Source organism: Clostridium sp., from assembly GCF_047777555.1.
In the GTDB taxonomy this organism is placed as follows: domain Bacteria; phylum Bacillota; class Clostridia; order Clostridiales; family Clostridiaceae; genus Clostridium_H.
The window spans coordinates 57672-115342 of sequence record NZ_JBKEEV010000006.1 but is presented as its reverse complement, the minus strand read 5'-3'; the positions used below and the strand labels follow the sequence as shown (position 1 = coordinate 115342).

Genomic DNA, 57671 nt, shown 5'->3' with positions numbered 1-57671 from the left:
ATACCAAATACCTTGTCTATAAGCTGTTGCCTTGATAAAACATTTCCTTTGTTTAGAATAAGAACATGCAATATATCAAATTCATTTGGGGTAAAAGCTATTTCTTCCTGATTAACTTTCACTACTCTTTTGTCGTAGTCCACCAATAGCCTTCCATCATCAAAAATAATGCTGGAAGCCTTAGTTTCTGTACCTATTCTTCTAAAAAGAGCATTGACTCTTGCAGTAAGTTCTCTGGGGCTAAAAGGTTTTACTAAATACTCATCAGCACCTATATTTAGACCATCTATCCTATCTTCTAAAGCTCCCTTTGCAGTTAGCATAAAAACATGTACATCAGAGCTTTGTCGTATTATCCTGCATACTTCTTCCCCACTTATATCAGGAAGCATTAAATCGAGAATTATTAGTTTTATATCTACTGATTTAGCTATTTCTATACCCTTTATTCCTCTAGTAGTACAATGCACTTTATATCCTTCTTTTTCTAAATAAGCTTTTAAAACCTCAGATACTTTTTCTTCATCTTCAATAATTAAAATATTATTCATATAAATTCACCTCTTTATTATAATGAAGTCCTTTTCCTCTAGTCAGAGGAGTTCCCACAGAGTAAATGATTCTCACCAAATTAAAAATTTGGGTTCTCTATTCTCTACTTAAGATTTGTGCTCTTTGTCTACTATATCAAATTTTTTTAAAGATTTTATGAAGATTTGTCGCAACTTGATGAAATTTTACCGATAATATTTATATTTATTTCTTTAACAACAACTTGAGGGCTTAGGGTAAGAATTATTGCAACAAGCTTGCCTATATCCGAAGCCTCAAGAAGCCTTGCATTTGAAACTTTTTCACTTGGAACACGTTTTTGTGTAAATGTTTCCCCTGGATTAATCAAGGTAACCTTAAAGTTTATAAAGCTTTTTTAATTATAGGAATCCTGCTCCAGTCATAAAATACACCCTATAAAGTAAACCGTTAAAAGATTCTACTCTATAGGGTATCTCTATCATGTTACACTAAGAAAATTTCTATTTTTATAGAGCAACCAACCGTATATTTGTTTAATGAAAGTGTGAATGATGTATATCAGGTGTATGCTCATGTGCATGAACTATTTCATCATGAATATGCGGATGAGAGTGTTCTCCTCCAACTGTGGATGGGTGAGTATGATTATGATGTTCATCTGAATGATTATGTCTATGCTCATGTTCAATAGATTTATGTATATGCTCATGAGAATGCTTTTCTACAACAGCAAAATAAGTACCTATAATCATAATAATTAAGGCTATTATAAAATAAATAGTTATAGGCTCTGAAAAGATTATGAATGATATTCCTACACCAACAAAAGGTGAAACTGCATAATAAGCACTAGTCCTAGCTGCTCCTAAATGTCTTTGAGCACTAACGTAAAGAAATATACTAAGTCCATAAGCAAGGAAGCCAAGCAATAAGGATAGTATTATATATACAGTATCCCATAACATTTCTCTCGCCAAAGCTGCAATAATTAAAGCGCCTATTCCTGAACCAAATCCCTTAATAATTACAACCTGCAAAGGGTCTTTCAATGAAAGCTTTCTTGTGCAATTATTTTCAAGCCCCCAAAAGATGCAGGCAAGCAACACAAAAATAGCCCCTAATGAGAAGGATAAATTAGTAAAATCCTCTACAGAAAGTATGCTGCTGGACAAAGTAATAAGTGTTATAGAAAACCATAAGCGCTTACCAATAGCCTCTCTGAATACTAAAAGTGCAATAATTGATGTTGCAACAATCTCAAAGTTGTTCAATAAGGATGTAGTTGAAGAAGTTGTTTTGGTAAGTCCAAGCATTAAAGATATAGGTGCTGCTATGTCCAGCAAAACCATAAGTATAATAAAAGGTAATTCCCCCTTTGCTAGCCTGGCTTCAACTCTCTCTACCTTAGAAATCCTTTTTATACTATCCACAATTAACATACCAATGCCTGCACCTAAATACAAAAGTGCAGAGAGTAAGAGTGGAGGTATTTTTACCAATAACATCTTTGAAAAAGGTGCACTCATCCCAAATAATGCTGCGGCCAGTATAGCCTGCCCAACTGCAATATAATTTTTATTATATTCCATTTTTCATCCTCCTTATCTCTTATTTTCTAACCTCACAGCATAAGCTTCTAGTTACATATTATTATAGCCTTAGAAAAAATTTTAAACTTCCATCTTCATAAAATCAACATATTTATTTTGTATAATTAATCAAAAGTATTATCTGGAAAAAATAGTTAAACTTTAACTCTACCCATTAGGTATCAATTAGGAGGATTTTATGAGTATTAGGAGAGAGCAATTTAAGGTGTACGATATGACATGTACATCCTGTGAGAATCGAGTTGAAAAAGCTGTTTCAAAAATTCAAGGAGTAACAAATGTAAAAGCTAGTTACAGCGGTCAATTTGCAGAAGTTGAATTTGATGATGAACTATGTAATGTAAAAGAAGTTAAAGACGCTATTAAAAAGGCCGGATATGCTACAGAAAGTTCTAAGGATTATAGGTTTATGGGAATTCTTATTATAGTAGCTATTGTAGCATTGCTTGGTTTTAACACCAGCGGCTTTGACATGGAAGCAAAGCTTACTAATGCTTCTTATGCTGTTCTATTTCTTGTGGGTATCCTCACTTCAATTCACTGCGTTGGTATGTGCGGAGGAATTATGCTCTCCCAAAGCATATCAAAGGTAGACACTAGCAAATTTCAAGCAATTAAACCAGCGCTATTGTATAACTTAGGAAGAGTTATAGCTTATACAATTCTAGGTGGATTAATTGGTGCTCTTGGTTCAGTATTCGCACTTACAATTACCACAAAAGCAATGATGCAAATAATCGCTGGTTTATTTATGATCATGATGGGCTTTAATATGGCTGGCTTTAGTATCTTTAGAAAGTTTAATATTAAGCTGCCTCACGGTCTTTGTAAGGCTAAGAATAAATCTGGTTCTCCTTTTATTGTAGGGCTATTAAATGGTCTTATGCCTTGTGGCCCTCTTCAAACTATGCAGCTTTTTGCTCTTGGCACAGGAAATGCTGTAAAGGGTGCTGCATCCATGTTTGTCTTTGCCATAGGAACAGTACCATTAATGCTAACCTTCGGTGCGATATCAGGAATTTTAAGTAAAGGTTACACAAAGAAAATCCTTAAGTTTAGTGGTGTGCTTATTATAGCTCTTGGTTTCATCATGGGAAATAGAGGATTTGCCCTATTTGGAATTAATATTAATCCTGTAACAGCACTTGCTAGTACTGCTAGAGGTTTAATTGGTGGTAACTCTACAGGTGTAGGTGGAGCTAATGTGGCTAAAGCTGTTATCCAAGATGGGGTTCAGGTTATTAACATGACTGCTAACAATAATGGCTATACTCCAAATGCATTTTATGTTCAAAAGGGAATACCTGTAAAATGGATAATTAACGGAACAGAACTTAATTCTTGTAATAATGCTATTGTTATCCCTGATTTAGACCGTGAAATAAAAATAAAACGTGGTGAAAATGTTATAGAATTTACTCCTGATGAGGCTAAGGATATCAACTTTAGTTGTTGGATGGGGATGATAAGAGGTGTAGTAAAGGTTGTTGATAATCTTGACTCTGTGGATATATCAAAGGCTGACCCATCGCTACCGCCAGCAAGTACTGGACCTAGCTGCTGTGCTACTCCTATAGATGATGGTACTGAATATCCTCCTAGTATCTACGGCGGGGACATAACTAAAGCGCCAACAGCAGCTTTAGTAGGAAAAGCAGAAGTTTCAGAAGAATATCAAAGCGCAAAATTCAAGGGTATTGGTTATGAGCTGCAGCCTCTAATAGTAGTTACAGGTAGCAGTACAAAAACAAAACTCACCTTTGATTTAAGTGCTTTCGATAATGTTGAAGGTGAATACATCATAATAGACGGAACCACAGGTGATGAAGTTGCTTCCTTCACTGGGGTGAAAGGTATAAATGAAGTAGAGTTCAGCCCTAGCAAAGCTGGTGGTTATGGCATTGTTAAAGATGACTTTATTCTTGGAGTAATTGAAGTAGTTGATGATTTAGAGACTACCGATGTAGAACAGGTACGAGATAAATATATTAAATAAATTACATAGAAAGAGAGAAGTATATGATTATAGTATCATTCTTCTCTTTTCTTTTGTTTAAGTTTTCGGTTTTTAATTTATTAGATTAGAATTGAAGATAATTTGCCACCGAAAAAATTTCGGTGGCAAATGGGTTATTAATGATCTTTACAAATATTTGATTTTATTAAACTTGATTTAACTAATAAATACTCATAAAATCTCTTTGCCTATTTAGTGTTCCATTTTTGACTTTATATCTATTATTTTTTCAATTTCTACTTGGGTATTAAATGTTATGTCATTTAAACTTCCTAAAATATAAGAATGCAGATATGGTGGCATATCATGCATAAGCTTATGAGAATTAACACTTATTACATAGCTCCTAACTACATCTGGTAATCTTTTTCATCTATTTTTAGCAGTGGAGTATGTTTTCCTAAGTGTGCAAATAAAACTCCTCATATAATATGATATCATTTTTAAATCCGCTGAAGAAAAATGCCCAACCATCTTTTTTATTGTGTTTCCAGCCAAACATATCCACTGAACTTTCATATTTTCAAAGTTAACTGAAATAGAATATGGGTCAGTACCACTAACTCTTTCCACACTGCCACTAATCATATTTCTAATTTCAACTTCGACATTTTCACTTACAGTTCTAGTAGAGCCTAAAATATAATAATTTTTATTTTTATTATTAGCTATGAAATTCTTAAATTAACACTTTTGCAGGTACACTTTCACCAGTTGGATCAAGTCTTAATATTTCATTTAAAGTTATAAATGGCAGTTAATATCTTTAAGTAAACATAATTGGAGCATTAATTATATCTCCTAACATAATAAAATATCCTCCATGTTAGTGTTATTATAATTAATTATGCAAATATTAAGATATTTGTTCATATTGCTTAGCAAGTTTGTAAAAAGTACTCTTGCTTAAATTAAGCTTTTCCATAGCTTTTATTGCTGTGATATTCTTTGATTTCCATTCCTTATAGACTTGTTCCCACTGCTCAGGAAGTTCTGCCTTAGGTCTACCTAAATGTTTTCCTTTTGCCTTAGCAATTTTTATACCTTCTTGCTGTCTTTGCTTGATATTCGCTCTTTCTTGTTCGGCGACAAAAGAAAGCACCTCTAAAACTAGATTAGAAACAAAGTTTCCTATTAAATCTTTATATTGAGTTGTATCTAATAAAGGCATGTCTAATACTTTAATATCTGCCCCAATTTCTTGAGTAATATCCTCCCATTCCCTTTTGATTTCTCTCGAGTTTCTTCCAAATCTATCTATTGATTTTATGTATACTATATCACCAGTTCTTAAAACTGTTTTTAGTGCTTTATATTGAGGTCTGTCAAAATCCTTGCCGCTTTGTTTGTCAATATATATATCACGTTCATTAATCCCTATATCCACCATTTCTTTGAAGTGCCTATCAATATTTTGATCTGAACTGCTTACCCTAATATAAGCAAAAACTTTTTCCATAATTGGTTACCACCTCCTTTTATTCAATATAATACATATTAATCATATCGCAACAGTACGTAAAGATCACCATTTATTTTTATACGTTCTTAAATGCTTTCTCATAAGCCCCTAAATTGATTTGGACAATTGCCTATACATTTATTATAATGTAGAAAGTGATTGGAGGTAAGCCATGAGAGGAAGAACTTATACAAAAGAATTGAAGGAAGAAATATTAAGAGAAGTTAAAGAAGTAGGAAATGTTTCATTAGTCTCAAGAAGACATGGAATATCAAAATCAACAATATTTACTTGGATTAAGGAATCTAAGAATAAAGATGAGATTAAGATTAAGCCAGGAAGAAAGGCTTTAGTTGAGGGAGATAAAGAGCTAGAGAGTGAATTGACAGAAGTAACAAAGGAGAATGATCAGCTAAAGAAGCTTCTAGGTGAGAAAGACCTTGAGATAGCAATACTTAAAGACTTAATAAAAAAATCAAACCCTCAATTAAAGATAAAGTAGAAATAGCTAAAAAATATATAGAACAAGGATATAACGCAGTTTTTGTACTAAAGGTGGTCAAACTTAGCAAATCAACATATTACTATAATTTGAATGTAGAAGGTAAGGAAAAGGCAAAGCCTAAAGGCGGTAAGCCTAGGGGATACAGCATAGACCAGGAAGAAAAGAAGGTATGCGATGAGCAGATCAAAGAGTTTATTATGGAATCAATTGATGGAGATGCAGCTGACTACGGCTATAGAAAAATAACCTACCATCTAAGAAAACACTATAAACTCACAATTAACCATAAGAAGGTTTATAGGCTGTGCAAGGAGCTTGGAATACTAAAAGACCAAAGAGTTATTAAGCCTAAAGTAAAGAGAACTATCGCTGTAAACAGGACTATAACAGGCTCAAATCAACTTTGGGAGATGGATATTAAGTATGGCTATATCCATGGCGAGGATAAATTTTTCTATCTTCTAAACCTTATTGATGTCTTTGATAGAAGCATCATTGATTACCACATGGGATTCCACTGCGAAGCTAAAGATGCGGCAGCATTACTGAGAAAATGTCTAATGCAAAGAAATCTATTTGCAGAAGGAGCCTTAAAGCCTGTAATAAGAACAGATAATGGGCCACAGTTTGTAAGCTATAAATTCAGCGAATGCTGCGAAGAAATTGCAATAGAACACGAGAGAATACCTGTTAAAACACCAAATAAGAATGCACATGTAGAATCATTTCATAGAATACTTGAGGATGATTGCTTGAAAAAATATGAGTTTCAAAGTTATGCAGAAGCATACGAAGTAGTAAACGAATTCATGGAATTTTATAACAAAAGGAGAATTCACTCAAGTTTAAAGTTTATGTCACCGAATGAATTTTATAACCTTCATTTTGGAGAAAGTCTAACTAATATTGAAATAAGGGTGTAATTCTGACAAAACTAAAGAATTTATTAGGTTTTGTCCAAAACGAAGGGGTTAATCCGATATGTGCATCTGTATATTATTTAAGTGATAATTAGCACTCGCTTTTACCTAACCATATATATTACATTATTTGTTTCATAGGTGGCTTTGTAATCAAGCCATGAGTATCAGTAAAATGACTTAATATACTTACAATTACATATCCATATACATCACGACATTCATAGGAATCCCATCCGTATATATCAATAACTTTTACTATGTCATTTATTTGCAAGCCATTCACATACTGTCCGATAAAATATTGAGCCTGTCCCAATTCTATGCTGCTGTAATTCTCAACTATCTCTTCACAAAATGCACTTATAGGTTTGTTGTACTCACATACTATTCCATCATCATAGTATTCCGCAGCAAAAGTCTCGCAATTAGCATAGAAATTCAATAATTCCTCATCCTCATGCATTAGCACATATACAAATCCTCTCTCATCCAAGTACACCTCTACATTAGTAATAATCTTATCGTTGTAGGTACCACCTAACATATATTTGACATCATTTCTTATAATTGTCTTTACTTTTCTCATCATACCACGCTTCTTAATCTATTTTAACTTTGTCCATAATGTTCTAGCCTTACTATTTAATCTATATAATCGTAAACTATAATCCTTTAAATTACTCTTAGTTAATACTGCAATAATTTATTTTCACATTGTATCTAATGTAAATATTCAATCCAATAACTACCACCATTCATTGAATCAGTTTCACTAATTCGAGCTCTCAAATTAATTTACTGTTTATATTTCATATTATAGATACCTTTTTTATGAAAGTCTAATTTTACTCCATACAAACTTTCACAAAAAAATTAGCAGCTATAATCATATGAAAATTAAAGATTATAGCCGCAATAAAACAACCCCTGAGGCCATATACCTCAAGGGTTTTGTAACACATCCTATGGGATTTTAGTTGTCCACTATCCACAATTCGAGACTTCCGTTACTACATCTCTAGTTTCAAATATTACCTTTCTTGAAGCTCTAACTGCTTTAAAATCAAAAATTAGTCTTGATGGCTTACTTTTACAATAGGATCGTTTAGTTCTATTCATTTTCCTATTACCATCCATTCATTTTACCATACTTTAACAATCAATCTATTTAGAGATAGCCTTTATAACAAGTCTGTATATGTTGTTGTAAATTAATTTCATAATATCTTTCTTCAATTTATATTATATAGCTTTTAACAACTATACTTAATAATATTTTGAATCAGCATTTCCCCTCTTTATATAGTCTTTTAAATTGATACATCTGCTTATCTGCCTTTTCTATTAAGCTTTCTACAGTCTCATAAGTTTCGCCATTACATTGTGCAAAACCGTAGCTAAAACTAATAGCATATCCATCATCTAATTTCCATTTAGTATTCCCAAGTTCTTTCAATACTCTCTTTGTAATAATCTCTGCTTCTTTAATATTATAATCGGGAAATATAATAATAAATTCATCTCCACCTAGCCGTGATATTTTATCTGCCTTTCTTATGTTTTCTTTAATGACATTGATTATTTCAGTAATTAATCTATCTCCTTGTTTGTGTCCATAAGTATCATTAACCTCTTTTAACTTGTTTATATCTATGTAACAAATAGTAAAACTTTGTTTCTTCTGTTGACTAAATTTCAACTGTTTCCTTAGCAAACTTATTCCAGCTTTCCTATTTAAAACCCCTGTCAAATCATCTATATAATAATTGTCCATAGCCTGGTCAAATTTTAATTTATTTATTATTGAGCTATTTAAAGAATATATTGTAACTGCTATTATCACTGATAAAATAATTACTATAAAAATCATATTGTTAATAGTATTAGTTTGCTCATTAAATATTTTAAAATTCTTTACCAAAACCAAATAAGTATTATAGCTAATGAGAAGTAAAAGCAACATAGAAACAAAATCTGTAGCTAAAATAATCATTAATTTGTAGTTTTTCTTAAGTGCATAGTTTCTAATATTTATTAACCTTTCTCCCAAAAACTTAATAAAACAAAAGGCTGTAAAAAACATAAAAACGCTTCCTATAGCTATATGAAAAAAACTCGTAGTATAAGTCTCGAAAGTTATTTTTAATGGTAAAACGTATAAAATTGAAACAATAACATCTCCAATTCCCAATATCACTATAGATAAAGCTCCAGATATTAGTGAATTGAAAATATTATATTTTAAAAATAATTTCGTGGACAAAATAATGACCAAAAAATTAGAAATCAGCTTAAATGTCAAACTAACATTAGGGAATATTACAATTAGTTGCGATGAATATACTGCAGTTAATAAAACTGGCATAATATAATCATTTAACCTGGGTTTATCGCAATCCCTGTTTAATTGATAAATAGTATAGAATGTAATTAAAGATGTTAATACCCCATTATATAAAGACACTGAAGAATTCAAAATTATCGCCACCCTCAAATTTAGTAATTTCAGCCATTGAAATTACTAAAAACAAAATATTTTAATGATCATAATATATAATTATTTAGATGTTTAGCTCATATATTTTTAATAATATGTATTAAAGGAACATACCTCTTAAGTTAGTCCATACATTCACATTCCTTATATACATTTTCATTGCAAAAATAGAATGAAGATGTCAACTCATCTTCATACTTATAATTATTCTCTCATTATATTCACTACGTCACTAATTAAATTGCATATCTTGATTTTGTTCAGATAAATATATTCAACATCTTTCGTTATTTTCCTTTAAAATCGTAACAAAAATATCAATTTTATCTAATAAATACAAAAGACAGGTTATCTCTCATATATTGATAATCTGTCTTTTATGTTTTAATATTCATATTAAGCTCCACCCCTCAAGGTGTCAAATGATAAAGCCCTATACAGATATTTGTGGCAAAGTCTCAATAACTCTCTTCTTATATTCGCTACAAATATGAGTATATCCCATTAAACTATTTATATCTTTGTGCCCTGTATACTGCTGTATTTCTCTTAGCGTAACTCCTTGCTTCATAAGTTCAGTAATAAATGAATGCCTAAATATATGACTTGTAATATTAAAGTCTTTTTTTAGTCCCGATAATTTAACAGACTTTCTAAGCATTTCATTAAATGCAGTATTTGAAAGCCTATTTCCTTTTTTTGAGATAAATACTGGATCGTCTGGATCTGGTCTACTTTGTATATATAAATCCTTTAGTGCTTTTTTTAAACCATCTTGTAATGGTAGTATATCTGATGTACCATTCTTTTCCCTATGAATAGCAAGTGTTGAATCAAAAAAATTAACATTGGACCAATTAAGCTGTAAAATCTCTGATCTTCTAGCTCCAGTATAAGCAAAGCAGTATAATAATGCAGTATCTCTTATGAGATTTTCATTTTTATTCGATTTAGCAGCTGCTATAATTTGTGAAATTTCTTTATAGTTCAAGTATTTTGGCAGCTCTTCTTTTTTAATTTTATTTTTAATCAATTTCACAGTAGGATTTGCATCTATATATCCATATTCATATAAATAACCAAAGAATGCTCTCAAACAATCGATTTTTCTCTTGATTGTTTTTTCGCAAAATTGTTTTTCTACTGATAGATAACGTCTAAACTCTGCTATATGTTTTACCTTTATCTGCTCTATATCTCTAATGCCACTATATTTATTTTTTATAAACTTTTTAAACTGATCTAAATCTCCTTTATAGGCCTCCATTGTACTCTTTGCATGATTAGACAATACAAGCTCATTTATATAATAATTGATACATACATTAAGTGAATACATTCAAAACACCCCCGAATATCTTACGTTTTATTTTATTAATATCTGCAGATATTTCTACTAAATCGAGCGCTCGGAGTATTGTTTTTGTTTACAATAGTTATTATAAAAACTTTTTTAACGAAAGTCTAATTTTACTCACCATAATTTTCAAATAATTTTTCATAGCAGCTCAACCCCTCATATTTCCAAGGTTATAAGCAAGATTAATAGGTTCTGTACTATTTACTTATTTGTATGTAACTTATAAAATAGAATTAATTAAATCTGAGAGAATTAATCCATGTTAATAGAGTAGTCTTTTCTCATGGCTTTAGATATGAAATAAGTGATTTGTATCTTACCGTATATAAGCAGAAAACTCAATGCCTTAAAAGCATTGAGTTTCCATATGTTATGCGACTAAGTCTATAAGCCGAGTTCTGTATTAAACGGTCATCTATCTAGGCCTATTGTTACCAATAGGCTCAAGCGATCTTACCCGAAGACGGGACGGGCAGCCCCATACGTCTTCCTATTCGATCTTGCTCCAGGTGGGGTTTACATAGCCGCAAAGTCGCCATTGCGCTGGTGAGCTCTTACCTCGCCTTTCCACCCTTACCTATTTTGTAAATCCCCAAAGCTATTAAAGCTCACACATGGGTATCTTTACAATATAATAGGCGGTATATCTCTGTTGCACTTTCCTTAGAGTCGCCTCCACTGGGTATTACCCAGCACCCTGCCCTATGGAGCTCGGACTTTCCTCTCCTGCATATAATGCAGCAGCGACCATCTGGCTTACTCGCAAAATATATGTTAACATAGAAGCTAACAAAAAGCAAATTTTATTTTTTGCCTTATATGGAATATCATATTTGAAATGCCAATTATATTTCAATAAATAACAATTACTTCTTCATGCCCTATTCTATAACCTCTAATATATCTTATACGGATCTTTCACTTTTTCCGACACAAGAACTTTAGTTTTATGTCCATCACGTTGAAGTTTGATCTCCAACATGAAAGCTAGTATTTTAAGGGCAGGCCATTCTGTTCCAAAGTGTCCTGCATCTATTATTCCTATACCTTCTTCAGAAAAATCACTGACATAGTGATAACTTGTGTCTCCTGTTATTATACAGTCTGCTCCCATTTTCTTAGCTAGTGAAAAATAATCTTGTCCACTGCCATTTATTACAGCCACCTTTTTTATTTTCATAGAATCTTCTCCAGCATATCTTACATAAGGTATCTTAAAGCTTCTCTTTACTCTGATACATAAATCCTTCAAAGTTATACTTTCATCTAAACTAGCTAGTCTTCCTATACCGCTTTTATTATCCTCAGAGCATCTTCCTGAAGATAATTCCATAGTTACATATTCATTTAATCCAAGCAAGTTCATTACAGTATCATTTATTCCACCATCTACAGCATCTAAATTAGTATGAGCAGAATATAAACTTATATCATTTTTTATAAGCTCCATTATCTTTCTTCCAGCTAAAGTCTCTCCTGTTATAGAGGAAGGTTTTTTAAACAATAAAGGATGGTGAGTAATAATTAGATTGCAGTTCTTTTCCACAGCTTCTTTTATTACTTCCATTGTACAGTCTAAAGCTACTAAAATTGAGGTTATCTCCTTGTCTAACTCCCCTACCATAAGTCCTACATTATCGTAACTTTCCTTTAAACTTACTGGAGCAAACTTCTCTATTACTTCCTTTATATCTCTTACCTTTAAAGCCATGAATCAATTTCCTCCAATTTTCTTATTTTCTTTTCTAGTTCAATTCTTCTTAACTTAGCTAACTCTGTTTCATCGTCTATGTAACTTAGAATATTAGCATATTTATTTACTTTATGATTAATATATTCTTTTAGTAGTGGATGCCTTTTGCATATTAGTTTTTCACCAATTTCATAGTATATATCATCTAACACTTTAGGCTCATTATTATACTTTACCTTTATTATCTCATAATATTTTCCTTCATCTATGCAAAGTTCTTCCTCAAGAATGTCATATCCGCTTTCATATAGATACTTTCTTAATATGTCTGGATTTTGTACTGGCTGCAATACTGCATATTTAAGGCTTTTAAATACATCTTTACTTTCCTCAATTATATCCCTAATTAAATTTCCACCCATGCCTGCTATTATAGCACAGTCAACTTCGTAGGGCTCAATTGTAGTAAGTCCTGCCCCTAGTCTGCAAATAATTTTATTTTCTAACCCTTCTCTTTTTATATTATGTTCCGCCTTTTCTACAGGTCCTCTATTTATATCTGATGCAATAGCTTCTTTGCATATACCCATTTTTATTAAATAAATAGGAAGATATGCATGATCCGTACCTACATCAGAAATTCTATTACATTCATCAATCAAGCTAGCTATAGTTTTTAGTCTTATGCTTATATTCATATGTAGTCTCCTATACAATAAATTGAAATACTATTTTCAACTGCATCAAAAAGAATGCCAAGGATATTATTAAAGATAAATAAATGTATAGATTAGCACTCTTTCTATCATATTTTGCATAAAAATGGGCTGCATAATACATGCAGAATAAAATTGCCATATTCAAAACTCCATAAGTCATCTGTTTAAAGGCAAATTGCTTTCCACTTCCCATTTTTACCGGTTCAAATTTCCCATTAAGGCTCAAAGGCATATCTGCTGGAATTAATCCTTTTAAATATAATATCAACGGAATTGCTGTTAATAGTAATGTAATAATGCTCACTACAACAAAAGGAATCATGAAACTTTTTTCTTTATGCAAAGCAACTTCTTTTTTATTTGAACTTTTCCATTCTAATATAGGAACTTGTTTATCCTTTAAACAGCACGTAAACCTCTCCACTTCTTCTGGAGATATTGCATAATTTATATCTTTTGTTCTCAAATATATAATGTTTTTTCTTGAAGTGACAAACATACGGGTAGTTCCTATTTTATCTATAGCATATCTTCCAAAAGCAAAATTAGAATTTCCAATACCATATAACCTAACACCATTCATTTTTTCCTTTGAAATATTATAAGCTTGTATATCTTTAAAAGGAACTTTAACTTTCCTTAATCCATATATACCTGAAATATATAAATTTTTATCGTCTATGCTGTATTTTAATGATATAGACAATAATAAATAATATAATCCATATAAATCTGCCAATATTAAAAAGACTTTTATCAAAGTTAATAATACATATACATCAATAAAACGACTTAAGGTAATCACACATAGATTTAGTATTGTAATGAAAAAAAATATACTAATTGAACTTGTACCTTTTTTACTATTATATATATCCATATCATCACCTTCTCATTAGATATTATATCATAAAAAAAGAGTAAAGGTAAACTTTACTCTCAATAACAATATTAATCTAAATAATCCTTTAACTTCTTACTTCTACTTGGATGTCTTAATTTTCTCAAGGCTTTTGCCTCAATTTGTCTTATTCTTTCTCTTGTTACATTAAACTCTTTTCCAACCTCTTCAAGAGTTCTTGCTCTTCCATCATCAAGCCCAAATCTCAATCTTAACACTTTCTCTTCTCTTGGAGTAAGAGTATCTAGTACATTTATAAGCTGTTCTTTCAACATAGTAAATGCTGCAGCTTCAGCTGGTGCAGGAGCTTCATCATCTGGAATAAAGTCTCCTAAATGACTATCTTCTTCTTCTCCTATAGGTGTTTCAAGAGAAACTGGCTCTTGAGCTATTTTCATTATCTCTCTAACTTTATCCACTGGCATATCCATTTCTTTGGCTATTTCTTCTGGCTGCGGCTCACGTCCTAATTCTTGAAGAAGTTGTCTTGAAACTCTTATAAGTTTATTTATAGTTTCTACCATGTGTACAGGTATTCTTATAGTTCTTGCTTGGTCTGCTATGGCTCTTGTAATAGCCTGCCTTATCCACCATGTAGCATAAGTACTAAACTTAAATCCTTTTCTATAATCGAACTTTTCTACTGCTTTTATAAGTCCTAAATTTCCTTCTTGTATAAGATCTAGAAACAACATTCCACGACCTACATAACGTTTTGCAATGCTGACAACCAGTCTTAAATTTGCTTCAGCCAACTTTTTCTTTGCAACAATATCTCCAGCTTCTATTCTATTTGCTAATTCTATTTCTTCTTCTGGTGATAATAATGGTACTTTACCAATTTCTTTTAAGTACATTCTAACTGGATCATCTATAGATATTCCCTCTGGTATAGAAAGGTCTAGTTCTTCTTCCTCAACTTCTAATTCTTTCATATCTCCTATTACTTCAATATCCATGGATTCAAGAACTGCATATACTTTTTCTATCTGCTCTGGACTTAGCTCTACATTATCTAATTCATCCATTATTTCCTTATATGTTAAACTTCCATTTTTCTTTCCTTTATCAATAAGGCTTCTTATTATTTTCATTTTCTCATTATTATCTTTAACATTAGTCTTTTTAACATCGTTTTTCTTCTTGTTATCCGCTGTCATTTTCTTACCTCCCTTCATTACTATTCATTTGCATTATATCTTTTTGAACTATCTCAAGTTCTTTTACAAGCTTTAAAGATTCTTTAAATAATCCTTTTATCTCATAATCTTTGATTTTTTTCATAATTTCCTTCTTCGACTCCTCCAGCTTGAATTTTTTTATTTTCTTTATACAATCACTTGTTAACTCTTTATAACTATCCGTATTTTCAATATAGATTTGCTGCAGCTTTACCCATTCTTTAGAACTTTCTATATCATCACATTTTGTTTCTATATATCTTTCAAAGTCTTCTGCGCCTTCTTTTACAGCATTCTTTATAAGACTAAATATTTTTTTATGACTATCTAAAACTAAATCATCTTCGCATACCATATCAGTAATATATTGATATGCATTTATATCCTTAATCATAATTTTAAGAAGATTTCTTTCAGCGTTCATATAAGCTGGCTCTAAATATAATTTTTGTCCAAAATCATATTTTGTATACTTTTTTTCCATTTTTTTTACATTTATTTTAGCTTTTTCACTCATTAAATCATAAATTGCCTGCTCATTTACTCCTGTTTCCTCTGATAGTTTTCTTATATAAACATCCTTTTCTACAGGAGGTAACTCTGAAATAATATTGCAGGCCCTATCTATATATTTGATAATCATATTTTCATCTTTCATATCAAGTCCCGTACCAGCCACTTTTATTTCATAATCAACAATGGACAAGGAATCATCAATAAGTTTCATAAAAGCATCTTTGCCATTATTCTTAATAAATTCATCAGGATCCTTTCCCTGTGGTATGGTAAGCACTCTAAGGTCGAACCCCTCATTTTTTAATATTTTTAATCCTCTAATTGTAGCACTTTGGCCTGCTAAATCTGCATCGTAAGAAACTATTATTTTATCAGCATATCTTTTTAAGAGTTTTGCTTGCTCTATTGTGAGCGCAGTACCTAGTGATGCTACAACATTAGTAATCCCATATTGATGCAAAGATATACAATCCATATATCCTTCTACAATTATTAATGTTCTACTTTTATTCTCTTTTATTGCAAAATTTAGCCCATATAGATTTGTTCCTTTTTTAAATATAGTAGTCTCAGGAGAATTTAAATATTTAGGCTTAGAATCATCTAAAACTCTTCCTCCAAATCCTATGACCTTTCCTCTATAATCAAAAACAGGAAAAATAACTCTATTTATAAATCTATCATAATAAGAATCATTTTTACCTTTTACTATTAATCCTGCATTCAGCATATCTAATTCCGTATATCCTCTACGTCTTAAATAGTTTAGGAGATTTTTCCATCCATCTCTTGCATATCCTAATCCAAATTTTCTTATAGTTTTATTTGTAATACCTCTTCTTATAAAATACTGTATAGCATCCTTATTACTCTGTAAGCATGTAAAATAATATCTCGCTGCCTCTACATTTATTTTATACAGCTTTTCAATCTTATTTTTATACTCTGTATTTTCAGTAGTATTATCTCCTATATCTATATTAGCCTTGTCTCCTAGGTACTTTACCGCATCAATGAAGTTCATGTTTTTGCTTTTCATTACGAAAGTTATAACATTTCCTGCTTCACCGCATCCAAAGCATTTATATATTTGCTTATCCTGGGACACACTAAATGAAGGGGTTTTTTCATTATGAAATGGACATAATCCTATAAAGTTTCTCCCAGACCTTTTTAGAGCAACGCTTTCAGAAATAACATCTACTATGTCGTTTTGATCTTTAATCTTTTGAATTATTTCTTCACTAATCAATGAAGCATTCCCACCTATTAACTATTTTTTGAATCAACTTTATATATATTCGACAAAAAATATTAATATCCTTCTTTAAATTTTATTTTTTTTATTCACATATATATATTCTTTATAAAATATAAATATCCTTCAACATTTTTATTTTTTATAAACATATATATTTTCCCATATAATTGCAAATGTTATTCATAATATTAGCAAATTCCAAACTTAATGTAACTTATATTTATATTATTTCTATACAATTAACATAAATCCTTTTAATAATCTTAAGTTTTAAGTTATAAATTTTATTATAGTATCATACTGCAATTTCTCTAAGTATATAATCTATTAAATGTATAATATTAAAGTTTATTTAATATGTTTATAATAAGAATTTTTTTAAGGAGTGTTATTTATGCCTGAGCTGGCTAAATTATATGATATAAATTTATTATCTGAAGAAAACATGAAGAACTTTGTACTTCCTTATTATAATCTTGAAAATGCGGAAGTTACTTCTATAAAGTTTAAAGATACAGATAAACAAAGGGCTGTATATAGGGTAACAGACTCCGGCAAAGACTACTGTTTAAAAAAAGTGTATTTTGATAAAGGTGAGCTTCTATTTGTATACTCAGCAATAGAATGGATTTACAGAAATGGTATAAAAGTCCCTAAAATCCTTCCTAATAAAAATGGAGGCAGGTTTGTAGAATATGAAAATATGCTGTTTATTTTAACTCCTTGGATTTATGGCCGCAAATGTGATTACGACAATAAAGATGATATAATAAATTCCTGTATAAACTTAGCAAAATTTCACAAGGTCTCTTTTAATTTTTTTCCTATAGAGGGTAGTACTATAAGAAAAGGATGCAATAATCTTTTTGAATCAATTAACAAACACTTTGAAAGACTGCTTTTAAACTCTAATCTAGCTTTTAAATACGGTGATTACTTTTCAAAGATATTTCTTAGTCATTTTGATAAAGGATTGCATTTGGCTAAAATATCTAGCGAAATGCTCTCTACAATAAATTTTGAAAACTTGAGCATATCTCTTTGTCATATGGATTATGTTAACAAAAATCTGATATTTGATGATAATAATGATATATGGATTATAGATTTTGATAAATGCAGGATAGATTTTTGCATACATGATTTATCCTACTTTTTTAGAAGGCTTTTAAAAAGAGACAAAACTAATTGGAATATGGACATAGTTTTAAGTTCTTTAGAAGAATATGAAAAAATACATTCTTTGAATATTGATGAATACAAATATCTTTTAGCTTATCTTTCTTTCCCTCAGAAATATTGGAAGATTTCAAGAGATTATTATAAAAATATAGATAAATGCAATAAAAAAACCTTTGTGAATATGTTAAATAGATCCGTAAAAAATTTCGATTCTCAAATAGAGTTTGTATATTCATTTATGGAACATATAAATAAAAAGTTTAATATTGAAGATCGAAACTAAAATAAGTCACCGACTTTAAAATCGGTGACTTATTTTAGTTTTATTTTCTAGGATTTTTTATTTGTGCTTGTGCTGCTGCAAGTCTTGCAATAGGAACTCTAAATGGTGAACATGATACATAGTTAAGTCCAACATTGTGGAAGAACTCTACAGAAGATGGATCTCCACCATGCTCTCCACAGATTCCCAACTTAATATTTTCTCTTGTTTTCTTTCCAAGATCTACTGCCATTTTTACTAGTTTTCCAACTCCATCTTGATCTAACTTCTGGAATGGATCAAACTCATATATATTCTTCTCATAATAGCTGTTCAAGAACTTACCTGCATCATCTCTTGAGAATCCAAATGTCATTTGTGTCAAATCATTTGTTCCAAATGAGAAGAATTCAGCTTCTTTAGCTATTTCATCTGCTGTAACAGCAGCTCTTGGAACTTCTATCATTGTACCTACTAAGTATTTTAATTCTACTCCTGATTTAGCTATTGTCTCATCAGCTGTTTTAACAACTATATCTTTAACATATTTTAGTTCCTTTGCTTCTCCAACAAGAGGAATCATTATTTCTGGAACTATATTATATCCTTTTTCCTTTTTAACATGAATTGCAGCTTCAATTACCGCTCTAGTCTGCATTTCAGCTATTTCAGGATATGAAACTGTAAGACGACATCCTCTATGTCCCATCATTGGATTAAATTCATGTAATGATTGGATAGTAGATTTTAGATGTTCGTAACTTATTCCCATATCTGCGCTCAATTCTTTTATATCTTCTTCTTCAGTTGGTAAGAATTCATGTAGTGGTGGATCTAAAAATCTTATTGTAACAGCTCTATCTTCCATAGCCTCATAGATTCCTATAAAGTCTTCTCTTTGCATTGGAAGTAGCTTTTCTAGTGCTCTTCTTCTTTGATCTTCATCCTCAGAAACTATCATTTCACGTACTGCTGGTATTCTATCCTCATTAAAGAACATATGCTCTGTTCTACAAAGTCCTATTCCTTCTGCTCCAAATTGAACTGCTTGTTTTGCATCCTTTGGAGTATCTGCATTAGCTCTTACCTTTAATGCCCTTACTTCATCAGCCCATTCCATGAATCTACTAAAGTAGCCTGAAATTTCTGGAGCTACAGTTTTTATTGCTGTTCCATATACATTTCCTGTGCTTCCATCAAGAGATATATAGTCTCCTTCTTTATAAGTCTTTCCTGAAGCTACAAAAGTTTTATTTTCTTCATCAATCTTTATTTCTCCACATCCTGCAACGCAGCAAGTTCCCATTCCTCTAGCTACAACTGCTGCATGAGATGTCATTCCTCCTCTTATTGTAAGTATTCCTTCTGCAGCTACCATTCCTTCAATGTCTTCTGGAGAAGTTTCTAGTCTAACTAAAATTACTTTTTCTCCCTTTTCATGTCTACTCTTAGCTTCCTGTGCAGTGAAATAAACTTTTCCACATGCAGCACCTGGGGATGCTGGAAGTCCCTTTGCAATTGGAGTAGCTTTCTTTAATTCTTCAGAATCGAAAGCTGGATGTAGTAGTGAATCTAACTGCTTTGGTTCTACTTTTAATAAGGCTTCTTCCTTAGTTAAAACTCCTTCTTCAACTAAGTCAACAGCTATCTTTAACGCAGCTTGAGCTGTTCTCTTACCATTTCTAGTCTGTAAGAAGTATAGTTTTCCTTGTTCTATAGTGAACTCCATATCCTGCATATCTTTATAGTGTGCTTCTAGTCTTGTTGCTATATCCATGAATTCCTTATAACATTGTGGAAGATCTTGCTCTAATCTTGAAATTGGCTGAGGAGTTCTGATACCTGCAACAACATCTTCTCCTTGAGCATTTATCAAATATTCTCCAAAAATTCTCTTTTCTCCTGTAGCAGGGTCTCTTGTGAAAGCAACACCTGTTCCAGAATTTTCTCCCATATTACCAAATACCATAGATTGTACGTTTACAGCTGTTCCCCAATTAGATGGAATATCATTTAATCTTCTATATACTATTGCTCTTGGATTATTCCATGATTTAAATACAGCTTGTACAGAACTCATAAGTTGTTCTTTAGGATCTTGTGGAAATTCTTCTCCCATTTCTTTTAAGTATAACTCTTTATATTTAAGTACAACCTTCTTCAAATCCTCTGCATCTAGATCTGTATCATATTCTGCTCCTTTTTCTTCTTTAACTTCATCTAATATATCTTCAAATTTTCTCTTTTCAATTCCTATAGCTACATCTGAAAACATTTGTATAAATCTTCTATATGAATCATAAGCAAATCTTTCATTTCCAGTAAGCTTAGCAACACCTTGAACAGTTTCATCATTTAAACCTAGATTCAAAATAGTGTCCATCATTCCTGGCATTGAAACTCTTGCTCCAGATCTTACTGATACAAGAAGCGGATTATCTTTGTCACCAAATTTTTTGCCTGTAATTTCTTCTGTTTTAGCTAGTGATTGCATAATCTGACTTATAATATCTTCAGATATAATCTCACCATCTTCATAGTATTTAGTGCAGGCTTCTGTAGTTATTGTAAATCCTTGAGGAACAGGAATTCCTAAATTAGTCATCTCTGCAAGATTAGCTCCTTTACCTCCTAAGAGGTTTCTCATACTTGCATTACCCTCACTAAATAGATAAACATATTTCTTCACTTCCACATTAACATCCCCTTTTCTTTGTGTAGATATATATCTAAAGAGTTTCCTCTTAGATGCTAGTTATTTTCACTTAATTTAACAAAAAGACGTGTTATGTTTGTTTTGGAAAGCTTGCCTATAACTTTAACCTTATCCCCATCCTCTTTCGATACTCTTTCTATAACAGGTAGACTATCCACTTCTCTCTCTATTATTTTTTTTGCTGCTATGTAGGCTGAATCTTCTGGTTCTACACATACTATATTAGGCATTCTTGTCATTATAATTCCTATTGGAACTTTGTTTATATCAGTTCCTCCTATAGCACTTTTCAAAAAATCTTTTCTCGAAACTGCACCTACTAAGTATCCATCATTTTCTACAAATATAGTTCCTACATCGTTTAGAAACAAATTTACAATTGCATTATATACAGTAGTTTGCTCATCTACAGTAACAGGTTTTGACATAATATCCTTAACCTTTATTTTTCTTATATAATCAAACACTAAACTTGAGGAAGATTTTTGAGAATATATATACCCAACCTTAGGTCTAGCTTCTAATATTCCTGTCATAGTGAGTATGGCTAAGTCTGGTCTCAACGCCGCCCTAGTGACGCCAATTTTTTTTGCTAATTGTTCACTTGTTATAGGTTGATTTGCCTTAACTAACTCAATAATTTCTTTTTGCCTAGATGATAAGTTAATTGTTGCCGACCTCCTTTTTACTAATACCAGCATATTGTATCATAAATCAGCACGGATTAATATATCACTTTTAATATATTATAGTGTTTTATCTGATATAATCTGGTTAATAGTACGCTTTTTCTTTCATTTTCTTTAAATTATGATATACTTTATTTTAAATAGGCTATACTATTTTGTGATTTATATTTTATATGTAAATTATTTAGGAATATCTAATATTACTAATTAAGGACGACAGCATTATCTGCCGTCCTTATTTTCATCATCTTTATCTTCTTTATCTTCATCAACTTCTTCAAAAGTTACTGTATATTGATACACATTTTCATCTTTTTTATTATTAGAATCCTTTTTTTCAAATTTTTCTTTCATTTCAGATGCTATATCTTCTACTTTTTCTTTGACATCAAAAGTTATGTCGTCAACTTTTTCTTTAACATCTTTGGCCTTATTTTTTATTATCTTATTTACGACTTCGACAGATCCGTCGCTTTTTACTATTTCAACAGTTATCTTTGCAAATACAGCGCTTAGTATTCCAAGAGCCATTAGCGGTGGATACCATAATGCTAACATTCCTGCAGCCACTCCTGCATTAACAGGAATATCACAAATTACTTTATCATCTCTTTTTATTCTTACTCTATTTACATTGCCTTTATTGATGATTTCTTTCATCCAACTTATAAATTCATCTTTAGTAGTATATAAATCATCTTTACTATTTTTCTTATTTTTATTTTCTATAAATATCAATGCATCTACAACATTACCATCACACTCTTCTAAAGCTTCTTTTGCCTCAGTATAACTAATTCCTGTTCTTTCTCTTAATATGTCAATCTTTTCTAAGGTTATATCACTCATCTTGCTCACTCCTTTTTATATAACTAAAAATTTCTAAACTCTTCGGTTGTTTTGAGTAGCTTTGTGAAATAAAGATGTTTAAAATTTTATATACTTCTTTTTTTAAATCATCGCTTAATGAAATTCTAGGAATATTTTCAACAGGACTTCTATCAAGAAATTTCAAAACATTATATGCACCATAACTTATACTTATTCCATTAACTTTATTACATTCATTGCACGTTCCACCATGATATTGTATGCTTAAATAATTAGATTTATTTATTTTATTTCCGCATATACTGCAGTTTTCAAATTGAAATCCATAGCCTGTTGCTCTTAGCAATTTAAGTTCTAGTGTCCTAGCTAGGATTTCTAAATCCACAACATTATTTTTCATTAAATAAAAACCTTTAACAAATTCTTGAAAAAGCCATCTATTGCTCTCTTCTTCTTGAAGAGCAATTAAGATAAGTTCACAGAAATAGGAACCATAAGTTATAGTATCTAAGTCTTTTAGCAAATCTTGGAAGGAGTCTATAATGTCTACTTCATTTATATTATATAAATTTTTCCCTCTATATAATACATATTCTCCAAAGCAAAAGTTTTGAGTTGAAGCAAAAAATTTACTTTTGCTTTTCTTAGCACCTTTTGCTATAGCAGTTATTTTCCCAAGTTTTTCAGTAAAGAGCCATAAAAGCTTATCACTTTCTTTAAAATCCTGCGTTTTTAGAACTATAGCTTTGGTTTTAAAAATTGACAGAAGATCATCTCCTATATTTATATTATAACCTATTTTTGAGAATAAATAACAGTACTTTACTAAAAATTTTATGAATTTTTAGTAAATTTTACTTTTGCTTCAATATCTGCTAAAACTAATCTTTATATCCTAGCTCTTTTAAAACAAAGTTACTATCTCTCCATTCTTTCTTTACCTTGACCCATATTTCAAGACTTACTTTAGCCCCTAAAAACTTCTCCATATCCTGTCTTGCATAAGTAGAGATTTTTTTTAACATTTGTCCGCCTTTACCAATGATAATACCTTTGTGGGAATCTTTCTCACATAATATATTTGCGTCTATATGATATTTATTTCTATCGTCTTTTTTCATTGTTATAATTTCTACTGCAATTCCATGAGGTACTTCTTCAGATAATAATCTTAAGGCTTTCTCTCTTATAATCTCTGAAATTACAAATCTCTCTTGGACATCACTTATTACATCATCAGGATAATACTTAGGTCCTTCTGGCATATGTTTTATCATAAGTTCTACTAATGTATCAACATTTTTTCCACTCTTAGCTGATATAGGAACTATCTCAGCAAAATTCATATATTCAGAATAGTTCTTTAATGTTTCTGCCACTAGCTCTGGTGGATTTTCATCTACCTTATTAATAACTAAAAATACTGGATTTTTAGATTTTTTTAAGCTCTCTAATATCATTTCATCCCCTTTACCTATTTCTTTTTGAGGAGTTGTTATAAATACAACTAAGTCCACATCAGAAGTAGATTCTTCTGCAATCTTAACCATGTATTCTCCCAGTTTATGTCTTGGTTTATGAATGCCTGGAGTATCTACAAAAACTAATTGACAGTTCTCTTTGGTTAACACTGCACGTATATTGTTTCTTGTGGTTTGTGGTCTGCAAGATACTATTGATAACTTCTCCCCTATTATTTTATTAGTTAAAGTTGATTTTCCCACATTGGGCCTTCCTATAATTGTTATAAATCCTGATTTAAACATATTTCCTCCTTACTTATTTAAGTCTTCTTTAGTGAATGCACCTGGCAATATATCTTCTAATTTTTTAACTTTATAATCATTTTCATTTTTTACAAGAATTATATCTGTATTTTTATCTCCAAATTCTGCAATTACCTGTCTACAAATGCCGCAAGGAGCAGTATAATTTGATGTATCTCCAACTATGGCTATTGCCTTAAGATTTTTATTTCCTTCAGATACGGCTTTAAATATAGCTGTTCTTTCTGCACAATTTGTAGCTCCAAATGATGCGTTTTCTATATTGCATCCTCCATATATTTTATTATCATCCATTATAACAGCAGCACCTACTTTAAATTTTGAATATGGCACATAAGCATTTTCTCTATATTTTAAAGCTTCTCTTATTAACTCCCCATATTCCATATTTATTCCTCCTTAGGATTAATTTTGTACAACATTTTTTAGAATATAATTATATCATGTATTATGTACATTTCAAAATTTTTATTCATGGCTTATTTCTACAAAATTTTAAAAATCAATAACGTTAGAAGCGTTCCAAACAATCCTCCAGCTATTACCTCTAAAACAGAATGAACTTGAGAATCTACCCTACTTTGCGCTACTATAAAAGCCATGATATAGCTAAGAATTATAACAGTAGGCTCCTCAGTAAGTAAAGCTATAGTAGTAGCTATAGAAAATCCTATAGCACTATGACCACTTGGCATACCTCCTTTTAATGGAGTACCTTCTCCAAATATTGCTTTAGCTATTACCGTAGCCAAAGATACAATAACTAAACTTAAGAAAATCATATATGGTTCAGAATTCTTTATTTTTTTTATTACTACAAATGTAAAAGGCATCAATCTATCCCAAAATATAATATACCCTACTAATATAGAATTTATAGCAGTTACCAATACTGCTCCAGCAGCAACATTTTTAGCAAGCTTCGCCAAGGGATGATAATAGTTTGTAGTAGCATCTATAGCAAATTCTATGGCGGTATTTATCATTTCACATACAAGAACCATAGTTATAGTTATAGTTATAACTAGAAGCTCCATCTTTGTTAAATCATAAAAAAAGCATGCGCTGAGCACTAATAGTGCTGCCACCATATGTATTCTCATATTTCTCTGAGTTCTTACTGTATATATTAATCCTTCAATAGCATAATTGAAACTATCTATTAATTTTTTTACCTTTTTTATAAAAATCACTCCACTTCTATGTAAGGATAAAATTTTGACATGCAGCCCATTCTTGTACTGCATGTCATTTAAATCATTATTAATAATACCTATACTTCTCTTGTTATATTAAATTTTTCTAAAATTTTTTCTTCCCTTTCCCTCATTATACTTCTTTCTTCATCTTCCATATGATCATATCCTAAAAGATGAAGAACTGAATGAATTGTAAGATAACATACTTCTCTCAAAAATGAATGACCATATTCTTCACTTTGTTCCTTTGCTCTTTCTAAAGACAGTACAATATCTCCTAATACAAGTCTTCCTTCATTTAAGTCTGCTGGAGAAAAGTTGTTATCCTTATATACATTTTTATATACCTTACCCTTAGGGTAATCTAACATAGGAAAAGACAATACATCAGTTACCCTATCAATGTTTCTCTGCTCCTTATTTATATTTCTTATTTGCTCATTATCAATAAATATCACGCTTATTTCCGTATCAATATTTACTTCTTCTTCTTTTAAAGCATACTCTATAATGTCATTTACGCTTTTTAAAATATCATCATCTACCTCTAATTTATCTTGTCTGTTGTCTATATATATCATTTTCTATTCTCCTTTTAATTCATGTACTTTGTTCTCAGTAGGATATTCAATTCTTTGATGATATATTCCTGATAGAGCTTTTAAAAAAGCTGCTCTTATTTTATCTAAATCCTTTAGCGTTAAGTCACAGTTATCCAACTGACCTTCATTAAGTCTAGCTTTAATTATATTATTAACCATCTCTTGTACTTTCCCTTTTGTAGGCTCACTTATAGATCTCACAGCAGCCTCAACTCCATCAGCCAGCATTAAAATAGCATTTTCCTTACTGTTCGGTTTGGGACCTGAATATTTGAAATCTTCTTCCTTAATTTCCTCTGGTCTTTCGCTGTTGTTTTTAGCAGTTACATAAAAGTACTTCACCAAAGATGTTCCATGATGCTGCTCAATTGCATCTCTTATAACTTTTGGAAGCTTATATTCTTTTGCAATTTCAATACCATCCTTTACATGAGAAGTTATTATAAGAGTGCTTAAATTAGGATTTATCTTATTATGAGGATTATCACGTCCTACTTGATTTTCCTTGAAAAACATAGGTCTTTTAATTTTTCCTATGTCATGATAGTAAGCAGCAACTCTGGCAAGCACCGGATTCCCACCTACTTGTTCTGCAGCAACCTCTGCTAAATTTGCCACTAGTACACTATGATGATATGTACCCGGAGCTTCTAAAAGCAACTTTTTTTGGACAGGATGATTAGGGTTTGAGAGCTCTAAAAGTTTAATATTTGTAACTATATCAAAAGTACTCTCAAAGAAAGGCAAAAAGCCAATAGTCAGTATAGCTGCCATAATGCTTCCTATGAAAGAATACCCAGATCTTTTTAAAACTTCTATCACATTATTGCTTAAAAGGAATCCTACTGTGAAAGTTAGAATAGTATTCATGACTCCTATAAATAAAGACGCATAAAGTATATCATTTCTTTGCTGAATTCTTTTAAGAACAACAGCTCCTAATATGCTGTTTAGTATAGCAAGCAATGTTATTTCAATATTAAATTGAGAAACAGCACTTAGTAAAATACAATTAATAATGCTAGATGCTATTGAAATCTTATAATTAATTAAAAGGGTTATGAGCATGGGAATACATGCCAATGGTATTAAAAATGGTGAAATTATAGATATAGTTCTTCCTAAAAGTATAGATATACATGTAAGTATATTTAATAATATTAACTTACTATAATCATTATATATCTCTTTATAATACTTATATATATAAAACCACTGAAGAAACATTACTAGTAGTACTAAAGCAGCTATATTTAAATAGATATACTTATTATCCTCACTATCTAAAAGTCCAAGATCCTTTAATATTATTAAATCTCTATCAGTTACCGGCTCCCCTTCTTTTACAATAATTTGGCCTTTCTTTATTACAATAGGTTGAACAGATTTTTTTGCTTCAATCTTTAGCTCATTTGTCTTTTCTTCATCATAAAAAAAGTTTGGTTTTACCATTAATGTACCTATTCTAATTCCCAAATCTCTTAAGTTTCTAGATAATTTAGAACTATTAAATTTTACAGCAATAGCATCCTGGGCTTTTTTAATATCCTCTTCATTATCTTCTCTTATATCCATGTCTAACACTTTACTAATTATAACTTTTAAATTTTCTTGTAAAGATTTAAGCTGTGTTTCATTTAAACTCACTAAAACTTTTATTTCCTCTTCTGATAGATTGATTTGTGTATTTTCTCTTATATCTTGAACCTTATGACTTTCATCTAAGGTACTTTCCAATAAATTGTTAGCTCTAAAAAACAAACTATCTATCTGCTCTAAAGCTTCCTTTTTAATTTCTAAATTTTTATTATACTGGAGAGGTACAGACTCCTCTTTTTGCTGCTGCTTTTCTTTAGTCTTGAGAGTATCTGTAACTTCTTTTGGAGCTTTAATATCAAATTTAGGTATATCCCCTACTTTTAAATTGTATTTTTTTGTAACTAAAGAAGTCATTAGTATTGCCGATATAAAAATAAAAGTAAGAATAAAGGTTATTAATTTTTTTAAATCATTGCTTTCTATTCTACTTATGATTTTCATAATCTATTATAATCACGTCCTTGTTTTTTATAGTCATACCTTGTCTTCTGCAAATACTTTATAGCCCTTACATATTTTATTTTCCATCTACTTTCTCATTAATATCAGGCTGAAATACTTGAGGTTCTGCTATATTTTCCTCAACTACTAACATAACTCTTACTTCATATTTACCATTTTCTTTTTTTGCATCTACTATCTTATCTACTATTTTAACAGATTTATCTAACTTTACAATTATATTCGAAAAAAGTTCATCAGCTATTTTTTCTTTAACTTCTTCTGTGTTTATTTTTTTCTGTTTTTCTTGCACCTCAAAATATACTTCTTTTTTTATGAAAGAATCATCCATAGATATTTTATCATATATTTTAAAGTTATTCTTGGCCTTTTTTAGGTAAATTTTTTTTCCAAACAGTTCTATATACACATTTTTATCTTCTTTTCCAGTTCTATCCCTGCTAACATATTCAATTGGTACTTGTTTTTTCTCTTCATAGAATGTTCTTGCTATAACTTCTGCTGATGCATGAACCGGATATGTAGCTTCCTCTTTTCCTTGTTCTCCTTTAACTAATATGTCTCCCTTTTTCACGATGTCTCCATTTTTTACAATTGCTGTCCCAGTTGAACTATATACCCTTATAATCTCTCCATCCTTCTTAGCAACTATATTGCATGGAGAATTATCCGATATAAAATTAGGAGGCTCTTGCCTTTCTGCAATGCTTATATTTAATTTTACTCCTTCTATTCTTGCCTTAACCCACATTATATCGCTATTATTTTTTATAATTTTTTCTTCTAAATCATATACATTTATTTTCTTTTTTCTAACCGCAGGAGCAATTCCTAAGTCTTTTAACTGATTCCTTATTTCATAAGGTGTAACATTGTTCTCAGTAGTAATATTTATATTCCATATAAATGTAGATAAATAATATATTATTGAGATAAAAATAAGAATGCCAATTGTAAGAGTTTTTCTTCTTCTATTTTTAATTATAAAAAAGGATAGGCCACTTCTCCTAACTATTTTTAGTTTAGTACTGGTCCTCTTAGCCATATTACTTATTGTATCATAATATTTTAAATTTGCATCAAATCGCAATGTGGTTATGTCTATTCTTCTTACGTTGCTAATATTGACCCCATTTTTCCAAAGTAAATTTATAAATTTCTCTGGTGTCATAGTCTGAATTTCAATTGTTATCATTCCCCTTTTATACTTCTCAAAATTAAACTTACTCATGCTTCATTCTCCTCATAACTTATACCTTTAAATTTACCTCCTAAGACTATAGTACTTCCTCCAATAAATAGTATTTCAAGATTTTTTCCTCTGATAGAAATAGTTCCAGAATTTGAATTCAACTTAATTTCCTCTTCTTCAAACATTATTATTCCTTTGTGATTTTCAATAGTAATTTCATTATTGCCTGTTACTATTATTTGGGGTATATCTAAAACCACATCTCTTGGCAATCCAAGTTTTTGCGCAATAGTTTCTTTAGTCTTATATATCTTCTTTTTCAATCTGCGCTCTCCTAAAAATTACTTTCATACTAATTTATGAACTTTCTACTTAATAAATTACTATAAAATAAAAAGATCCAGCTTTAAACTGGATCCTAATTTAAGTTTTTTCAAACTTTTATTTCATTTAATTTAAATTTTGTTTTACAATGGCACTTACAAGTTTGCCATCTGCACGACCTTTAGTTTTAGCCATTACAGCTGACATAACTTTTCCCATATCCTTGACACTACTTGCCCCTGTTTCATTAATTGTCTGACGAACTATTTCAGCAATTTCATCTTGGGTCAACTGCTTAGGAAGGTACTCTAATAAAATCTCTATCTCAGAATTAGCTTCATCAACTAAATCTTGTCTATTACCTCTTTCAAACTCAGCAATAGCATCTCTTCTACGTTTCACTTCCTTCGATAAAAGTTCAATAATTTCTTCATCATTTAAAATTCTATTATCAGTTTTTTCAACTTGTAGAACAGCGGCTTTTGCCATACTTAAAGTGCTGGCTTTAAACTTGTTTTTTTCTAACATAGCTTTTTTCCAGTCCTGTTGTAATTTTTCCTTAAGAGACATACTTGAGTTACCTTCTTTCAATAATTCTTATCTAACTTTGCTTTTTCTTCTTCTTGCAGCTTCTGATTTTTTCTTTCTTTTTACGCTTGGCTTTTCATAATGTTCTCTCTTTCTTACCTCAGATAGAACACCTGCTTTTGCACAAGATCTTTTAAATCTTTTTAGCGCACTTTCTAATGTTTCATTCTCTCTTAATTTGATTTCTGACAACGATTATCCCTCCCTCCCTAGCAGTAATAAAACCTAAGTAATTTGCAGTTACTGAGGGCAAAATAGCACATTGGTAATTATACAACATTTTTTTACAAGCTGTCAACTACTTTCATAGTTTAATCTTATTTTCTTTTTTAAGCTGGTGACCAGCTAAGAGGTTTACCTCCTAAAATATGAAAATGAATATGTGGAACTTCTTGTCCCCCATCTTTTCCACAGTTTACCACCAATCTATATCCATTGTCACGGATATTAACCTTTTCGGCAACTTTTTTAACCACAAGCATCATATGACTTATTATATCTGAATCTTCCTCACATAAATCATTTAAACTTTCTATATGCTTTTTTGGTATTAAAAGGATATGTATTGGTGCTTTTGGATTTATATCTTCAAAGCCTAGGACTTTATCATCTTCATACACTTTTTTGCAAGGTATTTCTCCTTTAATTATTTTGCAAAATATGCAGTCTTCCATGATTATCACCTCCTTGCTTTTATTCATTTTTTATATTCAACACCAATAATAAAATTCCTTCTTTAAAGGTGTCTTTATTTACTTACTATTTTCCCTATGATATAATCTTCCTTTATACTTTCTAACTTAGTTTTTAAAATTTTACCATGTAAAGGTTCCTTTGATTGAGATATAACTTTAATATAGTTAGGGGTATAACCCTCATAACTATTTTCATTATACATCTGTTCATATAGAACTTCCATATCTTTGCCGATAAATTTATCCATAAATTCTTTTTCATTCTTTTTATTCAAGTCTAGAAGCATTTTACTTCTTTCTTCTTTAATATTTCCATCAACTTGGTTTTCCATACTTTCAGCTCTCGTTCCGCTTCTTGGACTATATTTAAATATATGCATCTTTGAAAGTTTTATCTCTTTTAAGAAATTGTAAGTCTTTTTAAATTCTTCTTCCGTTTCTCCAGGAAAACCTACTATAATATCCGTTGTTATTGATACATCTTTTACGTATTTTCTTAATAAATTAACTATATTTCTATATTGTTCTGTATTATATTTTCTATTCATTCTTTTTAAAGTCTCATCACATCCACTTTGAAGTGAAAGGTGAAAATGAGGACATAATTTTTTCAGTTTCCCAATTTCCTTTATTATTTCTTCATTGAAAAACTCTGGTCCTATTGACCCTATTCTAATTCTATTTATTCCTTCAATCTTTTCTATCTCTTGAAGTATTTTTAGTAAATTATAATCTCCTTCTAAATCAACGCCATAGGATGATATATCTATACCTGATAATATTACTTCCTTAAATCCATGCTTTGCTAATTCTCTTACTTCATAAATAACAGTTTCTGGAGCTTTACTGCATACTGCTCCCCTTGCAAATGGAATCAAACAGTAAGAGCAAAAATTATTACATCCATCTTGAATCTTTAAAAATGCTCTAGTCTTATCTTGATAATCTTCTATCTTTAAATCTTCAAAAACTTTATTCCTTAAAACATCATTAACTGCAACCATTTGCTTCTTCTCTTCTTTTGCTCTATTAACCCAGTAAACTATTTCTCCTTTGTTTCTTGTACCTAATACTACATCTACATCTCCAAGTTCGCTAACTTTATCTGGAGCAATTTGAGTATAGCATCCAACAGCTGCAATAATAGCATCTTTATTTTTTCTTTTAGCTCTTGATATCATTTGGCGCGATTTTTTATCACTCATATTAGTAACAGTGCAAGTATTTATTACATAAACATCTGCTACATCTTCAAAAGGAACTACTTCATATCCGCTCTTTATAAATTTTTCCGCCATAGCTTCTGATTCATATTGGTTAACTCTACATCCTAATGTAGCAAAAGCAACTTTCATCAAATTCTTCCTCCTAAATCTCCCAGTTCATACATAAGCAAAGCAAGAGTAGTAAATCCGGCTGTCTCTGTTCTAAGTATTCTTGGACCTAGAGTGATAATATGCGCTTCAATATCTTTTAAAGCACTTATTTCACTATCTTCAAAACCACCTTCAGGCCCAATTACTATACCTATTCTCTTAACTTCCTTATGTAAGTTTTTAATCATTTGTTTTACTCCATAATTTTCTGCGTTCTCATATGGAACCACTATTAAATCCATTTGTTTTAGTTCTTCTAATAGTTCTTTAAAATCTATAAGCTCATTTACCACAGGTATTAAGGTTCTTTTGCTTTGTTTGCAAGCTTCAAAAGCTATTCTATTCCATCTCTCTATTTTCTTATTATCCTTTTTTATTTCTCCTTGAGATGAAAGTACCCTTTCTGTTATAACAGGGGTTATCTCCTTAATTCCAAGTTCAGTACATTTTTGAACTATTATATCCATCTTTGTGGATTTGGGAAAGCCTTGATAAAGATATACATCTATAGGACTTTCATTATTAACATCTAACTCCTTTAAAAGTTTAACTTCTACCTTGGATTTAGTTATATCTTCTAATTGTCCTAAAAACTCTTTCCCATTACAATTATTTATATTTACCGTATCTCCTTCTTTAAGTCTTAGCACCTTATAAATATGCTTAACATCATCACCTTCAATTACAGCCTTATTATCAAATATCATATCTTCGCTTACAAAAAACTTATGCATCTCTGTAACGCTCCTTTTATGCTTTTGCAATTATGCAGCACCATTCTCCATCTACAGTTACTTCCTCAATTTTAAACCCACATTCCTCAAGTTTTGCTATTACATCATCTTTTCTATCTAGTATTATTCCTGAAGATATAAAATAGCCTCCATCTACAAGAACACTTTTAACATCCTCTGTTAATACTTTTATTATATCAGCTAATATATTAGCAACTACAATATTCGCTTTTCCTTCAACTACATCTATTAAGTTTCCATGAAGTATTTCTATATTTTCTAAATTATTAAGCTTTGAATTCTTTTTAGCAGAATCTACAGCTACAGGGTCTAAGTCTACACCTACTACTTTTTTTGCTTTCAATTTTGCAGCAGCTATAGCAAGTATTCCTGAACCTGTTCCTATATCAAATACGATAGCATCATTACTTACATACTTCTCTAAAGCTCTAACACACAGTCTTGTGGTTTGGTGAGTTCCTGTTCCAAAGGCCATACCTGGGTCTAATTCTAGAACTATTTCATCCTTATCTGCACTATATTCTTCCCAAGTAGGCTTAACTACTATTCTTTCTCCTATCTTTGTAGGCTTATAGTATTTCTTCCAATTGTTCGCCCAGTCTTCTTCATTTACACTTTTAACAGTGACCTTCCCTTCTCCTTTGTCTATGCCAAATTTATCTAAGTTCATTACACTTTCCTTTATATATTGTAAATCATCTTTGAACTTTTCACTATCTTTGTAATAAGCTTTTATAACAGCTGAATCATCTGGACTTATAGGATATTCTTCTATCCAATCAAGTCCTGGACTTTTAATTTTTTCCTCCACATCTTTAGGATCTAGTATAGAAACTCCTTGAACTCCTGTATTATATAATATCCCTGTTATAGCCTCAACAGCCTCACTAGTTGTAATGATCTCTACTTCCAACCATTGTTTATCCATATGCTTAAACTCTCCTTCGTTTTTATTCTCTGCCGTATATATCATTTAATTATAATGCAAATCTAACTAAGTTGTAAACTAAAAAACTTGTTTCTCTCCTATGGAGAGAAACAAGTTTTATTTGAAGCTTTTTTTAATTTTATCTACAATAGACTCTCTAGTTTCTTTACGACTTTCTCCTATCTTTTCTCCGCTAGCTTCCATAAAAGCTATTAAAGCTTCCCTCTGTTTTTCATTTAGGTTCTTAGGTACATCTACAATCACTTTAACATACTGGTCTCCTCTTCCGCGGCCATTAACCTTTGGAACTCCTTTCCCTCTTAACCTAAATACAGTTCCTGGTTGAGTTCCTGGTGGAACAGTATACTTTACATCTCCATCTATAGTTGGTACTTTAAGTTCTGTACCTAAAGCAGCTTTTCCAAAGCTTATATGCTCTTCTGTATATATATCAAAGCCTTTTCTATTAAATATCTTATGTGATGCTACTCTTATATTTATATATAAGTCTCCATTTGGTCCACCATTTTTACCTGGTTCTCCCTGTCCTCTTAGCGGTAATACATTACCTGTATCTACACCAGCAGGAATATTTATCTTTATCTTCTTATTCTTTCTTACAGTACCTTTTCCATGGCAAGTAGGACATGGTGTATCTATAACACTTCCACTTCCTCCACATTTATCGCAGGTACTAGTAGTTACAAAACTTCCTAGTGGGGTACTTCTCTGATATCTTACTTGTCCTGTACCTTTGCATTTGTCACACTGCCTTGGATGAGTTCCTGATTTTGCACCACTTCCGTTACAAGTTTCACACTTTTCATTCTTTGATATAGAAATTTCTTTTTCTATTCCAAATACAGCTTCTTCAAAAGTTAAACTGATAGTATATTCAAGATCAGCACCTCTTTCTGGACCATTTCTTCTTCTTGAAGAAAAACCTCCACCAAAGAAGCTGTCAAATATATCTTCAAAACCTCCCATACCTGAAAAATCAAAGCCGCCCCCACCAAAGCCGCCATTAAAGTCAGCTGTTCCAAACTGATCATAATGTGCTCTTTTTTCAGGGTCAGAAAGAACTTGATATGCTTCGTTTATTTCCTTAAACTTCTCTTCTGCTTCTTTATCCCCTTGATTTCTGTCAGGATGGTATTTCATGGCTAGTTTCCTGTATGCCTTTTTTAATTCATCGTCACTTGCGCCCTTTGATACTCCAAGCACATCATAATAGTCTTTATTAGCCATCCCTATTCACCACCTAATAATATATTAAACTCAAATTAAGGGAAGGCACTTAGACCATCCCTTAACTATCTTACTATATCAAGTATACACAATTTATTTGTCGTCTTCAACCTTAAAATCTGCATCTACTACATTATCATCACCAGCGTGAGCACCACCTTGAGCGCTTTCTGCATTACTACCCATATTTCCCATATTAGGATCAGCTTGTGCTCCTGATTGCTGATATAGTTTTTGTGAAATTGCATAGAATGCTTCAGTTAAATCATTTGTAGCTTTCTTTATAGCTTCTACATCTTCTCCGTCTTTAACTTTCTTTAAAGCTTCTAATTTCTCTTCTACAGCTTTCTTATCTTCAGCTGATACCTTATCTCCAAGGTCTTTCAATGTTTTTTCTGTTTGATAAGCTACAGAATCAGCATTGTTCTTAGCATCTATTGCTTCTTTTCTCTTTTCATCTTCTGCTGCAAACTTCTCTGCTTCTTTTACAGCCTTATCTATTTCATCATCGCTAAGATTAGTTGAAGCTGTAATTGTAATATTTGCCTCTTTTCCTGTTCCCTTATCCTTAGCTGAAACATTTAATATACCGTTAGCATCTATATCAAAAGTAACTTCTATTTGTGGAATTCCTCTTGGTGCTGGTGGTATATCATTTAATTGGAATCTTCCAAGAGTCTTATTATCTGCTGCCATCTTTCTTTCGCCTTGAACTATATGGATTTCAACAGAAGTTTGGTTGTCAGCAGCTGTTGAGAATATTTGACTTTTCTTTGTTGGTATAGTTGTATTTCTTTCTATTAATGGAGTTGCAATTCCTCCCATTGTTTCAATTCCTAATGTTAGTGGAGTTACATCAAGAAGTAATACATCCTTAACATCTCCTGTTAATACTCCTGCTTGAATTGCAGCACCCATAGCAACAACTTCGTCTGGGTTAACTCCCTTAGATGGTTCTTTGCCAGTAAACTTCTTAACTGCTTCTTGAACTGCTGGTATTCTTGTAGAACCTCCAACAAGAACTACTTTATCTATATCGTTGATTGAAAGATTAGCATCTTGTAGTGCTTTTCTCATTGGCTCAATTGTTGCTTCAACTAAGTCAGCTGTTAATTCCTCAAATTTAGCTCTTGTTAAATCCATATCTATATGCTTTGGACCAGTTGCATCAGCTGTTATAAATGGTAGGTTTATATTTGTCTTTGTTGATGAAGATAATTCTATTTTAGCCTTTTCAGCTGCTTCTTTTAATCTTTGAAGAGCCATCTTATCATTTCTTAAATCTATTCCATTTTCAGCTTTAAATGTATCTGCAATGTAGTTTATTATCTTTTGGTCGAAGTCGTCTCCACCAAGTCTTGTATTACCATTTGTTGCTTTAACTTCAAAAACTCCATCTCCAAGTTCTAGGATAGATACATCAAAAGTACCTCCACCTAAATCATATACAAATATCTTTTGATTTGTATCCATTTTATCAAGGCCATAAGCAAGAGATGCTGCTGTTGGTTCATTGATTATTCTCTTAACGTCAAGACCAGCTATCTTACCAGCATTTTTTGTTGCTTGTCTTTCACTATCATTAAAGTATGCTGGAACTGTTATAACTGCTTCAGTTACAGTCTCTCCTAAGTAAGCCTCAGCATCTGCTTTAAGTTTTTGAAGTATCATTGCTGATATTTCTTCTGGTGAATACTTCTTACCATCTATAGTCACTCTGTAATCTGTACCCATATGTCTTTTTATTGATATAATTGTTTTATCTGGGTTTGTAATTGCCTGTCTTTTTGCTACCTGACCTACAAGTCTTTCACCATTATCTTTGAAAGCTACTACTGATGGAGTTGTTCTTGAACCTTCAGCATTAGCTATAACTACTGGATTTCCACCTTCCATAACTGCTACACATGAGTTTGTAGTTCCTAAGTCAATTCCTATTACCTTTCCCATTTTATTCTTTACCTCCTATATAATTTGTAACTTATCTTTTTTATATAAGATAAATAAGCGATTCACAACAAATCATCTTATAGATCAAGTTGTTCCTCCAAAGCAGAGATTTCAACTCTCTACTTAAGATTTGTGTCCTCTACTTAACTTAAGTTATTATCCTATTGTTATATGTTTAATTTAATTAGCAACTTTAACAAGACTAAATCTTAGCACTTTATCTTCTCTTTTAAAACCTTTTTGGAATACTTCTACTATCTGATTTTTTCCAAAGCTATCGTCTTCAACATGCATTATAGCATTGTGATAGTTAGGATCAAATTCTCCACTTGTTGGAATTTCCTCAACTCCTAATTTTTCAAATGCATCATTAAACTGCTTAATTGTAATTTCTATTCCCTTTTTAAGATCTTCAGCATTTCCTTCTGCTGCTATTGCTCTCTCTAGATTATCAAAAACAGGGAGCATATGTTTTAATATATCTTCGCAAGCATCAGTATATATTAATTTTTTCTCTTTATCAGTCCTTTTTCTAAAATTATCATACTCTGCATTTATTCTTAAAAGCCTATCTTTTAAAGCTTCTAATTCATTTTTAAGTTTTGTATTTTCGTCTTTTAACCTTAAATTTTCATTCTTTAACTCTTCATTTTTATTATTTAAATCATCAACTACATTTTCTTCTATAATATCGTTAGTATCTTCCATATCATTAGTATCTTCTTTAAGCTCTTCAAATTCCATATCTTCATTTACTTCTGATTCTTTTAAAGTCTCTTCTTGTAATTCTTCTTTAGCTTCTTCTAATTGTTCCTCATTATCCTCAACTTGCTTTAAATTTTCATCGTTGATCATGTCTTCACCTCTTACTTATTATCAAAATAAATTTGACCAATATTATTATTAAGTATTCCAACCAATTGGGTTAATAATGAAATGACTTTAGAATATTGCATCCTCGTAGGCCCAATAACCCCTATGGTTCCAAGTGGCTCATTTCCTAAGCTGTAAGTTGCGGAAATTACACTACACTCTTTTGCGTCTTCTACTATATTCTCTTTACCTATGCTTATATTTATAACATTTGAGTTATTAGAATTTAATTCCATACCTCTATTAAATAGCTTTGCTAAAAGATCTTTATTATCTACTAAAGATAAAAACTGCCTTGCTTTTTCAACATCATTATATTCTGGATAATTAAATATATTGGATGCTCCTTCATAGTAAACCTCGCTATTATCGGCTCTATTTAAAGCATCATATAAAACTGTAATAATGGCATCAAAAATATCTTCATATCCTGTTAAGCCACTCTTTAGTTCATTTATTACTTTTAAGTTTATATCCTGAATAGTCAAATTTGTAAGCTTGCTATTTAAAAAATTTGAAATCTTTTGAAGTGCATCGTTATTTATAGCTTTATTAATCCTTATTAAATTATTATTAATCATTCCATTTTGTGTAACTATTATAGAAAGAATATTATTATTATCAATACCTAAAAGCTGTATCATTTTTATAGAACTATTTCTCACAGATGGAATTTTAACTACACAAGTTAATTTAGTAAGTTCTGAGAGCAATAGCACCGCTTTTTTAACTATTTTATCTACTTCATATAGTGCTTCGTTAATAAGCTGCGTCTTTATCATTAATTCTTCTTCCTTAGTTAGTTTAGGTACTTTAATAAGTTTATCTACATATAATCTATATCCTTTATCTGAAGGCTTTCTCCCTGAAGATGTATGGAGCTGTTCGATAAGTCCTAATTCCTCTAGATCAGACATTTCATTTCTTATAGTAGCTGAACTTATTCCTAAATCATATTTTTTTGCTATAGTCCTAGAACCTACCGGCTCCCCTGTGATGATATAATCATGGATAATAGCTTGTAGTATTTTAATTTTTCTTTCATCAATATTAAAATCCATCTATTTCATCACCTCTTTTATTAGCACTCTGTTCAACTGAGTGCTAACGGCTATGTTTTAAAATTATCACTCAACTATTTTTTTGTCAATATTACCATGTTTGTATAATGTATTAGTTTTTCATAAATATCTCTATTCAATTAAAATTCTCTCATTAAATCTCTTTTTTTCTCATGTTTTCCCTATATTTTGTTAACATAGTATAAAATCGCTCATAATAAAGTTCGAAATTTCAATTCCTCTTGGTGATAGAAATATCCTGTCTCCTTTTTCAATAATCATTCCTTTATTTTTATACTTTTCAATAACATCTTTATATACATTAAAAATGGATGTATTAAACCTCTCTTGAAAATCTTTCATAGATATTCCATCTATCTTTCTTAAGCCCATAAACATGAATTCTTCCATATTATCTTGCAATGAGTTTTTATTTTTTTCCACTACAGCAGTTCCGCGGTTATTTATATCTTGAATATACTTTTCTATATTATCTTCATTTCTAAACCTATAGCCATCTATGTAGGAATGGGCTGAACTTCCGCAGCCTAAATATTCATCTAAACTCCAATAGACCAGATTATGTTTACACTCTCTATTTTTTTTAGAAAAATTAGATATCTCATATTGATTATATCCCTTTGACTTTAAAAATTTTAATGTATAATGATACATCTCTCTTTCTAATTCTTCTTCAGGTAAATTTAGTTTATTCTCTTCATAAGACTTATAAAAAGGTGTACCTTCCTCTACTATTAGGCTATAGCAAGACAAATGTTCGGGTTCTAATCTAGTAACCTCGTCCAGCGTTTCTTTCCATTCATCTAAGCTTTGGTTTGGAAGTCCAAACATTAAATCTACATTTATATTTTTAAAGCCTAATTTTCTTGCCATACTAAAGCTGTTTATAAATTCATCTTTAGAGTGTATTCTTCCTATGGATTTAAGATGACTATCTTGCCAAGCTTGAAGTCCTATACTTAGTCTGTTTACTCCCATAGATTTGAATAGTTTTAGCTTTTCTTCGCTAAAGGTTCCAGGATTTCCTTCTACAGTAAACTCCAAATCTGAAGTCTTATTCAATTTATCTATACTTCTTTTTACAATATTCCATGCTTCTAAAGATAAGTAGGTGGGAGTTCCCCCACCTACAAAGATTGTTTTTATTCTCTTATCTACACTATCTAATTCTTTAGAAAGGGCTTCTGCATAAGATATCATTTGTGTTTCCTTTCCACAGAAGGAAGGGAAATCACAGTATAAACACTTTTGTTTGCAGAAGGGAATATGAATATAAAGCGCTATATCTTTATTCATTTCTCTTTACTACCTTTCAATTCTTATTCAAATCTTTCTTCATATATCCTAGTCATCTACCTTAAGTATTGACATAAATGCTTCTTGTGGAACTTCTACACTTCCGATTTGACGCATTCTCTTTTTACCTTCCTTTTGTTTTTCAAGAAGCTTTTTCTTTCTTGAAATATCTCCTCCATAGCATTTTGCAAGCACGTCTTTTCTCATAGCTTTTACTGTTTCTCTTGCTATTATTTTTGATCCAATTGCCGCTTGAATAGGAATTTCAAACATTTGTCTTGGAATTACTTCTTTTAGTTTCTCAGCAATAGCTCTACCCTTATGGTATGCTTTTTCTTCTGGAACTATCATAGATAATGCATCTACAACCTCTCCATTTAACAGCATATCCAATTTAACTAGCTTAGCTTCTTTATATCCATGTAATTCATAGTCTAAAGACGCATATCCTCTTGTTTTTGATTTTAACATATCAAAAAAGTCGTAAATTATCTCATTTAAAGGAATATAATAATTTAACACTACTCTTGTAGTTTCAATATATTCCATATCTATAAAGGTTCCTCTTCTGTTTTGACATAATTCCATTACTGAGCCTACATAATCTGAAGGGGTTATTATGGATGCCTTAACTACTGGCTCTTCCATTTTATCTATTTCTGTAGGATCAGGCATGTTAGTTGGATTTGTCATCTCCAGCATTTCTCCATCCTTTTTATATATCTTATATATAACTGATGGAGCTGTAGTTATAATATCTAAATTAAACTCTCTTTCTATACGTTCTTGAATTATCTCCATATGAAGCAGCCCTAAAAATCCGCATCTAAAACCGAATCCCAAAGCTATGGATGTTTCAGGCTCAAAAGATAATGCGGCATCATTTAGCTTTAACTTTTCTAATGCATCCTTTAATTCATCATATTTTGCTCCATCCACAGGATAAATACCACTGAATACCATAGGAACCGCTGGTCTATAACCTTCTAATGGCTCTTCTGCTGGTCTTGCTGCATCTGTTATAGTGTCTCCTACTGCTGCATCCCTTAGGTTTTTTATTGAAGCAGTAATATATCCAACCTCTCCTGCTTTTAGCTCTCCAGTTGGAAGAAAATTAGGAGTAAAAACCCCAACTTCTGTAACATCGTATTCTTTTCCACTAGCCATAAACTTAATCTTAGTTCCTACCTTAACTGAACCATCTTTAATTCTTACATAGCAAACTACACCTTTATAACTGTCATAGTATGAATCGAATATTAAAGCTTTTAATGGAGCTTCTTCATCTCCTTCTGGAGCTGGAACTTTTTCAACTACAGCTTCTAAAACATCTTTAATATTTAACCCTGTCTTCGCTGAAACTAAAGGCGCATCTTGGGCTTCTATCCCTATAATATCTTCAATTTCCTGTTTTACTTCGTCTGGCCTTGCACTTGGTAAATCTATCTTATTTATAACCGGAACTATTTCAAGATCATGATCTAAAGCAAGGTAACAGTTAGCTAAGGTCTGTGCTTGTATACCTTGCGTAGCATCTACAACCAGTATAGCTCCCTCACAAGCTGCTAAACTTCTTGAAACCTCATAGTTAAAATCCACATGTCCCGGAGTATCTATTAAATTTAATATATACTCCTCTCCATTATCTCTCTTATATATCAATCTTGCAGCTTGAGATTTTATTGTTATGCCTCTTTCCCTTTCCAGTTCCATGTTATCAAGCACTTGATTTTCCATTTCTCTCTCTGTAAGGGTTCCAGTCTCCTCCAAAAGCCTATCGGCAAGTGTAGACTTTCCATGATCGATATGCGCCACTATTGAAAAATTTCTTATATATTTTTTTCTATCGTTATGCATGTATTTTACCCCCATTGTGCATCATAAATTACAATAAATTATATCACAAGAATCTGGATACATGTCAATAATAAGTCTTTTTTAAAGGAATTTAGAACAAATATTTTTAAAAAATATAATTGTACTATCTTTCATACTCTCACTAGTACTATGCAGTTTTGATTTGAAATTAGACATTATTCTACTATTAATATAAAATACATATTTTTTTGTATCTATCCTAAAATCAAAAGGTTTTGCGCTAAAAAGTATTCTAATTCTTGGGATAGTTATTTCATCTTCTTTAGTACTTTTCTTGCCATTTATATCTACTATATCATACTTGCTTGGATAGCTAAATACTTCTATCATATGATCTAAATTCCAACGATTTCTACCATTGTTATAGTAAAGATCTTCATTGCTTATATCTGATGCTATGCTCATATATATTTGTCTGTTCAAATTTAAATTTACTTTACATAAACCTATAAGTAAAAATATGATTATTACAAATGACAGTATTTTTATTCTTTTCATAAAAAAAGTACCTCCTTAAATATAAGGATGTACTTTTTTATATCATTTTATTCAATTCTTTCCATTTATATATTCAGCAATTACTCTGGCTAAATATTTAGTGGAACCTTTAGCCTCATCTAAAGTATTTACATGAGAGCCAACTTCCATTAAGACTATATTTTCATTAAGGTCTTGACTATAAAACTGTCTCCCTTGATTATAATAGAAAGTTCTTTTATAAAAACTATTAGTATTCTTATTTCCTGGATAAAGCTTATTTGATATTTCTTTTAATTTTTCCGCAACTTGAATATTTTTTTCAGAGTTTGGATGATTCTTCGTCATAACGAAGGAAAATCTAGCTACACTTTCTCCATTTATGGTCGTGGTCATTACATCTTTATCTTCAACTGAATCTCTGTGCAAATCTATTATAAGTTTAAAATCCTTATATTCATTTAGATATTTTTGCAGTGTAACTCTCGACTTTGCATAACTTCCATTATATGTCTCAATATCGTGTATTGTGGTATCATGTACTGTATTTATGCCATACTTTTCTAGTTCCTTTTTTAATTGCTCTCCTACTGCTGCAACACTTTTATTTTTATCCACGTTACTACCATACTTATTAGCATAAGGTTTATAGCTCTCGCAAGTATGGGTGTGATAAATAAGAACTTCAGGTTTTGATGAAAGCTCTTTTTTTAGTTCTTCACTAAAACTTGGTGCAGAATTCATATCTATACCATTTTCCACCTTATTTTCTTCCACATATACTTGATCATCGTTTAATACAAATTCATCAAAAGCATTTTCAGGATCTTCAACTACATTATTTTGTGATTTTTTAGCATAATTTAAGTCTGCACTTACATAGGAAATTTCCTTTCCAACTATAGACATATAATTTTTACTGCTTATTCCAATGCTTCTCAACAATGTTTCTTTAAATGACCCTGTTTCATATCCTTCGCCTTTAGCCACACTGTTCAACTGCGTTAAAGGCATAGTATAATGAATTACTCTTGAATAAAATCCATTTATGGGCTGATTTTTATTAAAATAAAATCTTTTAGCCCCACCTAGCATTATGATAGCAATCAATAATCCAAGAACAGACAAGCTCAGTATAGCTGTAAATTCAAATCCATTATTTTTTCTAAAGTTCACTTATATCCCTCCTCTGTTTTAATTAATATATATGAAGGGATATTTTTCAAATATTACTAATTTATATATTTATTTATATCTTCTAAAGTTAAAGCAGGTTGAAGAGCTATGTTTATTCCGTTAGCTATAATTTTTGAAATTACATCAATCATAAGGTCAATATCCTTAGGTGTTACTACCATATCCCCAATTTGTGGATACAAAACTTCATTTAAAAGTCTCTCTTTTTCATCTTTATCTAGTGAATTCAACATATTGTAAAAGTCACTGCCCTTAGTTGCTTCATTTATAAATGTATCTATGACTAAATCTATAGTATCATTTGCCAAAGTGGCTGCATGTACCACAGTTGGAACTCCTATAGCTAAAACCGGTATACCCAAAGTTCTTTCGCTGATTTCCATTCTTTTGTTTCCTATTCCAGACCCTGGAGATATGCCTGTATTTCCAATTTGAATAGTCCTATTCATTCTTTCTGTTCTTCTAGAGGCAAGAGCATCTATACAAATTATTAAGTTTGGTTTAATATCATCTGCAACAGCTTTTATTATCTCTCCTGTCTCAATTCCAGTAAGTCCTAAAACGCCTGGAGATAGTGCACATACTGGTCTTATATTTTCATCTATGCTGTCTGGAACTAGTTCCTTTAAGTGTCTTGTTATCATAAGTCGGGATATCACCTTTGGTCCTAATGCATCGGGAGTTATATTCCAATTTCCAAGGCCTACTACTAGTGCAGTCATACTTTTATCTAAAGAAATCATACTGGATAAAGTTTTAGCAAATACTTTACTAACATCATCTGCTGCATCTCTATCAAAATTAACATTTTCAGGCATCTCTAAGGTTACATATCTTCCTATAGGTTTTCCCATATTTCTTTCACCAATCTCATCTATTATCATAACATCCGTAACATGTACTCCATTTTCAAAATCTTCTTTTATTTCAACTCCTGGTATTTTTCTTCCTTGATTTTGCTCTTCATAAATTTCTTTTGCTTCTACTGCTAAATCCGTTCTTACATTTACCATAACTTCACTATCCTTTCTTAATCAATACTTATAAGTATTTTTACCTAATCTTAATTTAATAATTCATAATACTTTGGCTAATAATATCTATATAGTAATTCATATCAAATAAAAAATTTAATTTATTCTCTACCATATTTAAGAATTTCTTTTTTAGAAATTTCTACTTGAAGTACCTAGTAAATAATGTTATAATATCATTTGTTGAGTAAGGCAATGGTACGAAGATTCCCCGAAGCTGCTTAACCCTACTAAATCCATAAGGGGGTGAAAAAGGAATGGCAAACATTAAATCAGCTAAAAAAAGAATAAAAGTTATCGAAACTAAAACTCTTAGAAATAAAATGATCAAATCAGCATTAAAAACACAAATTAAAAAGTTTGAAGCTGCTGTTGATAGCAATAATTTAGACGAAGCTAAGACTGCTTATACTAATGTTGTTAAGTCTTTAGATATGGCTGCAGCTAAAGGAGTTTTACATAAAAACAAGGCTGCAAGAAAGAAATCAAGATTGGCTTCAAAATTAAATGGGCTAAGCGCTTAATAAAATAAACCGGTGAATTCACCGGTTTTTTGTTATTTTCTATCATAATGAAAAAACAACTCTAAAGAGCATACTGACCTATTATTCTAACCTTTCTAACTTTATTATCTTCATTACTGATTACTAAACTATGGCCGTATTTATAATAAGAAGCTCCATCTCTGTCTTTTCATCTACAGAAGTACTTTTTAAATTCTTTTCTGTATTTAAACACAACTCTATTATTTTTTCAAGCTGTTCAATACTAAATTTTTTGCTTTGCATTATCATTTTTTCGCACACATATGGATGAAGTTTTAACTCTCGTGTTAACTCATCTTTGCTCTTACCTTTATAAATACCTAACTTTATATCAAATAGAAGCTTGAATTGTCTTTGTATCATTCTCAATATTACACTTGCAGACTCTCCTTTAAATAACAATTCATTTAATACATCTAAAGATACTTGGGGTTTTCTTTGGGATAAAAACTCCACTAGATTAAATATATCATTATCTTCTTTTCCGCTAACTAAATCATAAATATCTTTAGGTGTTATTTCCCTTTCTTCTGTATAAGAACATAACTTTTCAATCTCATTTTCTATTATATCTATATTATTCTCTACTAAACTACAAAATAGAGCTAAGTCCGCTTTACTTATTTCTTTACCCTTTTCTTTGAACATGTCCCCAACCTTTTTTTGAAGGGATGCTCCTTTTAACTTGGAAAATTTTACTGTACAAGCTAACTTATTCAGTTTCTTTAACTTATCGCTTTCTTTTTCTTTGTCATTCTCAAATATGTAGTACATAATTAGTATACAATGTTTAGGTAAAGTTTTTATATAGCTGCTAACTTCTTTTGAAAGCCTATCCATAGACTTATCTACTCTATCCTTTAAAAAATTAGCTCTATATATGATAACCATTCTTTTATCACTCATAAAAGGCAAGGTTTCGCAAGCATTAATAATGCTATCTATAGTAATATTAAGCCCATCCATTTCAACGTAGTTAAGTTGCAAAAAATTTTTACTTAATACTTTATTAGCTATTTTATTTATAGTATCTTTTATAGTTTGTTCATCACTGCCGCAAAATATATAACAATTAGATATTTCTCCCTTTTTTAATTTGCTTTCTAATGCTGAATAGTCTAACACCTTTTTTCCTCCACATAACTAATAAAATTTCTTTCCATTTATGTTATTATATCACGTTGTACATTATAATAAAACACATAAGAGCTGAGGGGAAATACATAAGTTCCTTATGTCCATGCTTTATAAAAACGTAGCTCATAAACATAGCAAGCATCACTATTCCATAAAAATAATTGTATTCTGATAATGAAGGAGCAATTTTAAGAAGAATATAAGTGCCACCTTCAATTGAGATCATGGTAGAGTATAGCAGTGAAGTTATAATCCTAAATAACATATCAAATTTAACGAATATAATTCCCAGTGTTCCAAGGAGCACTACAAGGGAATATAAAGGCGCAAGCATTAAATTTGCTGGTATAAAAAACATACTTATATTTTTTATGGTACACATAGTATAGGGCATAGCAAATATTTGAGCACTTAAGGTAATACTGAGACTTTCATTTAACTTACTAGGCAGCATATACAGAGCCCTTTGTACTTTTTTATTATAAATTATAATTCCTAAAGTAGCTAAAAAAGATAAGGTAAATCCAATATCTAAAACATAATAAGGTTTTGTCATAAGTATAATAATAGCTGATAAGCTGAGAGAGGATAATCCATCATAGTTTTTATAAAATACTTTTGAAAGTTTTAAAATCAATATCATTACATAAGAGCGTATAGTAGCTGCCTCTGCTCCAGTAAAAATCATATATACAAAAGAACCTGCAAGACCTAATTTTATTCCTAATATCTTCTCCAACAATTTATATACAACTGCTAAATGAAATCCTGATACACTTATTATGTGAGATATTCCTAACTTATTTATCTCTCCTTTCACTTGAAAGTTTAAATGATTAGTGTCTCCGTAGCATGCAGCCATAACAACTCCTGCATTTTTATCTCCTAACACCTTTGAATATTTATAATATAGTTTTTCCTTAAAATCATAAACTTTCTTTAAAAAATCAGTTCTTCCTTTCGAACAACTTTTAATTTCATATTTCCCTATAACTCCCTTAGAATAATCCCTATCATCACTAAAGTTTCCTTTAACTACTATTTTTTCTCCCAATTCAATATTGCTAAGATTTCCATATAAAGCAACTTTTCTTCCTCTGTAGTCTCCTATATAAGAACCCTTGCTCTTTTCTATAATTCTAAACTCAGCACTTCCACCTATATCCACATTGAAATATATAAAAAAGCTTAAACATCCTATTACAAAAAAACATAGTGTTAATATAAATCCTTTAATATTTTGAGTAAAAAATATTACTGCAGCAAATGTTATTGTTATCAATATTCCAAATATAATATTGATTTGTAAAAACATTAAGCTAATACAAGCTATATATACAGATAATGCATAATATATTAGAGGTCTTTTCATATTTATACTCCTAAAAAAATGTCTTCATATGGTAATATAACCAAATATATGAAGACTAATCATTATTATTGTTCTATATTATACATTCCTTTTATAAACTTTACTAAAAACATCTCTATAATTAAAAATATAATCGTGATTTTTGAGTTCCACATGGATTTATTTAAGCTTAATAAATAATTATGGTGAAAATTTTCAAATAATAATAAACAAAGTATAAAGTTCAGTATCAAAATTAAAAGCGAAATTTTATTCTTTACTACATTCTTAATTTCTATAAAATAAAATGAAAATATAATTAAACTTATATATAGTATTGCAAATAAGCTTTCTTCACCCACAGCTACTCCTTTATTTTTTTGAATAGCAAACGACGTAATTAATAATATACTTACATATGCTATATATAGAATTATTCCAGAAGTAAATCTATTAAATATTCTTTTATCCATATAAACTCTATTATAAGTACTTTCCTTAATGTTTTCACTTTGACTGTATATAAGCAAAGAATTAAGCATTAAACCTATGAAATTAATCCATAATATCTTAGTAAAGTCTACAGACATATGTTTAAAAAACACACTAATTGTGGTAATTGACAAAAATTCTATAATCGATATTACTAAATTAAAAAATATTATATTATTTATATTTCTAATCAGCTTCCTACCTTTATCTATTAATGCTAAAAGCTTCATAAAACTTTTATCCTTTATGAATATATCTCCCATATTCTTTGTTATTTGAGTACATTCTTTACCTGCAGCTATGCCTATCTTTGAAGCTCGAAAACTAGGTAAGTCTGTAAATCTGTTTCCTGTAACTGCAACATTATAACCTAACTTTTCAAACTCACAGCATATTTTCCATTTATTTTTGGAGGATATCTTTGAATATATTCCTACTTTTTCAACTAATTTTTCTATATCCTCATCCTCCATATTGTCAATTTCAACGCCTGATAGCACCATGTCATTTTGATTTAGTATTCCTATCTTTTTTCCAAATGAATTTGCTGCTATTTTGTTATCTTCAGTAATAACCACTGGTTTTATAGCTAATCTTTTGCAATAATCTATACTTTCTATTGCATTTTCCTTCAGTGGATTATTTAATCCCATAAGTCCTACAAAAACTAAATTGCTTTCTATATTTTCATTTACACTTGGCTCATAATTAAAGTTTCTATATGCAAATCCAATAACGTGTAATCCTTCCTCAGATAAGGCTAAATCTGCGTCTCTTATACCTACTATATCTTTAAGTGTAATCTCTACTTCCATTCCATTTTTCATTATATGAGTGCATCTTTCTAACAGCTTGTCTACACTACCTGCAACATTTGCTCTATATTTATTTTCAATTCGATTTAAAGTTGTTTTTATCTTTTTTTCCCTATCGTAAGGTACTGTAAAAATCCTTTCTTGCTCTTTTTCCAATAAACTCTTATTTAAAGAATTTTTTCTCCCATATTCTATAATGGCTCTCTCTGAAATATCTCCCTTATCTATTTTTCCCTCTCTATTAATACTAGCATCATTGCAAAGTAGTCCTATAGTTAACATTCTATCTATATTATCTTTATTTTCCTCTATATTTTCTAAATCTGCATCTATTATATTTTCACCACAAAAAAGTTTACTTACAAACATACTTTCTTTTGTCAATGTTCCTACTTTATTTACAAATAATACGTTTGTTTCTGATAAAGTCTGCATGGAAGATAATCCTTCCATATTGATTTCCGACTTCTTCATATGTTTTTTAATTATAAATGAAAGAATATCTATAATAAATATAATATGAATAGGTACTATAGTAAGATAAATTATAAATATGAGATTTATAAATTGCGATAAATTCATTTTCCCGTAAATAGCATATAAACCTATAAGCACCAAACAAAGTATAAAAATTTTTGACATAGAATTAATAATGTTTGATATATTTTCTTCTATCAAAGTTCTATCATGATTTTCTTTTAATAAATTTTGAGTTATTTTGCCTATCTCAGTATTTTCTCCTACTGCTACTACTATGCCTTTAGCATTTCCATCCATAACAAATGAAGATTTAAAAAGTATGTTTTTCATATCGCTAGGAAGTAATTCCTTATCTTCTATTTTCGTTTCATACTTTTCTACTAAACTAATGTCTCCAGTAATTGCTGATTCTTTAATCTTCAAATTTTCGCATTGCATTATTCTTAAATCTGCAGGTACTATGTCTCCTCTTTCTACATATACTATATCCCCTACTACTAATTCTTCTGAATTCAGATTAAGCAATTTTCCTTCTCTTACTACATCAGCTTTATGCGGCGTAATACTTCTAAGATTGTTTAATCTATTTTCATTTTTATAATCTTTAAAAGCGTACAATAACATAAAAAGGATGGTTGTACCACACAAAAAAATGGCAGCTTTAAAGTTATTAATGTAAATTAATAATATAGATATAAGTATAGATAAAACACAATATGGTTTTAACATATGCTTTAAAAATAGAATGATAAAATTCTTATCTTTCAAATTTAAAGTTTTGTTATCTCCGAAAACTTCTCTGTTTTCTTTTACTTTATCTTCTGTAAGTCCATATTTAAAATCACTTTTTAATTCTTTTACAACCTCATTCCAGCTGCTATTATACCAAGTCTTCATAAAACTACCCCATCTTCATATATAATAGATATATATTTCTAAACTAATAGTCGTATAATAAAAAATATACTTTAGTTTCCCATATTCCAATTAAAAATATTAGTGAGCCCTATTAAGGGCTCACTTAACTAATTTTTATCTTCAAAATAATTTGAAAAGAAGTACTTTTTTTCTCCATTATCATCTTCAATTAGATATAAAGTAACGCCATCAACTGAAGGTTTAATCTCATATTGAGCAGGCATTTTAACGCTTAATATCTCATACTCTTTTCCTTTAGTTAAATTAACTACTACTCCTGTTTGTTCTTGAGTATTCTTTCTAAATATAACTTTCTTCAATGGCTTATCAATTTGAATCATTTCTTCCATTTAATCCACTACCCCTTCTGTCTGTTTATATCCATAAAGTTTAACATAAATAGTATTATAACATCTTTATAAATTTAATTCAAAACTTATCTTGCTTCAATTTTATCTTTAAACTTAGCTAAAGTCTTTTCTCCTATTCTATCTACCTTTATTAAGTCCTCTACAGAGCTAAATTTTCCATTACTTTCTCTGTATTCTATTATTCTTTGTGCAGTAACTTCTCCTATTCCCGGAAGAGTTATTAGCTCCTCTTTACTAGCAGTATTTATATCTATTTTTTTATTATCTGAATTTGAATTTGATGAATTTTCTTTTCTACCACTGCTGGCATTAGCAACAGGCAAATTTAATCTTTCCTTATCATTCTTATTATATATGATTATACAATCTTCATCCTTTAATTTCATAGAACAATTAACACTGAGTTTATCAGCATTTTCTGTAAATCCACCAGCCTTTTTTACTAAATCATATATCCTACTTCCATACTCCATAGTATACACATCTGGATTTTTAACTTCTCCTTTAATTTCAACAACAATATTCTTAAGTTCTTCCCTAGATGAATTATTTTTATCTAGGGAAGAATTATCCACAATTACAGAATTGTCATATTTATTAGATAAATTACTAATAACCTCATTATTATAAGCTTTTGGCTTAGATAAAATGTACCCAACCGTCAAAAATATAGTGCATATTATTATCATAGCTGCTGAACCTATTATTTTTTCTTTCTTATCCATAACATGTTCTGCCCTCCAACAATAATCTTAATGTTTTATTATTGCCACTATAAAAAATTTAATAACCTATATTCTATTAAAAAATACATTTTTAGACTATTATCAATTTTTAGTAATTATTTTTGATATAATCAAATTTTTTTGATATACTATTCATATAAAATTTAGGAGGTAAGTAATGCGTAAAATAATGACATTTATACTTATAGTTGTATTATTATCCTTTACAGTACATGAAGCAAAAGCACAAAGCTCTCCCCCTAATATATATGCTGATGGCGTTGTATTAATGGATGCAAATACAGGAGAAATATTATATTCTAAAAATATGAATACTCAGTATCCTCCAGCCTCTACTACTAAAATTATGACTGCTCTTTTAACCCTTGAAAACGCTAATCTAGATGATGTGGTCACTGTAGGAAAAAATCCCCCTCTTATAGATGGCAGCAAAATATATTTATTTGAAGATGAAAAATTGACAGTAAAAGATCTTCTATATGCTTTGCTTTTAAGATCTGCTAACGATGCAGCTTTAACTTTAGCTGAACATATATCCGGTTCAAGTGAAGAATTCGCAAAACTTATGAATAAAAGAGCTTTAGAACTTGGATGCAGTGACACTAATTTTGTTAATCCTAGTGGATTATACGATGATATGCATAGAACTACTGCTAGAGACTTAGCTTTAATTATGAAAGAGTTAATTAAGCATGAAGAATACATAAAAATATCTACAACATCAATGTATTATATACAACCTACAAATAAAAGCAAAGAAAAAAGACCTCTTTGGAATGAAAATAGATTAATACAAAAAAGTTCAAATTATTATTACGAAGGCTGTGAAGCAGGTAAAACTGGATATACTATTCAGTCAAAGCATTCTTACGTTGCAGTAGCTTCTCGAAATGGAATTAAGCTTATAGCTGTACTTCTTCATGATTCTAATAAAGCTTATTGGTCCGATGCTAGAAAGTTATTTGATTATGGATTTGAAAACTTCTCCAAAGCCACCTTATATTCCAAAGGAGATATGGTTGGAGAATATACAATAAAGGAAGGATTAAACATCCCTCTTTTAGCCGCTGAAAACTTTTACTATCTTAAAAACAAAGATTCAACAGAAACTCCTAAACTTAAAATAAATTCTAAGGATTTAAGCAAAACATCTTTTAATAGATGGCAAAACATTCTAACTGCAGAAGTATTTTATAATAACAAATCTATAGGCAGCCTAAATCTAGCAAGCGGTGCTGATTATGCTTATAAAGCACCTGCATTAGCCTTAAAAAATAGTGTTAATTCAATAAACTCAATGAAAATTCTGGCCTATCCAGTCATATTAATCTTGCTTATCTCTTTATTGAGAATAAGAAAGAAAGTAAAACAAAAGAAAAGAGATAGATATTGATAAAAATCAATATCTATCTCTTTTCTTTTAAGATTTTAATTTATCAATTAAACTTTTCATATCTAAAGGCATATCACTTTCCAGTTTTATTATCTTTCGACTCTTAGGGTGAGGAAATTCTAATTTATAGGCATGTAATGCCTGTCTTTCTATATATTCTTTTTCCTCTTTTCCATATAATGCATCCCCAAAAATAGGATGACCTATACTGCTTAAATGTACTCTTATCTGATGAGTTCTTCCTGTTTCAAGAGTAAGCCTTACAAGATTAGCATCATTATATCTTTCTATAACTTCAAATCTTGTAACACTTCTTTGTCCCCTATCATCTATAACTCGTTTTATGGTTCCTTCCCCAACTCTATATATTGGTTTATCTATTACTCCTTTGTTATCTTTCATATTACCATGGACTATAGCTAAATAGCTTTTAACAAACACATTCTTTTGCATGTCTCTTGCAAGAGCCATATGACTAAAAGCATTCTTAGCCACTAATATAAGACCTGACGTATCCATGTCTAGTCTATTTACTAACCTTACTATACTATTTTCGTTTTTTTCTTTAAAATAATATAAAAGACCATTAGATAAAGTTCCATTTAAGTGCCTTTTTGTTGGGTGAACTACCATGCCTTTAGGTTTATTTAATACTATTATATCTTCATCTTCATAAACAATGTCTAACTCCATCTTTTCCGGAATTATATCTTGTTCTTCTTCTTTATCAATCTGTATCTCTATAATATCTTTATTCTTAAGTTTATAGGATAAGGTTACTTTTTCATCATTTACTTTGATTCTTCCATCCCTTGCTGCTTTTCTGATGAATCTACTAGAAAACTCAGCATTGTATCTTAGATATTCGCTAAGTTTTATGGCTCCTTCAATTTTAACCTTTAACCTTAATATATTTTCTTTATTATTCAAGGGATGCTATAACCTCAATTTCTAGAAAAGCATCTTTTGGAAGTTTTCCAACTTCAAAACAAGATCTTGCTGGTTGTTCACTTGTGAAATATTTCCCATAAATTTCGTTTACTTTAGTGAAATCGTTTATATCCTTTAGAAATACAGTTGTCTTTACTACTTTATCAAAACTAGTTCCTGCTGCTTCTAAAATACCTTTTAAATTTAACATTACTCTTTCTGTTGCGTTTTCTATATTATCATTAACTAACTCCCCAGTTTGAGGATCTAAAGGAATTTGACCTGAAGTGAATAAAAGATTTCCAATTTTAACTCCTTGTGAATATGGTCCTATTGCAGATGGTGCATTTGTTGTACTTATTATTTGTTTTTTCATTTTCTCTTCCTCCTAATTGTATAATGTTATTATTTTTTACCTAACGTAATTATTATATCAAATTTTTCATAATTTTTCTCGATATTTTCTACTTTATCTATTTTTAAATCTTCTTTAATATACTTTATTTGTTTATTGCTAAAGTTGTCCTTATTTATTAATATTTTTGTATATTCTGAGTCTTTTGTATTTCCTATGGAAATATTTTTATATCCCTTCTTTTTAAGATATTCTCTGTAATTTGCTGCAAGACCTGTTTTACCTGTTCCATTTAATACTTGTATATTTAATTTACTTTTGTCTATATTAACATCATTATTCAAAGCTGTATTATGAATTCTATCTAATAAATCTTTATTACTATTCTCATCATAAATAAAGTATGAAATTCCTCCAATATACTTGGTATGTCCTTTTAATGTTTCTATATTTGTGTCATTAGCTCTCATAAAAGCGTATCCATATTTTATTATTTCATCTCCGGACATATTGGTTTCCACATACTTAGGTAAAGTCATAAAAATACTCGGTATTCTCGGTATTATTTTAGGACTTTTTAATTTTTCAATTACTTTTGAAATAAAGACGTGTTGGTTGTTTATTCTTCCTAAGTCTCCTTCTGCAAGACCAGTTCCATTATTGTTTTTTCTCCATCTAAAAAACTCTTCTGCCTTTTTACCATCTAAATGAACTGTTTCTCCCTTTTTAAAATGTATGTGTAAATCTTGAGCGGGATCATCGTAATCCATGTTGTTTTCTATTTCAATATCTACTCCACCTATAGAATCCACAATTTCTCTGAACCCCTCATAATCTACCTTACCATAATAATTAATATCTATATTTAAAAGCTTTTCTACAGCATCAACAGCATATCTAACTCCACCTACAGCATGAGCTGCATTTATTTTTGCATTTTTACCATTAATCTTTATTAAGGTATCTCTTGGAATTGAAACTACGCTTACATCTTTATTGGTTTTGTCATAGTGAATTAGCATAATTGTATCTGTCCTTTTTGGGTCATTTGCATTTTCTGTCCCTGGAGTGCCTATATCTACTCCCAAAGCTAATATATTTATAGATTCTTTATTGTCATCTATCCCAATATGGTCTTCATTATTTATATCTTGCATACTATCTTCTTTTAGCTCGGAATTTTTACTTAACTCTGAAAGACCCATATAAAAATATGCTCCAACTGCAATAACTATCCCTATGATTATAGTTATTATAATTATTGCACTCTTTAAGAATTTACCTTTTTTATTCTTACTCATTTTTTCCACCTATCTATAGTATATAGCATGTAATTCCTAGCATCTATAGTATCACTATGTAAAAGAGCGTTTCTATCCAGTATGTATTTTATAGTATTGTCAAAAGACATCATTAAAGCCTTGTTTAGCTCTCCATCATAGACTAATTTTCTTATTTCTTCCACACCATTAAAGTTTCTTAATGGTTCTATGTAATCTGCTATATATATTATTTTTTCAAGTAAACTCATATTCTTTCTACCTGTAGTATGATAGGCTATTGCATTTAATACATCTTTATCCTCTATTCCCATAACATTATTTGCTATATAAGCTCCTGCATGCCCATGTAAAATGTTTGGAAAGTTTCTTGAAACTTCATCAATATTATAACCATATTTTTCACAAATATTTAACATTTCTTCATCCTTTATATATTTAGCACAATCATGTACAAGTCCTGCTATTTTGGCTTTTTCTATATCTCCTCCATATATTTCAGCCAGCTTTACAGCAGTATCTCTTACACTTAAGCTGTGTTCTAATCTACTCTTTCTTAAATTCTTTTTTAAATATTCAATGATTTGTTCTTCTGTCCACATATTCTTTCCCCTTTTCATCTATATACATTCATTTTTTTCAATGTTTCATTTAAATTTTTAGGGACTAAATAACTTATGTTTTTACCTTCCTTTATCTTACTTCTTATTAGTGTAGATGAAATTTCTAAAATAGGTATATCCAAAAAAATTATTTCTTTATCAAATTTGCTTTCCACTTCGCTTTTTTGTTTTAAGATGTCTTCTTTTTTATATCCACTTCTATTGAAAACCACAAATTTGCATGAATTAAAAATAGCATCTATATTTTTCCAAGTATAAATCTCCATTAAACAGTCTGCACCTGTTATAAAATACCACTGAGTATCAGGTTCCAATTTATTGAAGAATTCTAAAGTTTCATATGTATAGCTTAAACCATTTTTCTTTATTTCATAATCGCTAACTTTAAATTTTTTTTCATCTTTTACAACCATCTTAACTAATCCATATCTAATTTTAGCGTCGGTGACTATTTTATTAGTTTTATGAGGTGGATTCCCAGATGGAATGAAGATGATTTCATCTAATTTCAAATTATAAAGTGCTTCATAGGCTACATGCAAATGCCCATTATGTATAGGATCAAAAGTTCCTCCAAAAATTCCTTTCTTCTTCATAAAGCGCCTCCTACTAACAAATAGTATAGCATAAAAAACAAAATTTAAAAGGCAAGAAGCACATTTTATGTAACTACTTGCCATTAACATTTATAAAGTCTATTGTGTCATTTCCTGATTCTATCGATACTTCTACATTTACTAATAATTCTATATCTTTTATGATATCTTCTTCTGGTTCTTTCCTGAACTTTCTTAAATATTCTTCTTGTATATCAAATATATCTAACCCTTTTTC

The 57671-nt window shown here is 30.3% G+C and carries 56 protein-coding genes and 1 other RNA gene (2 of these 57 cut by a window edge); 6 read left to right on the top strand and 51 right to left on the bottom strand.

What is annotated here, in order from left to right; all coding sequences use genetic code 11:
* From ACFWTK_RS10510 to ACFWTK_RS10500, 3 genes are all read right to left on the bottom strand, one after another.
* A protein-coding gene (locus ACFWTK_RS10510) for a response regulator transcription factor (protein ID WP_415875968.1) crosses the window boundary here: on the bottom strand, positions 1–551 show its 5' portion. It extends 136 nt beyond the left edge of the window; only the first 551 of its 687 coding nucleotides appear in the window; its start codon is at positions 549–551; the stop codon falls past the left edge of the window.
* 155 nt (positions 552–706) lie between these two features.
* Positions 707–901 carry a hypothetical protein gene (locus tag ACFWTK_RS10505; protein ID WP_415875967.1) on the bottom strand — a complete coding sequence of 65 codons (195 nt, stop codon included), beginning with the start codon at positions 899–901 and terminating at the stop codon, positions 707–709.
* 166 nt (positions 902–1067) lie between these two features.
* Positions 1068–2123, bottom strand: a complete 1056-nt coding sequence (locus ACFWTK_RS10500) for a DMT family transporter (protein WP_415875966.1) — start codon at positions 2121–2123, stop codon at positions 1068–1070.
* 199 nt (positions 2124–2322) lie between these two features.
* Between ACFWTK_RS10500 and ACFWTK_RS10495 the strand changes: the two genes are divergently transcribed.
* Complete coding sequence (locus tag ACFWTK_RS10495) at positions 2323–4140, top strand: urease accessory protein UreH domain-containing protein (RefSeq protein WP_415875965.1); 1818 nt, start codon at positions 2323–2325, stop codon at positions 4138–4140.
* A gap of 877 nt (positions 4141–5017) precedes the next feature.
* Here the strand turns inward: ACFWTK_RS10495 and ACFWTK_RS10490 are convergent.
* Positions 5018–5620 carry a recombinase family protein gene (locus ACFWTK_RS10490; RefSeq protein ID WP_415875964.1) on the bottom strand — a complete coding sequence of 201 codons (603 nt, stop codon included), beginning with the start codon at positions 5618–5620 and terminating at the stop codon, positions 5018–5020.
* A gap of 175 nt (positions 5621–5795) precedes the next feature.
* Between ACFWTK_RS10490 and ACFWTK_RS10485 the strand changes: the two genes are divergently transcribed.
* Together ACFWTK_RS10485 and ACFWTK_RS10480 are read left to right on the top strand one after the other, a co-directional pair.
* Positions 5796–6125 carry a transposase gene (locus ACFWTK_RS10485; protein WP_242976316.1) on the top strand — a complete coding sequence of 110 codons (330 nt, stop codon included), beginning with the start codon at positions 5796–5798 and terminating at the stop codon, positions 6123–6125.
* Between the two features lie 53 nt (positions 6126–6178).
* Positions 6179–7051, top strand: a complete 873-nt coding sequence (locus ACFWTK_RS10480) for an IS3 family transposase (protein WP_242976315.1) — start codon at positions 6179–6181, stop codon at positions 7049–7051.
* Between the two features lie 118 nt (positions 7052–7169).
* Here ACFWTK_RS10480 and ACFWTK_RS10475 read toward each other — a convergent pair whose 3' ends face one another.
* The 10 genes from ACFWTK_RS10475 to dnaG all read right to left on the bottom strand — a co-directional run bounded on the left by ACFWTK_RS10475 (position 7170) and on the right by dnaG (position 17170).
* Positions 7170–7637, bottom strand: coding sequence for a hypothetical protein (locus tag ACFWTK_RS10475; RefSeq protein ID WP_415875963.1), 468 nt, complete (start codon positions 7635–7637; stop codon positions 7170–7172).
* A gap of 398 nt (positions 7638–8035) precedes the next feature.
* Entirely contained in the window at positions 8036–8170 is a 135-nt protein-coding gene (locus ACFWTK_RS10470) for a hypothetical protein (protein ID WP_415875962.1), read from the bottom strand.
* 163 nt (positions 8171–8333) lie between these two features.
* A complete protein-coding gene (locus ACFWTK_RS10465; RefSeq protein WP_415875961.1) occupies positions 8334–9248 on the bottom strand; it encodes a GGDEF domain-containing protein in 915 nt (304 codons plus the stop codon).
* A 733-nt stretch (positions 9249–9981) separates the two neighbouring features.
* A complete protein-coding gene (locus ACFWTK_RS10460) occupies positions 9982–10887 on the bottom strand; it encodes a tyrosine-type recombinase/integrase (protein ID WP_415875960.1) in 906 nt (301 codons plus the stop codon).
* A gap of 392 nt (positions 10888–11279) precedes the next feature.
* An RNA gene (rnpB, locus tag ACFWTK_RS10455) (RNase P RNA component class A) lies at positions 11280–11671 on the bottom strand.
* 132 nt (positions 11672–11803) lie between these two features.
* A complete protein-coding gene (locus ACFWTK_RS10450; protein WP_415875959.1) occupies positions 11804–12619 on the bottom strand; it encodes a Nif3-like dinuclear metal center hexameric protein in 816 nt (271 codons plus the stop codon).
* Positions 12610–13299, bottom strand: a complete 690-nt coding sequence (locus tag ACFWTK_RS10445; protein WP_415875958.1) for a tRNA (adenine(22)-N(1))-methyltransferase — start codon at positions 13297–13299, stop codon at positions 12610–12612. Before ACFWTK_RS10445 ends, ACFWTK_RS10450 begins: the two co-directional genes overlap by 10 nt.
* Before the next feature lie 10 nt (positions 13300–13309).
* A complete protein-coding gene (locus tag ACFWTK_RS10440; protein ID WP_415875957.1) occupies positions 13310–14200 on the bottom strand; it encodes a PH domain-containing protein in 891 nt (296 codons plus the stop codon).
* Between the two features lie 71 nt (positions 14201–14271).
* Positions 14272–15381 (bottom strand): RNA polymerase sigma factor RpoD, encoded by a 1110-nt coding sequence (gene rpoD, locus ACFWTK_RS10435; RefSeq protein WP_415875956.1) that lies wholly within the window; start codon positions 15379–15381, stop codon positions 14272–14274.
* 4 nt (positions 15382–15385) lie between these two features.
* Positions 15386–17170: a DNA primase gene (gene dnaG, locus ACFWTK_RS10430; RefSeq protein WP_415875955.1), complete on the bottom strand. Its 1785-nt coding sequence runs from the start codon at positions 17168–17170 to the stop codon at positions 15386–15388.
* Positions 17171–17573: 403 nt separating this feature from the next.
* Here dnaG and ACFWTK_RS10425 point away from each other — a divergent pair, with 403 nt between their 5' ends.
* Positions 17574–18644: a CotS family spore coat protein gene (locus ACFWTK_RS10425; protein WP_415875954.1), complete on the top strand. Its 1071-nt coding sequence runs from the start codon at positions 17574–17576 to the stop codon at positions 18642–18644.
* Positions 18645–18684: 40 nt separating this feature from the next.
* Here ACFWTK_RS10425 and ppdK read toward each other — a convergent pair whose 3' ends face one another.
* The 26 genes from ppdK to gpr form a co-directional block, all read right to left on the bottom strand.
* Positions 18685–21318: a pyruvate, phosphate dikinase gene (ppdK, locus tag ACFWTK_RS10420; protein ID WP_415875953.1), complete on the bottom strand. Its 2634-nt coding sequence runs from the start codon at positions 21316–21318 to the stop codon at positions 18685–18687.
* 56 nt (positions 21319–21374) lie between these two features.
* The gene (locus tag ACFWTK_RS10415) at positions 21375–22040 is read right to left on the bottom strand and encodes a helix-turn-helix transcriptional regulator (RefSeq protein WP_415875952.1); all 666 of its coding nucleotides are present in this window, start codon (positions 22038–22040) and stop codon (positions 21375–21377) included.
* 210 nt (positions 22041–22250) lie between these two features.
* Positions 22251–22877 carry a DUF4342 domain-containing protein gene (locus ACFWTK_RS10410; protein WP_415875951.1) on the bottom strand — a complete coding sequence of 209 codons (627 nt, stop codon included), beginning with the start codon at positions 22875–22877 and terminating at the stop codon, positions 22251–22253.
* Positions 22870–23640: a DNA repair protein RecO gene (gene recO / locus ACFWTK_RS10405; protein ID WP_415876016.1), complete on the bottom strand. Its 771-nt coding sequence runs from the start codon at positions 23638–23640 to the stop codon at positions 22870–22872. Before recO ends, ACFWTK_RS10410 begins: the two co-directional genes overlap by 8 nt.
* A 100-nt stretch (positions 23641–23740) precedes the next feature.
* The gene (gene era, locus ACFWTK_RS10400) at positions 23741–24625 is read right to left on the bottom strand and encodes a GTPase Era (protein WP_415875950.1); all 885 of its coding nucleotides are present in this window, start codon (positions 24623–24625) and stop codon (positions 23741–23743) included.
* A gap of 9 nt (positions 24626–24634) precedes the next feature.
* The gene (locus ACFWTK_RS10395) at positions 24635–25033 is read right to left on the bottom strand and encodes a cytidine deaminase (protein ID WP_415875949.1); all 399 of its coding nucleotides are present in this window, start codon (positions 25031–25033) and stop codon (positions 24635–24637) included.
* Positions 25034–25131: 98 nt separating this feature from the next.
* On the bottom strand, positions 25132–25839 hold the full coding sequence (locus ACFWTK_RS10390; protein ID WP_242862642.1) for a diacylglycerol kinase: 708 nt from the start codon (positions 25837–25839) through the stop codon (positions 25132–25134).
* Positions 25840–25919: 80 nt separating this feature from the next.
* Positions 25920–26426 (bottom strand): rRNA maturation RNase YbeY, encoded by a 507-nt coding sequence (gene ybeY, locus ACFWTK_RS10385; RefSeq protein ID WP_415875948.1) that lies wholly within the window; start codon positions 26424–26426, stop codon positions 25920–25922.
* A gap of 3 nt (positions 26427–26429) precedes the next feature.
* A complete protein-coding gene (locus tag ACFWTK_RS10380; protein WP_415875947.1) occupies positions 26430–28487 on the bottom strand; it encodes an HD family phosphohydrolase in 2058 nt (685 codons plus the stop codon).
* A 76-nt stretch (positions 28488–28563) separates the two neighbouring features.
* Positions 28564–29739: a sporulation protein YqfD gene (gene yqfD / locus ACFWTK_RS10375; RefSeq protein ID WP_415875946.1), complete on the bottom strand. Its 1176-nt coding sequence runs from the start codon at positions 29737–29739 to the stop codon at positions 28564–28566.
* On the bottom strand, positions 29736–30023 hold the full coding sequence (yqfC, locus tag ACFWTK_RS10370; protein WP_415875945.1) for a sporulation protein YqfC: 288 nt from the start codon (positions 30021–30023) through the stop codon (positions 29736–29738). The genes yqfD and yqfC overlap by 4 nt, the downstream gene beginning before the upstream one ends.
* 127 nt (positions 30024–30150) lie before the next feature.
* Positions 30151–30594 carry a GatB/YqeY domain-containing protein gene (locus ACFWTK_RS10365; RefSeq protein WP_415875944.1) on the bottom strand — a complete coding sequence of 148 codons (444 nt, stop codon included), beginning with the start codon at positions 30592–30594 and terminating at the stop codon, positions 30151–30153.
* A gap of 27 nt (positions 30595–30621) precedes the next feature.
* Entirely contained in the window at positions 30622–30804 is a 183-nt protein-coding gene (gene rpsU / locus ACFWTK_RS10360; protein ID WP_061858669.1) for a 30S ribosomal protein S21, read from the bottom strand.
* A 137-nt stretch (positions 30805–30941) separates the two neighbouring features.
* Complete coding sequence (locus tag ACFWTK_RS10355; RefSeq protein ID WP_415875943.1) at positions 30942–31286, bottom strand: histidine triad nucleotide-binding protein; 345 nt, start codon at positions 31284–31286, stop codon at positions 30942–30944.
* Between the two features lie 74 nt (positions 31287–31360).
* Positions 31361–32662, bottom strand: a complete 1302-nt coding sequence (mtaB, locus tag ACFWTK_RS10350; RefSeq protein WP_415875942.1) for a tRNA (N(6)-L-threonylcarbamoyladenosine(37)-C(2))-methylthiotransferase MtaB — start codon at positions 32660–32662, stop codon at positions 31361–31363.
* The gene (locus ACFWTK_RS10345) at positions 32662–33417 is read right to left on the bottom strand and encodes a 16S rRNA (uracil(1498)-N(3))-methyltransferase (RefSeq protein WP_415875941.1); all 756 of its coding nucleotides are present in this window, start codon (positions 33415–33417) and stop codon (positions 32662–32664) included. The genes mtaB and ACFWTK_RS10345 overlap by 1 nt, the downstream gene beginning before the upstream one ends.
* Positions 33418–33433: 16 nt before the next feature.
* Positions 33434–34366, bottom strand: coding sequence for a 50S ribosomal protein L11 methyltransferase (gene prmA / locus ACFWTK_RS10340; RefSeq protein ID WP_415875940.1), 933 nt, complete (start codon positions 34364–34366; stop codon positions 33434–33436).
* A 117-nt stretch (positions 34367–34483) separates the two neighbouring features.
* On the bottom strand, positions 34484–35614 hold the full coding sequence (gene dnaJ, locus ACFWTK_RS10335; RefSeq protein ID WP_415875939.1) for a molecular chaperone DnaJ: 1131 nt from the start codon (positions 35612–35614) through the stop codon (positions 34484–34486).
* 93 nt (positions 35615–35707) lie between these two features.
* The gene (gene dnaK, locus ACFWTK_RS10330; RefSeq protein ID WP_415875938.1) at positions 35708–37564 is read right to left on the bottom strand and encodes a molecular chaperone DnaK; all 1857 of its coding nucleotides are present in this window, start codon (positions 37562–37564) and stop codon (positions 35708–35710) included.
* Positions 37565–37744: 180 nt separating this feature from the next.
* The gene (gene grpE / locus ACFWTK_RS10325) at positions 37745–38419 is read right to left on the bottom strand and encodes a nucleotide exchange factor GrpE (protein ID WP_415875937.1); all 675 of its coding nucleotides are present in this window, start codon (positions 38417–38419) and stop codon (positions 37745–37747) included.
* Positions 38420–38430: 11 nt separating this feature from the next.
* Positions 38431–39498 (bottom strand): heat-inducible transcriptional repressor HrcA, encoded by a 1068-nt coding sequence (gene hrcA / locus ACFWTK_RS10320; protein ID WP_415875936.1) that lies wholly within the window; start codon positions 39496–39498, stop codon positions 38431–38433.
* A 192-nt stretch (positions 39499–39690) separates the two neighbouring features.
* Positions 39691–40815, bottom strand: a complete 1125-nt coding sequence (hemW, locus tag ACFWTK_RS10315) for a radical SAM family heme chaperone HemW (protein ID WP_415875935.1) — start codon at positions 40813–40815, stop codon at positions 39691–39693.
* A gap of 48 nt (positions 40816–40863) precedes the next feature.
* Positions 40864–42672: a translation elongation factor 4 gene (gene lepA / locus ACFWTK_RS10310; protein ID WP_415875934.1), complete on the bottom strand. Its 1809-nt coding sequence runs from the start codon at positions 42670–42672 to the stop codon at positions 40864–40866.
* A gap of 81 nt (positions 42673–42753) precedes the next feature.
* On the bottom strand, positions 42754–43191 hold the full coding sequence (locus tag ACFWTK_RS10305) for a hypothetical protein (protein WP_415875933.1): 438 nt from the start codon (positions 43189–43191) through the stop codon (positions 42754–42756).
* Between the two features lie 51 nt (positions 43192–43242).
* Entirely contained in the window at positions 43243–44346 is a 1104-nt protein-coding gene (locus ACFWTK_RS10300) for a stage II sporulation protein P (RefSeq protein ID WP_415875932.1), read from the bottom strand.
* Positions 44347–44402: 56 nt separating this feature from the next.
* The gene (gene gpr / locus ACFWTK_RS10295; RefSeq protein WP_415875931.1) at positions 44403–45380 is read right to left on the bottom strand and encodes a GPR endopeptidase; all 978 of its coding nucleotides are present in this window, start codon (positions 45378–45380) and stop codon (positions 44403–44405) included.
* Between the two features lie 278 nt (positions 45381–45658).
* Here gpr and rpsT point away from each other — a divergent pair, with 278 nt between their 5' ends.
* The gene (gene rpsT / locus ACFWTK_RS10290; protein WP_415875930.1) at positions 45659–45925 is read left to right on the top strand and encodes a 30S ribosomal protein S20; all 267 of its coding nucleotides are present in this window, start codon (positions 45659–45661) and stop codon (positions 45923–45925) included.
* 123 nt (positions 45926–46048) lie between these two features.
* Here rpsT and holA read toward each other — a convergent pair whose 3' ends face one another.
* From holA to ACFWTK_RS10265, 5 genes are all read right to left on the bottom strand, one after another.
* Positions 46049–47071, bottom strand: a complete 1023-nt coding sequence (gene holA / locus ACFWTK_RS10285; RefSeq protein ID WP_415875929.1) for a DNA polymerase III subunit delta — start codon at positions 47069–47071, stop codon at positions 46049–46051.
* A 46-nt stretch (positions 47072–47117) separates the two neighbouring features.
* A complete protein-coding gene (locus tag ACFWTK_RS10280; protein ID WP_415875928.1) occupies positions 47118–48455 on the bottom strand; it encodes a ComEC/Rec2 family competence protein in 1338 nt (445 codons plus the stop codon).
* A gap of 65 nt (positions 48456–48520) precedes the next feature.
* Positions 48521–51118 carry an HAD-IC family P-type ATPase gene (locus tag ACFWTK_RS10275; RefSeq protein WP_415875927.1) on the bottom strand — a complete coding sequence of 866 codons (2598 nt, stop codon included), beginning with the start codon at positions 51116–51118 and terminating at the stop codon, positions 48521–48523.
* Between the two features lie 128 nt (positions 51119–51246).
* Positions 51247–51489, bottom strand: a complete 243-nt coding sequence (locus ACFWTK_RS10270; RefSeq protein ID WP_415875926.1) for a hypothetical protein — start codon at positions 51487–51489, stop codon at positions 51247–51249.
* Between the two features lie 86 nt (positions 51490–51575).
* Positions 51576–52235: a helix-hairpin-helix domain-containing protein gene (locus ACFWTK_RS10265; protein ID WP_415875925.1), complete on the bottom strand. Its 660-nt coding sequence runs from the start codon at positions 52233–52235 to the stop codon at positions 51576–51578.
* Positions 52236–52413: 178 nt separating this feature from the next.
* Here ACFWTK_RS10265 and ACFWTK_RS10260 point away from each other — a divergent pair, with 178 nt between their 5' ends.
* Positions 52414–53649 carry a serine hydrolase gene (locus tag ACFWTK_RS10260; protein ID WP_415875924.1) on the top strand — a complete coding sequence of 412 codons (1236 nt, stop codon included), beginning with the start codon at positions 52414–52416 and terminating at the stop codon, positions 53647–53649.
* A gap of 27 nt (positions 53650–53676) precedes the next feature.
* Here ACFWTK_RS10260 and ACFWTK_RS10255 read toward each other — a convergent pair whose 3' ends face one another.
* The 6 genes from ACFWTK_RS10255 to ACFWTK_RS10230 all read right to left on the bottom strand — a co-directional run.
* Positions 53677–54579, bottom strand: a complete 903-nt coding sequence (locus tag ACFWTK_RS10255; protein ID WP_415875923.1) for an RluA family pseudouridine synthase — start codon at positions 54577–54579, stop codon at positions 53677–53679.
* Entirely contained in the window at positions 54572–54955 is a 384-nt protein-coding gene (locus ACFWTK_RS10250; RefSeq protein WP_415875922.1) for a RidA family protein, read from the bottom strand. The genes ACFWTK_RS10255 and ACFWTK_RS10250 overlap by 8 nt, the downstream gene beginning before the upstream one ends.
* A 29-nt stretch (positions 54956–54984) precedes the next feature.
* Positions 54985–56235: an LCP family protein gene (locus ACFWTK_RS10245; RefSeq protein ID WP_415875921.1), complete on the bottom strand. Its 1251-nt coding sequence runs from the start codon at positions 56233–56235 to the stop codon at positions 54985–54987.
* On the bottom strand, positions 56232–56816 hold the full coding sequence (gene yqeK, locus ACFWTK_RS10240; protein ID WP_415875920.1) for a bis(5'-nucleosyl)-tetraphosphatase (symmetrical) YqeK: 585 nt from the start codon (positions 56814–56816) through the stop codon (positions 56232–56234). Before yqeK ends, ACFWTK_RS10245 begins: the two co-directional genes overlap by 4 nt.
* Before the next feature lie 14 nt (positions 56817–56830).
* On the bottom strand, positions 56831–57433 hold the full coding sequence (gene nadD / locus ACFWTK_RS10235) for a nicotinate-nucleotide adenylyltransferase (RefSeq protein WP_415875919.1): 603 nt from the start codon (positions 57431–57433) through the stop codon (positions 56831–56833).
* 73 nt (positions 57434–57506) lie between these two features.
* Positions 57507–57671, bottom strand: partial view of a Ger(x)C family spore germination protein gene (locus tag ACFWTK_RS10230; protein ID WP_415875918.1) — the final stretch only. 951 nt of this gene lie beyond the right edge of the window; 165 of the gene's 1116 nt are visible here — the last part of the coding sequence; its start codon lies beyond the right edge, outside the window — the gene reads right to left on this strand; its stop codon occupies positions 57507–57509.

Excerpts from the sequence above, each read along its gene's own strand:
- ACFWTK_RS10365 (WP_415875944.1), bottom strand. The coding sequence starts at position 30,594 with ATGTCTCTTAAGGAAAAATTACAACAGGACTGGAAAAAAGCTATGTTA.
- ACFWTK_RS10250 (WP_415875922.1), bottom strand. The coding sequence starts at position 54,955 with ATGAAAAAACAAATAATAAGTACAACAAATGCACCATCTGCAATAGGA.
- ACFWTK_RS10265 (WP_415875925.1), bottom strand. The coding sequence starts at position 52,235 with ATGGATAAGAAAGAAAAAATAATAGGTTCAGCAGCTATGATAATAATA.
- prmA (WP_415875940.1), bottom strand. The coding sequence starts at position 34,366 with ATGGATAAACAATGGTTGGAAGTAGAGATCATTACAACTAGTGAGGCT.
- ACFWTK_RS10425 (WP_415875954.1), top strand. The coding sequence starts at position 17,574 with ATGCCTGAGCTGGCTAAATTATATGATATAAATTTATTATCTGAAGAA.
- grpE (WP_415875937.1), bottom strand. The coding sequence starts at position 38,419 with ATGATCAACGATGAAAATTTAAAGCAAGTTGAGGATAATGAGGAACAA.
- ACFWTK_RS10470 (WP_415875962.1), bottom strand. The coding sequence starts at position 8,170 with ATGAATAGAACTAAACGATCCTATTGTAAAAGTAAGCCATCAAGACTA.
- ACFWTK_RS10395 (WP_415875949.1), bottom strand. The coding sequence starts at position 25,033 with ATGGAATATGGGGAGTTAATAAGAGAAGCTTTAAAATATAGAGAAAAT.
- yqfD (WP_415875946.1), bottom strand. The coding sequence starts at position 29,739 with ATGAGTAAGTTTAATTTTGAGAAGTATAAAAGGGGAATGATAACAATT.
- hemW (WP_415875935.1), bottom strand. The coding sequence starts at position 40,815 with ATGAATAAAGATATAGCGCTTTATATTCATATTCCCTTCTGCAAACAA.
- nadD (WP_415875919.1), bottom strand. The coding sequence starts at position 57,433 with ATGAAGAAGAAAGGAATTTTTGGAGGAACTTTTGATCCTATACATAAT.
- ACFWTK_RS10415 (WP_415875952.1), bottom strand. The coding sequence starts at position 22,040 with ATGCTGGTATTAGTAAAAAGGAGGTCGGCAACAATTAACTTATCATCT.
- ybeY (WP_415875948.1), bottom strand. The coding sequence starts at position 26,426 with ATGATATATATAGACAACAGACAAGATAAATTAGAGGTAGATGATGAT.
- ACFWTK_RS10460 (WP_415875960.1), bottom strand. The coding sequence starts at position 10,887 with ATGTATTCACTTAATGTATGTATCAATTATTATATAAATGAGCTTGTA.
- ACFWTK_RS10280 (WP_415875928.1), bottom strand. The coding sequence starts at position 48,455 with ATGAAAAGACCTCTAATATATTATGCATTATCTGTATATATAGCTTGT.
- lepA (WP_415875934.1), bottom strand. The coding sequence starts at position 42,672 with ATGCATAACGATAGAAAAAAATATATAAGAAATTTTTCAATAGTGGCG.
- ACFWTK_RS10445 (WP_415875958.1), bottom strand. The coding sequence starts at position 13,299 with ATGAATATAAGCATAAGACTAAAAACTATAGCTAGCTTGATTGATGAA.
- hrcA (WP_415875936.1), bottom strand. The coding sequence starts at position 39,498 with ATGGATTTTAATATTGATGAAAGAAAAATTAAAATACTACAAGCTATT.
- rpsT (WP_415875930.1), top strand. The coding sequence starts at position 45,659 with ATGGCAAACATTAAATCAGCTAAAAAAAGAATAAAAGTTATCGAAACT.
- ACFWTK_RS10305 (WP_415875933.1), bottom strand. The coding sequence starts at position 43,191 with ATGAAAAGAATAAAAATACTGTCATTTGTAATAATCATATTTTTACTT.
- yqeK (WP_415875920.1), bottom strand. The coding sequence starts at position 56,816 with ATGTGGACAGAAGAACAAATCATTGAATATTTAAAAAAGAATTTAAGA.
- ACFWTK_RS10490 (WP_415875964.1), bottom strand. The coding sequence starts at position 5,620 with ATGGAAAAAGTTTTTGCTTATATTAGGGTAAGCAGTTCAGATCAAAAT.
- ACFWTK_RS10380 (WP_415875947.1), bottom strand. The coding sequence starts at position 28,487 with ATGAAAATCATAAGTAGAATAGAAAGCAATGATTTAAAAAAATTAATA.
- ACFWTK_RS10450 (WP_415875959.1), bottom strand. The coding sequence starts at position 12,619 with ATGGCTTTAAAGGTAAGAGATATAAAGGAAGTAATAGAGAAGTTTGCT.
- dnaJ (WP_415875939.1), bottom strand. The coding sequence starts at position 35,614 with ATGGCTAATAAAGACTATTATGATGTGCTTGGAGTATCAAAGGGCGCA.
- ACFWTK_RS10270 (WP_415875926.1), bottom strand. The coding sequence starts at position 51,489 with ATGGAAGAAATGATTCAAATTGATAAGCCATTGAAGAAAGTTATATTT.
- dnaK (WP_415875938.1), bottom strand. The coding sequence starts at position 37,564 with ATGGGAAAGGTAATAGGAATTGACTTAGGAACTACAAACTCATGTGTA.
- ACFWTK_RS10245 (WP_415875921.1), bottom strand. The coding sequence starts at position 56,235 with ATGAGTAAGAATAAAAAAGGTAAATTCTTAAAGAGTGCAATAATTATA.
- era (WP_415875950.1), bottom strand. The coding sequence starts at position 24,625 with ATGTTTAAATCAGGATTTATAACAATTATAGGAAGGCCCAATGTGGGA.
- ACFWTK_RS10355 (WP_415875943.1), bottom strand. The coding sequence starts at position 31,286 with ATGGAAGACTGCATATTTTGCAAAATAATTAAAGGAGAAATACCTTGC.
- ACFWTK_RS10495 (WP_415875965.1), top strand. The coding sequence starts at position 2,323 with ATGAGTATTAGGAGAGAGCAATTTAAGGTGTACGATATGACATGTACA.
- ACFWTK_RS10500 (WP_415875966.1), bottom strand. The coding sequence starts at position 2,123 with ATGGAATATAATAAAAATTATATTGCAGTTGGGCAGGCTATACTGGCC.
- ACFWTK_RS10440 (WP_415875957.1), bottom strand. The coding sequence starts at position 14,200 with ATGGATATATATAATAGTAAAAAAGGTACAAGTTCAATTAGTATATTT.
- gpr (WP_415875931.1), bottom strand. The coding sequence starts at position 45,380 with ATGGTAAATGTAAGAACGGATTTAGCAGTAGAAGCAAAAGAAATTTAT.
- ACFWTK_RS10485 (WP_242976316.1), top strand. The coding sequence starts at position 5,796 with ATGAGAGGAAGAACTTATACAAAAGAATTGAAGGAAGAAATATTAAGA.
- ACFWTK_RS10260 (WP_415875924.1), top strand. The coding sequence starts at position 52,414 with ATGCGTAAAATAATGACATTTATACTTATAGTTGTATTATTATCCTTT.
- ACFWTK_RS10275 (WP_415875927.1), bottom strand. The coding sequence starts at position 51,118 with ATGAAGACTTGGTATAATAGCAGCTGGAATGAGGTTGTAAAAGAATTA.
- ACFWTK_RS10345 (WP_415875941.1), bottom strand. The coding sequence starts at position 33,417 with ATGCATAAGTTTTTTGTAAGCGAAGATATGATATTTGATAATAAGGCT.
- rpoD (WP_415875956.1), bottom strand. The coding sequence starts at position 15,381 with ATGACAGCGGATAACAAGAAGAAAAACGATGTTAAAAAGACTAATGTT.
- ACFWTK_RS10475 (WP_415875963.1), bottom strand. The coding sequence starts at position 7,637 with ATGAGAAAAGTAAAGACAATTATAAGAAATGATGTCAAATATATGTTA.
- mtaB (WP_415875942.1), bottom strand. The coding sequence starts at position 32,662 with ATGAAAGTTGCTTTTGCTACATTAGGATGTAGAGTTAACCAATATGAA.
- ACFWTK_RS10410 (WP_415875951.1), bottom strand. The coding sequence starts at position 22,877 with ATGAGTGATATAACCTTAGAAAAGATTGACATATTAAGAGAAAGAACA.